The 57,671-nt window shown below is 42.3% G+C and carries 30 protein-coding genes and 2 pseudogenes (1 of these 32 running past the window's edge); 17 read left to right on the top strand and 15 right to left on the bottom strand.

Annotated features, from left to right (window positions below; all coding sequences use genetic code 11):
* The 4 genes in view from BSCG_RS19185 to BSCG_RS19200 are tightly spaced (at most 59 nt apart) and all read right to left on the bottom strand, a layout consistent with a single transcriptional unit that may run on beyond the window.
* Positions 1–1,710: the 5' portion of a RagB/SusD family nutrient uptake outer membrane protein gene (locus BSCG_RS19185; RefSeq protein WP_004301567.1), read on the bottom strand. The gene continues 303 nt to the left of window position 1, outside the view; the window shows 1,710 of its 2,013 coding nt (coding positions 1–1,710); the start codon lies at positions 1,708–1,710; the stop codon falls past the left edge of the window.
* 21 nt (positions 1,711–1,731) lie between these two features.
* Positions 1,732–4,911 (bottom strand): SusC/RagA family TonB-linked outer membrane protein, encoded by a 3,180-nt coding sequence (locus tag BSCG_RS19190; RefSeq protein WP_004301566.1) that lies wholly within the window; start codon positions 4,909–4,911, stop codon positions 1,732–1,734.
* Between the two features lie 59 nt (positions 4,912–4,970).
* A complete protein-coding gene (locus BSCG_RS19195; RefSeq protein ID WP_004301565.1) occupies positions 4,971–6,596 on the bottom strand; it encodes a fimbrillin family protein in 1,626 nt (541 codons plus the stop codon).
* A gap of 45 nt (positions 6,597–6,641) precedes the next feature.
* Positions 6,642–7,655, bottom strand: coding sequence for a fimbrillin family protein (locus BSCG_RS19200; RefSeq protein WP_157452186.1), 1,014 nt, complete (start codon positions 7,653–7,655; stop codon positions 6,642–6,644).
* Between the two features lie 399 nt (positions 7,656–8,054).
* Between BSCG_RS19200 and BSCG_RS19205 the strand changes: the two genes are divergently transcribed.
* The 3 genes from BSCG_RS19205 to BSCG_RS19215 all read left to right on the top strand — a co-directional run bounded on the left by BSCG_RS19205 (position 8,055) and on the right by BSCG_RS19215 (position 14,977).
* Positions 8,055–9,233 (top strand): tyrosine-type recombinase/integrase, encoded by a 1,179-nt coding sequence (locus BSCG_RS19205; RefSeq protein WP_004323749.1) that lies wholly within the window; start codon positions 8,055–8,057, stop codon positions 9,231–9,233.
* A gap of 506 nt (positions 9,234–9,739) precedes the next feature.
* Positions 9,740–12,871, top strand: coding sequence for a SusC/RagA family TonB-linked outer membrane protein (locus BSCG_RS19210; protein ID WP_008775419.1), 3,132 nt, complete (start codon positions 9,740–9,742; stop codon positions 12,869–12,871).
* Positions 12,872–12,895: 24 nt separating this feature from the next.
* Positions 12,896–14,977, top strand: a complete 2,082-nt coding sequence (locus BSCG_RS19215; protein WP_004301560.1) for a RagB/SusD family nutrient uptake outer membrane protein — start codon at positions 12,896–12,898, stop codon at positions 14,975–14,977.
* A 101-nt stretch (positions 14,978–15,078) separates the two neighbouring features.
* On the opposite strand, the gene BSCG_RS19220 is transcribed toward BSCG_RS19215, so the two are convergent.
* The 5 genes and pseudogenes from BSCG_RS19220 to BSCG_RS19240 form a co-directional block, all read right to left on the bottom strand.
* Complete coding sequence (locus tag BSCG_RS19220) at positions 15,079–15,765, bottom strand: SGNH/GDSL hydrolase family protein (RefSeq protein ID WP_008650749.1); 687 nt, start codon at positions 15,763–15,765, stop codon at positions 15,079–15,081.
* Between the two features lie 88 nt (positions 15,766–15,853).
* On the bottom strand, positions 15,854–17,239 hold the full coding sequence (locus BSCG_RS19225; protein ID WP_004301558.1) for a glycoside hydrolase family 28 protein: 1,386 nt from the start codon (positions 17,237–17,239) through the stop codon (positions 15,854–15,856).
* Between the two features lie 44 nt (positions 17,240–17,283).
* Complete coding sequence (locus BSCG_RS19230) at positions 17,284–17,649, bottom strand: hypothetical protein (protein ID WP_004301557.1); 366 nt, start codon at positions 17,647–17,649, stop codon at positions 17,284–17,286.
* Positions 17,650–17,687: 38 nt separating this feature from the next.
* Positions 17,688–19,838 (bottom strand): beta-galactosidase, encoded by a 2,151-nt coding sequence (locus BSCG_RS19235; protein ID WP_008775418.1) that lies wholly within the window; start codon positions 19,836–19,838, stop codon positions 17,688–17,690.
* A gap of 31 nt (positions 19,839–19,869) precedes the next feature.
* Positions 19,870–22,227 (bottom strand): annotated as a pseudogene (locus BSCG_RS19240) (family 43 glycosylhydrolase).
* Between the two features lie 242 nt (positions 22,228–22,469).
* On the opposite strand from BSCG_RS19240, the gene BSCG_RS19245 reads away from it, so the two are divergent.
* From BSCG_RS19245 to BSCG_RS19270, 6 genes are all read left to right on the top strand, one after another.
* Positions 22,470–25,346, top strand: coding sequence for a sugar-binding domain-containing protein (locus BSCG_RS19245; protein ID WP_008775416.1), 2,877 nt, complete (start codon positions 22,470–22,472; stop codon positions 25,344–25,346).
* A gap of 129 nt (positions 25,347–25,475) precedes the next feature.
* Positions 25,476–26,714, top strand: a complete 1,239-nt coding sequence (locus tag BSCG_RS19250; RefSeq protein ID WP_004305254.1) for a rhamnogalacturonan acetylesterase — start codon at positions 25,476–25,478, stop codon at positions 26,712–26,714.
* 48 nt (positions 26,715–26,762) lie between these two features.
* Positions 26,763–28,298 (top strand): glycoside hydrolase family 28 protein, encoded by a 1,536-nt coding sequence (locus tag BSCG_RS19255; RefSeq protein WP_004309134.1) that lies wholly within the window; start codon positions 26,763–26,765, stop codon positions 28,296–28,298.
* Positions 28,249–28,851: a DUF4450 domain-containing protein gene (locus BSCG_RS19260; protein ID WP_004309133.1), complete on the top strand. Its 603-nt coding sequence runs from the start codon at positions 28,249–28,251 to the stop codon at positions 28,849–28,851. The genes BSCG_RS19255 and BSCG_RS19260 overlap by 50 nt, the downstream gene beginning before the upstream one ends.
* Complete coding sequence (locus tag BSCG_RS19265) at positions 28,848–30,251, top strand: glycoside hydrolase family 28 protein (protein ID WP_008775414.1); 1,404 nt, start codon at positions 28,848–28,850, stop codon at positions 30,249–30,251. The genes BSCG_RS19260 and BSCG_RS19265 overlap by 4 nt, the downstream gene beginning before the upstream one ends.
* Positions 30,248–33,013 (top strand): glycosyl hydrolase, encoded by a 2,766-nt coding sequence (locus BSCG_RS19270; RefSeq protein WP_008775413.1) that lies wholly within the window; start codon positions 30,248–30,250, stop codon positions 33,011–33,013. Before BSCG_RS19265 ends, BSCG_RS19270 begins: the two co-directional genes overlap by 4 nt.
* Before the next feature lie 346 nt (positions 33,014–33,359).
* Here the strand turns inward: BSCG_RS19270 and BSCG_RS19275 are convergent, their stop codons facing one another.
* Together BSCG_RS19275 and BSCG_RS0127395 are read right to left on the bottom strand one after the other, a co-directional pair.
* Positions 33,360–34,532: a MalY/PatB family protein gene (locus BSCG_RS19275; protein WP_004309438.1), complete on the bottom strand. Its 1,173-nt coding sequence runs from the start codon at positions 34,530–34,532 to the stop codon at positions 33,360–33,362.
* Positions 34,533–34,717: 185 nt separating this feature from the next.
* Positions 34,718–35,989, bottom strand: a complete 1,272-nt coding sequence (locus BSCG_RS0127395; RefSeq protein ID WP_004309437.1) for a hypothetical protein — start codon at positions 35,987–35,989, stop codon at positions 34,718–34,720.
* Between the two features lie 332 nt (positions 35,990–36,321).
* Between BSCG_RS0127395 and BSCG_RS29910 the strand changes: the two genes are divergently transcribed.
* The 6 genes and pseudogenes from BSCG_RS29910 to BSCG_RS19300 all read left to right on the top strand — a co-directional run bounded on the left by BSCG_RS29910 (position 36,322) and on the right by BSCG_RS19300 (position 45,254).
* Positions 36,322–36,468 (top strand): hypothetical protein, encoded by a 147-nt coding sequence (locus BSCG_RS29910; protein WP_004301546.1) that lies wholly within the window; start codon positions 36,322–36,324, stop codon positions 36,466–36,468.
* A gap of 200 nt (positions 36,469–36,668) precedes the next feature.
* Complete coding sequence (locus tag BSCG_RS19280) at positions 36,669–37,454, top strand: Cof-type HAD-IIB family hydrolase (RefSeq protein WP_004301545.1); 786 nt, start codon at positions 36,669–36,671, stop codon at positions 37,452–37,454.
* A 2-nt stretch (positions 37,455–37,456) separates the two neighbouring features.
* The gene (locus tag BSCG_RS19285) at positions 37,457–39,451 is read left to right on the top strand and encodes a tetratricopeptide repeat protein (protein ID WP_004309435.1); all 1,995 of its coding nucleotides are present in this window, start codon (positions 37,457–37,459) and stop codon (positions 39,449–39,451) included.
* 365 nt (positions 39,452–39,816) lie between these two features.
* The gene (locus BSCG_RS19290) at positions 39,817–42,345 is read left to right on the top strand and encodes an AsmA-like C-terminal region-containing protein (protein ID WP_032849415.1); all 2,529 of its coding nucleotides are present in this window, start codon (positions 39,817–39,819) and stop codon (positions 42,343–42,345) included.
* A 19-nt stretch (positions 42,346–42,364) separates the two neighbouring features.
* Positions 42,365–42,979 (top strand): L-threonylcarbamoyladenylate synthase, encoded by a 615-nt coding sequence (locus tag BSCG_RS19295; protein WP_004301542.1) that lies wholly within the window; start codon positions 42,365–42,367, stop codon positions 42,977–42,979.
* Between the two features lie 147 nt (positions 42,980–43,126).
* A pseudogene (locus BSCG_RS19300) lies at positions 43,127–45,254 on the top strand (GDSL-type esterase/lipase family protein).
* Positions 45,255–45,356: 102 nt separating this feature from the next.
* On the opposite strand, the gene nagB reads toward BSCG_RS19300, so the two are convergent.
* Genes nagB through BSCG_RS19315 form a run of 3 tightly spaced genes read right to left on the bottom strand, consistent with a single transcriptional unit; the run spans position 45,357 to position 48,450 of the window.
* Entirely contained in the window at positions 45,357–46,169 is an 813-nt protein-coding gene (nagB, locus tag BSCG_RS19305) for a glucosamine-6-phosphate deaminase (RefSeq protein WP_004301540.1), read from the bottom strand.
* A gap of 48 nt (positions 46,170–46,217) precedes the next feature.
* Positions 46,218–47,414, bottom strand: a complete 1,197-nt coding sequence (locus BSCG_RS19310) for an FprA family A-type flavoprotein (RefSeq protein ID WP_004309431.1) — start codon at positions 47,412–47,414, stop codon at positions 46,218–46,220.
* A gap of 58 nt (positions 47,415–47,472) precedes the next feature.
* Positions 47,473–48,450, bottom strand: coding sequence for a TIGR01212 family radical SAM protein (locus tag BSCG_RS19315; RefSeq protein WP_004305273.1), 978 nt, complete (start codon positions 48,448–48,450; stop codon positions 47,473–47,475).
* A gap of 476 nt (positions 48,451–48,926) precedes the next feature.
* Between BSCG_RS19315 and BSCG_RS19320 the strand changes: the two genes are divergently transcribed.
* Positions 48,927–53,267: a hybrid sensor histidine kinase/response regulator transcription factor gene (locus tag BSCG_RS19320; RefSeq protein WP_008775409.1), complete on the top strand. Its 4,341-nt coding sequence runs from the start codon at positions 48,927–48,929 to the stop codon at positions 53,265–53,267.
* A gap of 133 nt (positions 53,268–53,400) precedes the next feature.
* Here BSCG_RS19320 and BSCG_RS19325 read toward each other — a convergent pair whose 3' ends face one another.
* The gene (locus BSCG_RS19325) at positions 53,401–54,168 is read right to left on the bottom strand and encodes a class I SAM-dependent methyltransferase (protein ID WP_008775408.1); all 768 of its coding nucleotides are present in this window, start codon (positions 54,166–54,168) and stop codon (positions 53,401–53,403) included.
* A 410-nt stretch (positions 54,169–54,578) separates the two neighbouring features.
* On the opposite strand from BSCG_RS19325, the gene xyl3A reads away from it, so the two are divergent.
* Positions 54,579–57,170 carry a xylan 1,4-beta-xylosidase gene (gene xyl3A / locus BSCG_RS19330; RefSeq protein ID WP_008775407.1) on the top strand — a complete coding sequence of 864 codons (2,592 nt, stop codon included), beginning with the start codon at positions 54,579–54,581 and terminating at the stop codon, positions 57,168–57,170.
* The last annotated feature ends 501 nt before the right edge of the window (positions 57,171–57,671 follow it).

Genomic DNA, 57,671 nt, shown 5'->3' with positions numbered 1-57,671 from the left:
ATCTTCAAGCCCCAATTCCCGAACACGCTCGCACAGCAATTCTTCCAATAAGGCTGCTTTGTCAGAAAGTAAATTCTTATCTGTAACACACTCCGCCAAATCTTTCTTCAATCCTACGCGGGCACGTACTATATTCATTTGGTCAATAGCACCCCGGTGATCATTCTTGGCTTGAAGCAAGGCCTCTGCATAAGTTAAATAAATGTCAGATAAACGAAGATATACCCAATGCGTATACTGACGTTGGTACTCTGTTCCCAAATAATATTTCATATTTTTATAACCAGTCGCATAGTTACCTGATTCAAGTGCAGCATTTTGTCCTTCATCGTATCCTCCGACCCACAATTCATAAGGTAAACCGGACATTGTTCCTGCACTCCAGTCTAACATCTTCGGCAATCCGTTTACCATGCAATGCTCATACAGACGAGGATCACGGGTTAATACGATTTCCGACAATAGTTGTTCTCCATTTTTGAATGTTCCGGTCAGGAACATTGCATCCAACTTACCTTCTGTTTCCGTCTTTTTCCAGTCAAACGGAGTACCGTCGGCCCATGGGAACATCTCCACATATTCCTGTGTAGGCGGATATTCGGTACGACAAAGTGACGGAACAGCCCAGGAATGCCACATATAAGAACTTGAGTTGAAAGCGTCCGACATATTCGTGCGGACAGAATGCAAGACCTCCTTGCTGTTCTGACGAATATATCCCATACGATATGCCTGCCGATACTGTTCCGGTGTTTCTTCCGAAGCCTTATTCAGGCTATATCCGCCTTGACTCTCCAGCTCTTTAAAGAATGCTTCACAAGCCTTCAAACAGTTATCCCAAAGTTCCGCATGGTAGCCGCCGTACCATACCAGATGCTGCTGTTCAGCCTCTGAGTTTCCTCCTGCATATCCGTTGACATCGTTAAACAACGGAGAAGCGGCAAATTGCCAGATTTTGCATTTCAATGCCATCGCACCGGCCTTTGTCCAGTGTCCGGCCTTGCTGGCAAGATCGGCATCAGCATAAGCCCACACCAATCCACCGGAATTGATAGCATCATCCAACATCTTTATCATGTAGTTAACAGTCTCCTCTACCGTAGCACGGGGGATTTCATAACCTGACTCCGTACCGGTGAATGAAGCATATAACAATGGAAGACCTCCATAATGACGGAACATATCAAAATAGCGTGCCGCAATCAGGCATTTAGCTTCTGCCACCAACTGAGTTTTTTCAGTGCTATCCATGCCCGGCACTCTATCTATATTTTCCATTAACAACCAGCACCAGCGCACTACTTCCCATACCATTTCCCGTGTATATGGGAAAATATTACCACGCGTGCCATAGTTGGCATTGAGAGAACCCAAATAATACTGCTGATATACAGTTGCGTCACTAAAATAAAGTGACCAGCAGTCTGTTAGCGCATCCTTCTTTCCTAAATAAGGACTGGAAGAATCAGGAATATTACCGTTACTGTCCGTATTATAAGGTAATCCGTAATACTGTCTACTGTAACAGGTATTCAAAAATTGGCGCGTATATTCCGCACTATTGAACACTGTGTCAATAGTAGCATTTCCGCCCGGTGCCTTATCCAAAAAAGAGTTTCCGAATTTAATTTCGTCCACACATGAAGTGGAAACCAAACAAACCGCCGCTCCCAACATCGCACCGATGAACCATTTATTTTGTAATTTCATTGTATCTTTCCTTTATCTATTTTAGAATCCTAATTTCAAGCTCAACGTATAAGTCTTGGACAATGGATAAGAAGGTGCATTAGTAGCTCTTGCCTCCGGATCACCCCACAAATAAGGTGTAATCGTCCACAAATTATATCCTGCAAAAGCCAACTGACATGTATTCAGTCCAAGTTTCTTCATTAATGGGAAGTGAAAATTGTATGCCACCTGAAGAGTTTTCAAACGCAAGTATTTGGCATCTTTCTCATATAAAGTGGAAGTAGCATAATTATTCTTTGCATTATCAATGGTAGCTCTCGGATACTCCGAAGATTGTGACGGATTTTCCGGTGTCCATGTATGATCCAGATGGTATGCCAACAATCCTCCCTGCTCGCTATTGGAAGATGAATAAAACGGTTGACGAAATACATCCGAAATCATACGACTTACATTCCAGGCCCCTGTCCATTGAGTACTTATTTCCAGATTCTTCCAACTGAATCCTAAATTAATACCTAGCATATATTCAGGATCGTCTGTAAAGCCATAGTCATAACTTGCATCATTTGCATCAATCTTACGGTCACCATTCAAGTCAACATATACTGCATCTCCATTTTGAAGAATACTCTCGTGAGTGGGGAACGGACGATTAAATGTCTGCTCATATAGCGCAGGTGTATCCTCATCATAGAAGCGCCAGAAAACATATTGACTACGCGAACCGATACGGTGTCCCTTCTGATATTGATATAAATTATTCTGCGGTGCTTCCTTCTTTTCAAGAATCTCATTCTGATTATAAGAAAGGTTAATACCCGCCCAATAACGGAAATTATCGCCAATCTTATCGTTCCATTTTAAAGAAAGTTCCCAGCCCCAACTGTCTACACTTCCTAAATTTGAATAGGGAGTAATGAACCCTAACATTCCCGGAGCTGTACCGTCACGCAAAAGGATGTCATTACGACGTTCTTTATAATATTCAAAGGTTGTTTTCAGACGGTCATCAAGGAAGTTAATATCAACACCATAGTTCCGTTTCAGAGCTTTTTCCCATGTCACAGCAGGGTTATTCTTAGCTACCTCACGCGCACCCAGACTAACAGTACCATTATCTGTTCCGAATCCATATCCCCAGGCGTTAGTTGCTCCTCCACTTGCCGTTACACGATTTGCCAAGTCACCTAAACCGACATTATATGGATCAGCCATATACATAAACCGCGATCCTCCAATATTATCGTTACCTACCAAACCGACACTGGCACGTAATTTCAAGAAGCTAACCACCGACTTCAAAGGACGGAAAAACTTCTCTTCACTCATCACCCAACCTATAGAACCAGCCGGGAAATAAGAAAAGCGCAAATCGGACGCAAAGTTTTCCGAACCGTTATAACCCACATTAAACTCTGCCATATAGCGGCTCTTCCAATCATAAGTGACACGTCCGACTAATCCGACATATCCATGAGGAATGTCCGAATATAATTTCGGATAATACTCTTTCTGTTGATTATACAAAACTAAGGCTGTCACCGTATGATCACCAAAAGTACGATTATAATTAAAGCTGGCTTCCATATACCAATTACGTGCTTTGCCTGTAGTATACGAATACTTCACATCTGTATTCTCTCCAAACTTACGATAAGCAATACTACCGTCATCCATCAATACAGGAGTGTATGTAGCAATAGACCCACCAGAACCGACTTTATTAACTGTAAACGAGCTGTTATAAGATCCCTTCACTTTAAAAGAAAGTCCTTTAGTCAAGAAGTCCATTTTTTGATCCAGAATCACATCCACATTCAGCGAATTGTTGCTGGTTTGGCTGAATCCATTTCCATAATATCCCATACCTGTACCTCCAGTAAATGGTAATTTCAGTCCGTCTGAATAAGTCTCATCGCTCGAATTTACTAATTTTCCGTCTATGATTCCCGGACTGGAGAAAGGAGTAGCATAATACATATTTTTAATCAATCCGGAAGATCCCTGACTCGTACGCGGTTGATCTGAATTATTCACATTACCACTAATATTGAATGACAAAGTAGTCGTTTTAGTGACATCCATATCCAAGTTTGTACGATAGTTAAACCGACGGTACTGATAGCTTAAATTATAAGGAAGATCAAACTCACTAAAAAGTCCTCCTTGCGTATAAGCACCTGCAGAGATGAAATAACGTACTTTATCTGTTCCTCCCGAGATGTTCAGATTATGCTGGCTCTGAAGCGTAGAGCTTTTCATAATATAGTCAGCCCATTGTATATTTGGGAAACGAATAGGATCGGAACCATCTGCAAATTTTTGAATCACGCCATCACTAAATAAGGCAGATTTGCCATCACCGGACATCATTTGATTATGAAAACGGGCATAGTCATAGGAACTTGCCTGTTCTACCATTTTTGTAGGCATCAATACAGAAGCAGAAGTAGTAAACGAAATTTTCGCCTTTCCTTCCTTTCCTCGTTTAGTTGTAATCAAAATGACCCCATTTGCTCCACGAATACCAAATACGGCTGTTGCCGAAGCATCTTTCAAGATAGAAATGGATTCAATTTCATTCGGGTCGATATCACTCATACTTTCACGATCCACACCGTCTACCTGAATTAACGGTGAAGAATTTTCCCAAGTAGCTTTACCACGAATAAAAATTTCAGCGGCATCCGCTCCCGGCTCACCGGAATATTGTACGGTAGTCAAACCTGTCATCTGCCCTCCTAATACATTGGAAACCGAACCTACAGATACACGGGTCAATTCTTCTCCCTTCACACTAGCGATAGCTCCTGTCATGGTCACTTTCTTCTGCGTACCATAAGCTACGATTTCCACCTCTTCAAGTGCTGTCACATCCTCTACCAGAATGACTTTCATGTCATTTTTCGCTACTACTTTTTTATCGGTATAACCTATAAAAGATACTTTCAATTTCGCACCGGGACGTACATTTATTCTAAATACACCGTCAATATCGGTAATTGTACCATTAGATGTTCCTTCCGCAAGTACACTTGCTCCAATTATCGGTTCGCCTTGGCTATCTACTACTGTTCCTTTTATAGTACTTTGCTGCTGTACAACTTCGATGGCTGCCGAAGCTGTTTGCAATCCCCATGCAGGTGCAAAAGTTGCTATAGTGAAAAACAGAGCGACAGGTAAGGTTGTCCCCTTTATAAAGTTTTTCTTATTCATATATGTATATGTTCATGATATAAGTATAATTTTAACGGACTTTATATACCGTCATTATTTTAGAATGCAAGCATCATACGGAAATAACCGGCACGCGAATCACGTTCACAAATTATATGATATCTTCCACCAGCCATACCGTGTGTCCATTGGTTGGCTGGAGAACGCTGTGTGCTACTCCAATAGTGTCCACTGTTAGTTCCTGACTCGACAGAGGTCATCTCATCACCATTTACATTCTTGAGACAACGGTTAATAACACTCAAATTCTTAGCGACTGTATCCCAACACATTATAGAGGGCAAATACCAAGGAGTCACATTTGCCGGAATAGCTTCCGCTTCACGATAAGCCTTGATATACGCATAAGCATGGTCGCAAGTAGAAGGACTACCCATACCTTCGTAACACATAGTAAGTAACTGTGTATTATTGTATCCCATTAGTGCTGGGAAAACCAATGAAGCATCATTCTTGTTAACATCCTTCTCTGTGTTACAACCTACAAACTTGTTTGCCCAATTCTCATCTGAAGTAAACCAGTCTGAATAATAACCGGACTTACTTGAATGGAACATTTTCAAAGCAACATCATTTTGTTCACTATCTTTTACCACAGAATTCTTAATAGATAGCACTATACCGTGCGTACATGCAGGGAAATCGCGACGCAAAGCATCAACTTCTGCTGAATAGAGTTCAGTATGTGTTACACTGGGTTGTGAATTTCCTACATAACATACAATACCAATCACATTCTCCGGCACCGTTTCCGCATCTACTGAAACTATTTTTCCATCTGCACAAAAATAGTCTCCTACCTGCAAAGTATGGTTGATTTTACTTTTATCTTCGATGGTATACATTTTCGCCGTTCCTCCTTCCAGCGTACCTTTAGCTTCATATTCCATCTCACTTACTCCAGAATAAGTACCCTTAATTGAGAATTCCTTCTTCGGATTAACCAAGAAACGGTATGTATCCGTACTTTCCTGATAATAAGGAGTTGCTTGAGTATTGTTCACTGTAAACGAACCGGCTGTTAATGGTAACAAATAATCATCTATACCGCCATTTGTAAAGCTATAGGTCAAATTAGGCATCTTCACTACCGCAAGAGCCATCCGATGTTGCATAGTAAAAGCGATCTGTCCTTTCAAACGATCCCCCTGAACACTACCCGTACTCGTCATCAAATCATATTGTGTATAATTTCCTTCATTTTGTTCACTGCCTATTTTCCAATTGTTGACGTATGTTTCAAAAGGATCCACCTTCGTCGGATCAAAAGTCACATTCGCATTATACGGATAGTATGCATAAAAAGTCATCCGCTGAAATTGTGAACCTTTGTATTCAATAGGATCCCCTCCATCAGTCAATTCCCAATAGCCATCTGTCAGTGTGAATTTCCGATTCTTGATATCCTCTACCACCGTTTCTCCTCTTACCGCAAATATACCGATAGCATCTCCGTTAGAAAATCGGGTAGTATATCCATTCTCTGTAGCACGTGTCTTACCACTTTCGTCCATAAATCCTTCATCAGACACACTAATCTGAAATCCCTGCAAAGAATCCGGTGTTTCTCCGGTGAGTTCTTCATTTTGCGAGCAAGACGCAACTATGGCTGCGCCAGCCAGAAAAAGCATTGATATATAATTATATATTTTCATAAATCTCATGTTTATATTTTTAGCATTTTTATCTATATTAGATTGGTAAACAGATCACTTCACAACAGGCTGTGGAGTTACGGTTTCTTCTGTAATATTCCAACTAGGATTAGTTATCTCTGTTCCAGTTTCAGCTATACTCGGGTCGGATGTTATAGGATCGTGGTTTTCATCCTCCCATCCTATTATTTGCGTTTGTTCTGTAATTGTCAACACATAATTATTGTCCTCGTATTTATTTGTCTTGATGATGTAATTATAAGAAAATCCTGATTTCAATTCTGTCAAGTTAGCAAACTCGGCTTCATAAAGATAACCGTTCATTCTAGCTTGGATAGTTACTTTGCCTTGCACCTTCTGTGGCAGTAAAATAGCTTGTACTGTATAATTATCCTGCTCTCCTATTTTATCCCAATAAATATCATCTTTATCCGTAACAGGGTCTTCACTGACTGTTGTCTCCCCTGTTTTAGGATTAAATGTACCATTATTCTTAAGCCCAATAAGATAACAAGTTATATCTGCCAAGTCCACACCTTCGCCAGCTTGAAACTCCAATCTAATACGACTCATCACATGATTGAATGCTAATGTCACGTTCGGGGTTTGTGATGTAGCCTTCCCTTTGGCAAAAAGAAAATCTATCTTCGCACGTTCTTCTGCTGTAGCTTGATTTTCACTAGCTGTAGTCACTTCTAATGCAGGTTGTTCTTCACCTGATGTACCAGAAAATGGAGCGTATGCCACTACATCATACTCTCCGGAACCTAATACCCAAATTTCTTCTGCATTTCCTCCTTTTGCTGCAAAAAGACCATTGCCCTTGTATTTGTAATGAATATTCACTTGTTCCGTACCACAAGTGATTCCTACCGAGTCTTCTGCCTCCCAGTTTGTTTCCGTAGCTCTTGTAACAAGATTGCTAGCCTCATGATTGTTTATTACTGCACTAAAAGAAACTTTCGCTCCCGTATCACCGGTAAACTGAATATCAGTTTCTTTAATATCGTTGCTACATCCTGCTAAAAGTAGTAAGGCAACAGCAGTTGTGACATAGTTTTTTTTCATACCATGTTTTTTAAAGTTAAACATATTTTTGTTGATTAGTAAAATCGTCGTAAAGTAAAAAAGACAATGGCTGCATTCTTTTCCAACCAGCAATTGAAATAAATGAAGCCTTTTTTTTGTTGTTTTCCATATTCATTAGTTATATCTGTTAAGTTAAACAAAAGTTAGATTCTCTTTTTAAACATAACTTTTCACACTCTACCTGTGAAAAAGTGTTGCAAACATAACGACTTAATCAAGATATAGCAATGCAGAATCGTACAAATGCATGGAAAATACCGTCTTTTGCACGATATTCCATGCTGTGGGAGCGATTTTCGATTAGTCCCTAATGACTATGAACCTTTTTGTTTCTATTTTATTGTATGGAAAATAGTAATTTATAAACCTAAAAATGATATGGCGAATTTTTCAATTGTAGTTGTTCCAACTAAAAAATTATCAAATGGCAGACATCGAATAAGGATAGCCGTAGCACATCATTCTCAAACCAGATATATATCTACCCAATTTACTTTGGATTCTGCCAGTCAACTAAAAAATGGTCGAGTAGTAAGGCATGAGAATGCAGCGAATATGAATGCTTGTCTTCGGAAACTAATCAATGAGTATGAAGAAATTATTACATCGATCAGCTATTTACCAGCAATTTCATGTACCGAGCTTATACGTATAATTACTTATGAACAAAAGAAAAAAGGTATAACCTTTCAAGCTGTTGCAAAAGAATACATGAATTTCATGAAAGGAGAAGAGCGGGAGAAATCTTATAAACTTTATAAGATAGCTTCCGAAAGATTAGTCAAATATATGAAAGGGGATTTTCCTTTAATTCAATTGACACCTATACATATCCAAGAATTTGCCAAAGTTCTTCACGAGGAGAATCTGGCAGATACAACTATCAGAATATATCTGACTTTGATAAAGGTGATATTAAATTATGCCGGTAAGATGAATTATGTATCTTACTCCATTCATCCTTTTGTCCTCTTTAAGATGCCGGCAAGTAATGTGCGGGAACTTGATTTGTCAATAGATGAACTGAAGAGAATACGTGATGTCCGGCTTTTAAAGCCTTCTTTATCCATGGTGAGAGATATTTTTATGCTTACCTATTATTTAGGCGGTATCAACCTGAGAGATTTATTAGTATATGATTTTAAAAATAAGAACGATATGCGTTATGTGCGTCACAAAACACGTAATAGCAAGAAGGGAGAAAATGAAATTGTATTTACTTTGCAGCCTGAAGCAAAAGTGCTCATAGATAAATATATGTCGAGAAATGGGCATTTGCAGTTTGGTAAATATTCATCTTATAAACAAATATATAGTTTAGTCTTCCGACATATAAATAAGGTAACAGAACTTTCGGGGGTAAAGAAAAAGGTTACTTACTATTCCGCCCGAAAGACATTTGCACAACACGGATATGATTTAGGCATTCAAATTGAAAAAATAGAATACTGTATCGGACACAGTATGAAAAATAACCGTCCTATCTTTAATTATATTAAGATTATGCAAGAACATGCCGATAAGGTGTTCCGTGCCGTACTTGACCAATTGCTATAGTAGTATAGATAGTTTTTCACTGCTATTTTTAGTTCCTTCTTTTGCTAATCGATTTCATTCCGATCGCTATCCTTTTTTCGTTCCACTATAGTTATCCGCAAAGTACACTATAGTTACCCTTGCGGATAACTATAGTCAAACGCAAAGATAACTATAGTGGAACGAAGAAAGATTCGCATACCGGATAACTCATAATAGGTAAAAAAGATATTAATGGTACTAATTGTTCAAATCTTATCCTCAATTGATTGCTAGCTGTATGTAGTCGTTTGATGCGCAGGTAGTTATGTTTAAAAAGAGAATCTAACTTTTGTTTAACTCTATAATAAATACGCTATGTAAATATATTAATATCATACAATATATTATACTACTAAACCTCTATAAAGTACTACGTTACAGGAATATCCATATAAAAAGAAACAAAGAGTCTTCATTAGAGGATAAAAAGATAAATCAACAATAAAGGATCTATAAACCAATATTTATAACTTAATAATTAAAGTATGAAAAGCAACCAAAAAGGTAATCACCTGTATGCCTATAAGGATACTATCCGACGGCTATTTCTTCTCACTTTGTTCTCCTTTTTAATAGTAGAATCTTATGCCCAGAATAAGACAATTTCGGGCACAGTTACAGATTTTACCGGAGAACCGGTTATTGGTGCCAGTGTGTTGGTTAATGGTACTACTAATGGTACAATTACTGATTTAAATGGCAAGTTTTCTCTTTCCAATGTACCAACCAAAGGTACAATCACTATCACTTATATAGGATATAAAAAACAAGAAGTATCCGTAGCAGGAAATACCAACTTTAAAATTACTCTTCAAGAAGATACCGAGACCTTAGACGAAGTAGTAGTTGTAGGCTATGGAGTACAGAAAAAAAGTGACGTAACCGGTGCTATGGCTCGCGTAGGTGAAAAAGAACTGAAAGCAATGCCTGTAAGAAATGCACTAGAAGGGATGCAAGGTAAAACAGCCGGTGTAGATATTACATCCAGTCAGCGTCCCGGAGAGGTGGGCAACATTAATATTCGTGGACAACGCTCTATTAATGCGGAACAGGGTCCACTGTATGTGGTAGACGGTATGGTAATTCAAAATGGAGGCATTGAAAATATCAATCCTTCCGACATTGAAGCTATTGACATTTTAAAAGATGCTTCAGCCACAGCTATTTATGGTTCACGTGGTGCCAACGGTGTGATTCTTGTAACTACCAAAAAAGGAAAAGAAGGTAAAGTGACCCTAAACTATTCCGGTACTGTCACTTTTGAAACGCTACACGATGTTACAGAAATGATGTCTGCCGCCGAATGGTTGGATTATGCCCGCTTAGCCAAATACAATGCAGGTTCTTATGCTTCTGCCACTCCAACTTATGAAGCCGATAAAGCTGCATTTGGTAGCGTAACTGCTTCATGGAAAAACATCGAAAAAGCATGGGTAAATGGAGTCTACGATCCATCTTTAGTAGGATCATATGACTGGGCTTCGCACGGTAAACAGACGGGGATCACTCACGAACATACCTTAAGTGCATCCGGAGGGTCTGACAAATTCCAAGGCTATGCCTCATTCGGTTATTTGGATCAGAAAGGTACACAACCAGGGCAAGCATATGAACGTTATACGTTAAAAACCTCATTTGATGTGACTCCTGCCAATTGGTTCAAAATGGGATCTTCAATTAATGCATCTTATTCCACTCAAGACTATGGATATAGTTTCTCCAAGTCTGTAACCGGTTCGGGTGATTTCTATAGCGCATTAAGAAGTATGATTCCGTGGACAGTACCTTATGACGAAAACGGTGAATATGTCCGTTATCCGAGTGGGGATGTAAATATCATCAACCCTATTCGTGAATTAGACTACAACACCAACCAACGCCGCACTTTCCGTGCTTCTGCCAGTTTGTATTCGCAAATTGATTTCGGTAAAATCTGGAAACCACTGGAAGGCTTATCTTATCGTCTTCAGTTTGGTCCTGAATTCCAATTCTACACTTTAGGAGTCGCTAATGCAGCAGATGGTATTAATGGAGATGGTAACAATGGCGCACAATACAAGAACGAACAAAAACGTGCATGGACATTGGATAATCTGATCTATTATAACAAAGCCCTGGGTCAACATAATTTAGGCATGACATTGATGCAATCCGCTTCTGCCTACCATTACGAGATGGGAGATATGAGAGCTACTAATGTAGCCTCATCAGATGAGCTCTGGTATAATATAGGATCTGCCGGTACACTAAACTCTTTTGGCACAGGTCTGACCGAGACTCAAATGGCATCTTATATGATTCGTCTAAACTATGGTTATAAAGATAAGTACTTATTGACAGCATCTATGCGTTGGGACGGCGCCTCTCAATTAGCCGAAGGGCACAAATGGGCAAGTTTCCCTTCTGCTGCTATCGCATGGAGAATGGATCAGGAAGGTTTCCTGAAAGACATCAGTTGGCTGAATCAGTTGAAACTTCGTATAGGTATGGGTGTTACAGGTAATGCGGCAATCAAAGCATATGCAACTAAAGGCGCTATCACAGGCTTATACTATAACTGGGGACAGAATGAGTCATCTTTGGGCTATGTACCTTCAGATCCTTCACAGAAGGAACCCGCCAAAATGGCTAATCCAACTCTAGGCTGGGAAAGAACTACACAATACAATGTCGGTGTTGACTACGGTTTCTTTAATAACCGACTTACTGGTAGTATCGATGCATACAAAACGAAAACTGATGATTTGTTACTGGAAATGTCAATTCCTTCACTAACGGGCTATGTTTCTACTTATGCCAATGTAGGTAAAACATCCGGATATGGCATTGACCTACAAGTAAATGCAATACCTATACAAACAAAAGATTTTTCGTGGAGCACTACTTTAACATGGTCAATGGATAGAAACAGAATCGACGAATTGTCTAATGGTAGAACAGAAGATGTGAACAATAAATGGTTTGTCGGTGAGGAAATCGGTGTTTATTACGACTGGGTATATGATGGCATCTGGAAAACAGAAGAAGCCGAAGAAGCTGCCAAATACGGACGTAAACCGGGACAAATCAAAGTGAAAGATTTAAATAATGATGATACAATAGATGCCAATGACGATAAAAAAATTGTAGGTCACACACGTCCACGCTGGACAGGTGGATGGAGTAACACTTTCAGCTATAAGAATTTTGAGCTATCCTTCTTTATTTTATCACGTTGGGGATTTACTGTTCCACAGGGAGCTGTTACTCTTGACGGTCGCTATATGCAGCGTAAAATAGACTATTGGGTAGCCGGTACAAATGAGAATGCAAAATACTATTCACCCGGTTCCAACGGTGAAGGAGCCGATGCCTTTAACAGCGCAATGAACTATCAGGATGGCTCATACATCAAAGTTCGTAATATCTCATTGGGTTATAACTTTACCCCACAACAATTAAAGAACTTGGGTATCAATAATTTGAAGCTATATGTTCAAGCCATGAACCCATTCAATATCTATAAAGCATGTGACTTTTTGGATACAGACTTGGTAAATTATGACAATAATACCAAAACATTTGGTTCACCTACCACTTTGAAGAGTTTTGTAATAGGTGTCAACATCGGATTCTAATAAACAAATTAAAGTAAAGACATTATGAAATTAAATAGAATATTATTTGCTGCTTTAATAGCCAGCATAACAGGAAGCTCGATCACTTCGTGCAGTGAATCTTTCCTTGATGAGAATTTAACAACTCAATATAGTACCGACCGCTTTAAGACACAAGAAGGTCTTGATGAATTAGTGACTGGAGCCTATCAGAAACTGAAATTCAAATTCAACTATATATGGGGGATTCAGTGCTACAACATGGGAGTAGATGAATTTACTGATGCTAATAATGTTATTCCAGCATGGAATCACTATAGTCAAGATTTAAATTCATCTGAAAATGCCGCTAACCAACCTATCTGGGACAATTACTACGGACTGGTTGAACCCGCAAACATATTGATCCAAAACATACCTCAATATTATAACCAAAGTTCACCCACATATAACACACGCTTGGGAGAAGCACACTTTCTAAGAGCCTATGCTTATTTCGAATTAGTGAAGCAATTTGGTGGTGTGCCGTTGAAATTAGTTCCGTCTACAAGCGCGGAAACATATTTTACACGGAATTCTGCTGAAGAAATATACACACAGGTTATATCTGATTTTGGAGAAGCCTACAGACTACTTCCGGATAAAGGTGAATCAATCGGACGAATTAACAAATATGCTGCTGCCCATTTCCTTGCAAAAGCACATTTATTCCGTGCCTCCGAATTGTACAGCGATTGGAATAGTAATTATATAGCATCCGACCTCGATGCTGTTATTCAATATGGTTCGGAAGTTGTAGACGCACATCCGTTGTGTAATGATTATGTAGAACTTTGGGACTATGAACAGCCGAACGGAGCCAATGAAAAAGTAAGTGAAGTGATTCTGGCAGCTCAATTCTCTAATGATGAATCAACATGGGGACGTTATGGAAACCAGATGCATCTTTATTATCCGGCCGTATACCAAGGTAATGATATAGGTGGATGTAAACGTGACATCTCCGGAGGACGTGAATTCTCATACGTAAGTGCTACAGAGTATACCATGCAGGTATTTGACCGTGTCAATGACTCTCGTTTCTGGAAATCATTCATCACCTGTTATGGAGCCAACGAAACCAAAAGTGCTCCCACCTGGACAGCAGAAGATATGCCATACGCTCCGGCAGGTGTAAAAGAAGGTGACAAACGTTTCAGTGGAGGTGAACTCGGTATGAAATACATCGTGAATGACCCGGGAGACAATCGCTATGAGAAATATCCCAACGCTCCGGCATATACTGTTTTGAAAGATGGAAAAATGTGTAACACGTATACATATGTACGCTATTTCAAAGGACAGGAACACAGCTGGAATATAAATGAGAAAACAGGTAATTATTACGATATCATACCTCACAAGCGTTCAGTAGCTTTATCTAAATTCCGTGATGGTTATCGTGTTTCCATCGCATCTCAATTCGGTACTCGCGATGCTATCATCGCCCGTTCGGCAGATGATGTACTAATGGTTGCCGAAGCATATATTCGTAAAGGTGAAGCCAATTATGACAAAGCTGTCGAATGGATGAACAAACTACGTGAACGTGCCGGTTATAAAACTGGTGAAGACCGTAGTAAGAACGTAGATGGTGGACAAGCTTATAAGAATAATCCTTATTGTTCCGGGAAAGGAGGCGGTCACTCCTCCGAAGGTGCTATTTACTGGGAAGAAAACACCTATTATGAGTCAAACAATATCGAACAGGAGACTACTGCTTCTACCAAAACTACGATGAAATTAAATAGTGTGGCAGACGTTTATAACTCTACAGTCGACACTCCTATCTACAACGAACTGGGATGTACATCCAATGCTGACAAAATGATGTGCTTCCTATTAAATGAACGTACCCGTGAGCTTTGTGGCGAATTGCAACGCTGGGAAGATCTGGCACGTACCAAGACGTTAGACGCCCGCTGGCATAAATTCAACGACGGTGCCAGCAGAGGTCTTGGCGAATTCAAATCGGAGAAACATTACTATCGTCCGATCCCCCAAGCCTTCTTGGACGGTATCACCAATTCAAATGGTTCTGCACTAAGCAATGAAGAAAAGAAAGCAATGCAGAATCCGGGATATTAAGATAAACAACTAAACTTATTGCCACTTGGCACTCTTTGAAATAGTATTCCTAATCAAAGAGTAGCAAGTGGCAATATTATTTCTTATATTTCCGTTGTTTTTCACTTCGTCTTCCTCATAAACATCTTAATCTGTTCACTAATCTGCTCCATCCCCTTTATCGAAGGATGACCGCTCTTTTTGTCAATATCATGCAGTTCAATACAATCAATGTTATAGTGATTGCAGATAGCTCTGACTGATTCATTAAACTCTTCCTTTAAACCAGAGTTCAGCAGAAAGTAGATTTCAACATTAGGATAACGATCAATCATGTGGTCAAGCAGATATGCCATAGCCGGACGGAATGTATATAAATCTTCCTTGGTCCACCCTTCATACTTGTAATCCCCAAGCGGTGAGCCGGCCCAACAATCATTCGTTGCACCGAAAATAAAGATGATATCTGGACATCCCAGCTTATCCATACGGGTAATAAAAGAACGATCCGAATAATCAGCCTGATTATAACCGGTATTACAAATCGTTGCACCGGAAAAGGAGTTGTTGACACAAAGGCGGCAGTTATTCTCTTTGATGAATTTATGCCACCAGGTCTGCTTTACGGAAGTTACATCCGTTTGCTGTCGCGGAGAAACATAATACCAAATGCTATTGGTATCGGGTTGCAGGTATCCTTCAAATGTTGAATACGAATCGCCTAAAATAGATATAGATTTCAGGCTTTGAGCAAAGCTGATACTGCTATATAGAGTGATTAGCAGTAATAAATAAAAGGATTTCTTCATCTTAGCATAAAATTTTCAATTTTGCTGCTAAGATACTACATTATACTAAAATTATAGCATGAAACTTTCTACTACTTTCAGGAAAGGGTCATTTCCCTTTCCTATCATAAGTCACATTCTTTTCCACTACATTCTCTACATTATTCACTTTCTTCACGAACTCCTTTACCTCTCCTACTTTTACATCCCTAATCATTACATTCTTAGCCGGAAGTTTGGAGTTACCTTTCAGTTCGTAAATAGCATCTGCCGATTCACAAGTCACCTTATCCATATAAATACCATCAATACGAGTAATTCGTTCTTCATAAGTAGGTACCAGATCTTTCCATTGGTATAACACTTCGGTATCTATTTCGAGTACACGTTGAGCCGTTCCTGCCTTTACATTCTTCATATAAACATTCTCTATAAATCCACCTCTGCGATGATTGGTTTTCACAAAGAAAAGGCGCATCACAGAATTCGGAGCAGTACAGTCATGCATATAAATATTCCGTATTCCTCCCGATATTTCGCTTCCGATACCAAGTAAAGTATGTCCTTTTAGAATCTGACAATTACGGATAACGATGTTTTCACAAGGAGTATTCAACCGCCAAGCATCCTGATTACGTCCGGCTTTAATCACTACTGCATCATCCCCCTGATCGAAAGAGCAATCTTCCACTAAAAAGTTACGGCTCATTTCAAAATCAATACCGTCATTATTATGTCCGTGTGCTTTTACATCGAGATTACGCACTAATCCCCCGTCACACATATAGAGATGAATGGTCCAAAACGGACTTTCACGAATCTTAAACCCATCCAATAAAACATTCTTGCAACGATTGAAATGAATCAAATGCGGACGAAGATGGTTCTCCCCTATTGCCATCTGACGTTCGATCACAGGGATATTAGTCGAAGCTTTTGTATACAACTCCTTCAATGCTTCCAAATGAGGCTGAGGACGTTTGAACCATACTTTCCAGGTATCCATCTTCGGCTGAAGAGTCCCTTTACCTGTAATCGCCACGTTCTCACATTCAAAAGCATAGAGTAATGGCGAATAATTATAACATTCCAAGCCTTCCCATGAAGTCATCACTGCCGGAAGATAATCAGAAGGATTATCCGTAAAATTCAAAACAGCATTCTCCTCCAAATAAAGATTCACATTACTTTTAAAATGAATGGGACCGGTCAGCCATGTACCTGCCGGAACAACAACACGTCCGCCACCGGATTGATTACACGCTTCAATAGCACTAGTAATTGCTTTTGTATTATCTACTCTTCCTCCATTGACGGCACCGAAGTCTGTAATTATAAAGTCCTTATCAGGATAGATAAACACTTTAATAGGTTGCATCGGAAAAGGAGCGGTTACTTTAAGCACTTCATAGTTGCCATTTTTCGAAGTAAAAGAAGCGGCTAACAAATAAAAACAAGTACAAGTTATTAAACTTAGAAAATATCTTTTAATCATATCATTACTCTATTATCCAACATACCAAGATAAAACATTCTTAGCTATTTCACACTCTGAAAATCGGGAATTCGTTTCACATTAGCGCCTTTCATTACTCCCTTCTTTATTGCTTCATTTGTGGCAGTAATTTCTTGTTTTACTTTCTTATAATAATCTTTTGTTAACCCATTGGCTATGGCATCTGACTCTGTTGCCGCCCAGAAATATTGATAATCTGTCAATATCAGATCCGGTGCCACTTTTGCAAAAAAGACAGAATCTCCTTCAAATTTTTCACGTAAATCTCCTAAATAAATAGTATCCGCCGGATTTATTTTCTTATCATTTTGAGATTTATTACTCGAATTACCAACACAAGAAGCAATTAATATTCCTCCAATCAAAAAACAATAGTTCAACAGTCTCATAATAAATAATTTAATTGTAACATAATTCTTTTCAACACTTATTTCACTGAAAACACAAATACACCCGCTGTAGGAATCTCTGTAGTCCCGATCAATGCTTTGGCTCCCTTCGATAAGTTGAAGGTATAAGGCTGATCTGAATAGTTTAATACAATTCCCAACCCATTCCGGTATTCCATTGTCACGCCATAAGGCAAATCCATTACCGGGATATTCAGCTGTACATATAGCTTTTTCAATATATCTTTTTCCAATGCTCCATTGTGGCTGTCCACTCCTACATAGGTAATCGTACCTTTCCCCAGTTTGCGGAAAGTCACAGCCGGACTTCCTTCATAGAATTCGTTTTTATAAGTAGCCCATACTTGAGCATCTGCCGGAGGATTCAGAATCTCTCCCCATGTATTCCAAATATACTCTTTTCCGTCCATAACAACAGTACCGGGATTTTCGGGAAGCAGCAAATCATAAAAGTTCATTTCATTTCCGGTCAGCGGAGTAATCATAGAACCAAAGGGAGCTTCCGGAAGACGACCATAACGGTCTTTCTGTGCCGTACGACAAGTCAGAATGAGGTTTCCGCCGTTCTTTACATAAGTGATCCATTTGTCTACCAGTTCTTTATCAGCTAATTGATAAGTCGGTGCAATAACGACCGGATAATCGGACAAGTTCTTTGCTTCGGAAATAAAATCGACAGGAGCTCCGAATGATTTTAGGGTACGATAGTACTTTTCGATGTGTGCAAAAGTATCCCATGTCCGGTTCTGTTTCTGTCGCTCAATGCTCCAGGAGTTTTCATGGTTAAAAAGAATAGCTGTACGACGGGCAAGGTAATCGGCAGGTTTGGTTTCACGGGAAGAGCTATGTTTACGAAGTTCACGAATCTCCTTTATAAATGTCTCATATTCTCTTCCACCGGGAGTTATAGTCACTCCGTCCGTGCCGACAATTCCGTAATGATATTGTTCCGTGCCGTAAAGAGGCTGGCGATAACGATAGGTGCAGATAAAATCACTTCCACCGGCAAACACACTCCACATCCACAGACGAACTGCGCCCGGAAGAGGTTGGGGATTGATACTGCCCCAGTTCACCTGTCCCGGCTGTAATTCCATCACACCATAAGTTCCCTGTATCGGACGGAAAAAGTCATTTGCCCAAGCTATCCGCAACGGATTACCTACCCGGTAGCCTCGACGACCAATCCCCTCATTATCACCATATACCATATAACGGGTATAACTTTGAAAATCAAGCGAGGGGCTACCACCGATGTGACCTTCATCATAATTCGGTATATAATTCGTAGTCACCCATTGGTTCTTTGCATATTTCTTTATCAACAGACATTGTTCGTTCAGGAAATCATTGGTTTGTGATGCAGCAAAACGGCGGTAATCCAAAATTTGATGATGATTCATAAACATCTGTACGCGCTTGGGAAGCGTTATTTCATCAAAGGACGAATAAGCCTCACTCCAGAAAGCAGTGCCCCATGCATTATTTAAAAGTTGAATGTCATTATTGTATTTGGCACGGAGAAAATCACGGAAAGCAAGCTCCGCTTTCAGATTATAATCAAACTGTACAGCAGGTTCGTTGTCGAGTTGCCATCCGATAATATGGGAGTCATTGCCATAATGTTGCGCCAGTTTTTCAATCATCTTGTATGATAATTCCCTGTAAAGAGGCGAAGCAAATGAAGCATGCTGGCGAGCACCGTGGTCAAGTATCGTTCCATCCTCATTCTTCAATAGAATTTCTGGATATTTCCGGCTCATCCATACAGGAGGAGTGGCAGTAGAAGTACACATGATAACTTTCAAATCATACTTGGCTGCCAAAGCTACAGCCCTGTCCAGCCATGCAAAATCATAGCGTCCCTCTTCCGGTTCCAGTTGCGCCCAGGCAAACTCGGCAAAATGGGTAAATTCAAATCCCAATTCATGCATTTTCTTGAAGTCACGTTCCCACTGGCTCTCATCCCAGTGTTCGGGATAATAATAGACACCCGTCAAAGTCAGGTCTTTATCATCAAACCAGGGAGAAGTTTCAATTACAGTCTTTTGAGCTTGCTTCTGTTGAGTTCCGGTTGCCAGTCTCTCTGCTGCCTGTATTCCGGTAGAAACGGTTAATAGACCGGCACAGAAAATAGCCAGAATTTTACTTTTTACCATATACTTCATAAATTCGATTGATTATTAGCGTTATAAAACGTTATTCATATATTTTCCATTCCCACAAACCGGCATCTCCCCTACGAATATGAAGACGGAGATAACGTGTCTCTCCTATCTCCTTAGCAATATGTGGAGAGCATACTTGTACTTTCCCTTGTTCGGCACACATCTGCCAATGTTTTCCGTCGATAGACTTCTCCAGTCGCCAGGTATGTCCTTCAGTAGGACGGGTAAAATAGAGCTGGCACTCCCCGACCTTACGGATTTCCTTTAAATCGACTGTAATAAACGGACTGCTATCCGTATCAGCCGCCATCCAACGGGTTCCATTCGATTCGTCAGCTACATGGGTAGCCTGATAAGTATGCGTGCGGGTATAGCTCTTCACCGAACCTTTTTCCGGCAACGGTTGATTGGGTTGCGTTTCGATATTGACCACGGAAGTACGGGGAGATTTCTCACTGGAAGCATAAAAATGCGACTGTAATGCCAGATTCGGCCGGGTCTCTTAGGAAGCAGCCAGATAACCTACACCACGCATATCGGGGATTAATGTCTTTATCGTTCCATCGTCATTAAATTCCATCCGGTTAGCATACACTTGACGGGTAGTTCCGCCATCTCCGTATTCCAGATAGAGAAAAATATATTCATCCGTTCCCTCGTCATAAAACACGTTGCCATGTCCCGGTCCCCACACTTGATTTTCAGGAGAAGAGAATAAAAAAATGTCGTTCCCCTCCGGCTTTACAAAACCCGTCAAAGGAGACTCGCGGCTCATCATATAAGCATTGACATAATTCTGATGACCACTCAAAGTATAAATATAGTAATAGATACCTTTACGCTTAAACATCACCGGACCTTCGGAATATCCCTGGCGGGCTGTTGCCAGAGTTACCGGCTCACCATCCAGATGAAGCCTGTCCGCAGAAAGCCGTCCCGCATTCCGACGACGCCAGAAGATATATCCTGAACCGTCGTCATCAATAAAAGGTTCTCCGTCAATATCATCAACGACAGCCGGGCTATCTGTTCCTTCTTCTCCGGGAGGCAAAAGCCCCTGTCCCGCAGTAAAATGGAAAGGACCATCCGGGCGATCAGCTACAAGTACATAAGTTCCCATCTTGTCATCCGGTTTCACAAACGTAACGTATAAATAAAACTTGCCGTCCTGCTCAATCACTTTTCCAGGCGCCCAATACCGGAAATAACCCTTCTTCTTTTCACCTTTATCATTCGTGTAGTCATATCCTTTCGACCAGTCGAACCCGCTGATATGGGAACCTTCGAAACTCCAGTTCACAAAATCTTTCGATTTCCATACGACAGGAGTTCCGGCACGTCCAAGTCCGTAATCCAGATCGGTAGTGCCATAAAGATAATAGGTATCACCAAATTTGGAGACAGACGGATCCGCCAGATTATCGGGAATAAGTGGATTATAGTTCCGGTCGGCAATCAGTGACTCCACAATGGAGGCATCCACTGCAAACGCCGTTCCATGACGAATCCCCCTCGGAAAAAAGACCTGATCGGACACATCTTCCCATGTTTCACCATAGTCCAAAGAACGAACAGCTCCATAACGATGGTCACGGTATTTATCAAAATAGACATAAAGCGTATCACCTACAAAAAGAGGAGCCGGACCTTCCGCCCAATATTTTCCTGTAATAGGTGCCGATACTTTGGTCGGGAATCCTTTTTCTATCTTCTTTGTACGCGTCACACGCAAATTCTTTTCCGGCGGATTGGAATTTTCATTCTTGACTACCATTATCAGGTCTTCCCGCTTCGGGTCTTTCACAATAGCGGCATCAATCACACTGAAATCTGGATTGAAGAACATCTTCGTCTTCGAGAAAGTACGAAAGTCCTTCGTTGTTACATAATAAATACGATGATTCAGTCCCTTCTCACTTTCACTGGTAGCCACTTCTTTGTGACGGCCGGGAATCGTAGTTGCCCAAAAGATATAATAGGTTTGTGAAGGTTCATCATAAAACAGTTCGGGAGCCCAACAGTTATGTGCATCCGGCTCGTGCATCATCACAGGGATTGCTTGTTGCTCACTCCAATGAACCAAATCGCGTGAAGAGGCATATCCGATAATCCGGTCCGTCCAACTGGAAGTCCAGACCATGTGAAAAGTGCCGTCCGGCGACTGGCAAATGCTGGGGTCACGCATTAATTCATCTTTACCAACCGCAGGGGTAAGATAAGAACGTCCGCCATGTAAAGGCAGCCAGTTCAATCCATCATAACTATATGCTAAATGCAGTCCGTCTTTACTGTCATTGATAAAATAAGAAAAGAGGTAAGCTGTCTCACCGGCAAAGACTGTCATCACCGACCAAAGACTTAGAGCTATCCAGATTACTACTTTTTTCATGGTTCCTTATTAAGATTAAAAAGTTTACCTTGCAAAGATAAGGCATCTCCGCCCCTCCTCAAAGATAAAGAGCATGGACAATATTTCAAATCCATGTAGTTTTGTACACGAACGCTTTTAGATGTCCATTTTGATACAATATTCTATGTATCTGTACATCTTTCTATTTACTAAACCCTTAAAAAGCTCTACTTTAGCGGCAGATTTTAAAAAGAATGAAAAACATATCAACTCTATATATCATGAAACGACTTTTAGTAAGTATTGCTATCGTATTTATCTCCATACTGACCGTAGCGGGACAAAATCACTCTTTCAGTTTATCCGGCAAATGGAATTTCCAGATAGACCGGGAAGATACCGGCGTCAAGGAACAATGGTTCAAAAAATCCCTCGACGATTCTATCAACCTACCCGGCTCCATGCCCGAAAAATTGAAAGGAGATGAAGTGACCGTCCGTACCCAATGGACCGGAAGCCTCTACGACAGTTCTTACTACTTCAACCCATATATGGAAAAATACAAGATAGAGGGACAAGTAAAGCTACCCTTCTTTCTGACTCCCGACAAACATTATGTAGGTGTGGCCTGGTATCAAAAGAAAGTGACAATCCCGGCTGACTGGAAAGGAGAAAGAATCACTCTTTTTCTGGAACGTCCGCACATCGAAACTACTGTATGGGTAAATCAGCAGGAGCTTGGTATGCAAAACAGTCTTTGTGTTCCCCATGTCTATGACCTGACTGCTGCAACCACCCCCGGAAAAACGTACCTGATTACCATCCGTATCGATAATAGAATCAAAGAAATCAACGTAGGTCCAGATTCTCACAGCATCACCGACCAGACACAAGGTAACTGGAACGGTATCGTCGGACGAATCGAATTACAAGCTACTCCTAAAGTCCATTTAGAAGATATTCAGGTATATCCCGATTTGAGCAATCAGAAAGCGCTGGTTCGCATGAATATACGGTCTGCTTCTTCCACCAAGGGAGAGATCACCCTTTCCGCTGCGAGCTTTAACACGGACATTCAGCACAAAGTGGCTCCCGTACATCAAAGTTTCAACATCCGTCCGGGAGATAATCCGGTGGAAATGGAACTTCCGATGGGAAAAGAGTTTCTGACGTGGGATGAATTCAGTCCGGCACTTTATAAACTGACGGCAAAATTAACCAACGGCAAGCAAACTGACACACAACAAGTACAGTTCGGTATGCGTGATTTCAAGATAGAAGGGAAATGGTTCTATGTAAATGGTCGCAAAACGATGCTTCGCGGTACGGTGGAAAACTGTGACTTCCCATTGACAGGCTATGCGCCGATGGATGTAGCTTCTTGGGAACGGGTGTTCCGCATTTGTCGTAACTATGGCCTGAATCACATGCGCTTCCACTCTTTCTGTCCGCCGGAAGCAGCTTTCATCGCTGCCGATCTGGTCGGTTTCTATCTGCAACCGGAAGGACCGAGCTGGCCGAACCACGGTCCGAGACTGGGTAACGGACAACCGATTGACAAATACCTGATGGACGAAACCATTGCACTGACCAAGGAATATGGGAATTACGCTTCTTACTGCATGCTGGCTTGCGGCAATGAACCTTCCGGTCGTTGGGTGGCATGGGTCAGCAAGTTCGTGGATTATTGGAAAGCAACCGATCCGCGTCGTGTATACACAGGAGCCTCCGTTGGAAACAGCTGGCAATGGCAACCTCACAATGAGTATCATGTGAAAGCCGGCGCACGCGGACTTAGTTGGGCAGGTGCGCAACCGGAAAGTGAATCGGATTATCGTGCAAGAATCGACACGGTGAAACAACCGTATGTATCACACGAAACAGGTCAATGGTGCGTATTCCCGAATTTCAATGAGATCCGTAAATATACCGGAGTCAACAAAGCGAAGAACTTTGAAATCTTCCGGGATATTCTGAACGATAACCACATGGGAAGCCAGAGTCACGACTTTATGATGGCTTCGGGCAAATTGCAGGCACTCTGCTACAAACATGAGATTGAAAAGACCTTGCGTACTCCGGACTATGCGGGATTCCAGTTGCTGGCTCTCAATGATTATTCCGGCCAGGGAACTGCATTAGTCGGTGTACTGGACGTGTTCTTTGAAGAAAAAGGATATATCAACGCAGAACAGTTCAGACGCTTTTGCAGTCCGACCGTACTTTTGGCACGTATTCCTAAATTTGTATATGCCAACAATGAAACATTCCATGCCGACATTGAAGTATCTCATTTCGGAGCTGCTCCCTTAGAAAGTGCAAAAACAGTATATACCATTAAGGATAAATTCGGAAAAGTATATGCTCATGGAACTGTCGGCACCCATCACATTCCCATCGGAAATCTTTATTCTCTGGGTAGTGTAGATATGACTCTGGAAGGAATCGATACACCGCAGAAACTAAATCTGGAAGTACGTATCGAAGGCTGTGATGCCGTAAACGACTGGGATTTCTGGGTATATCCGGCACAAGTGGAACTGGTACAAGGAACAGTATATACCACCGACACCTTGGACGCCAAGGCATTGGCTGTGTTACAAGACGGAGGAAATGTGCTGATTACGGCTGCCGGAAAGATACAATACGGCAAAGAAGTCAAACAATACTTCACTCCCGTATTCTGGAATACTTCCTGGTTCAAGATGCGTCCGCCGCACACAACCGGTATTTTCCTGAATGAATATCACCCTCTTTTCCGCGAATTCCCTACCGAATATCATAGTAACCTTCAATGGTGGGAACTGCTGAACAAAGCGCAGGTGATGCAATTCACCGACTTCCCGGCAACATTCCAACCAACGGTTCAAAGTATTGATACTTGGTTTATCAGCCGGAAAATCGGCATGTTGTTCGAAGCAAAGGTCTTGAACGGTAAATTGATGATGACCAGTATGGACATTACTTCCCAACCGGAAAAACGAATCGTTGCCCGCCAGATGCACAAAGCAATCCTGAATTATATGAATTCGGATGCTTTCCGTCCGGCAGACAAGATAGCTCCGGAGCTAATACAAGCATTATTCACCAAAGTGGCGGGAGATGTGAAATCTTATACCAAAGATTCTCCTGACGAGCTCAAACCGAAAATTAACTAAATGGGAATTATCAGGCACGAATTACACGGATTACGCTGTTGCTTTATAAAAGCGTAATTCTAAAAACCGTGAAATCCGTGTAATCCGTGCCTAAATTCCATAAACAATATACATTAAATATCATTTTACATGAAAACTACGATCATAGGCTTGCTACTCTTAGCTACGGCAAGTGTCAATGCACAGGAGAAAGCCCAAACATACCAGTTGGCAGATGCTCCCCGCTACAGTGAGGAGACGGGATATGGATATGATCTCGTCGCTACTCCCGAAAAAGGCAGCAAGGCACCCTTCTTCTTTTCTGTCCGCGTGCCGGACGGTAACTATCAAGTAACCGTTCGCCTGGGAAGCAAGAAACAGGCAGGGGTGACAACAGTAAGAGGCGAATCACGCCGACTGTTCATTGATAACCTCGCTACTAAAAAGGGACAATTCGTAGATGAAACATTTATCATCAACAAACGCAACCCCCGCATTTCCGAAAAAGAATCCGTACGTATCAAACCCCGCGAAAAAGCCAAACTGAACTGGGACGATAAACTGACGCTGGAATTTAACGGCGATGCACCCGTATGCCAGAGTATCAGCATCGAGCCTGCCGATCCGTCGGTGATTACCGTTTTTCTATGCGGTAACAGTACCGTAGTCGACCAGGACAACGAGCCATGGGCAAGCTGGGGACAAATGATACCTCATTTTTTCGGTACGGACGTTTGTATCGCCAATTATGCGGAATCGGGCGAATCAGCCAATACGTTTATTGCCGCAGGACGTTTGAAAAAAGCATTGAGCCAGATAAAGAAAGGAGATTATCTTTTCATGGAATTCGGGCATAACGACCAAAAGCAAAAAGGACCGGGCAAAGGAGCTTATTACTCTTTTATGACCAGCCTGAAAACATTTATTGATGAAGCTCGTGCACGGGGAGCATACCCCGTACTGGTCACTCCCACCCAACGCCGGAGTTTCGACGCAACCGGACATATCCGTGACACACACGAAGATTATCCGGAAGCCATGCGCTGGCTGGCAGCTAAAGAAAATGTTCCGTTGATCGACCTCAACGAGATGACCCGTACGCTTTATGAAGCTTTGGGAACAGAAACGTCGAAACGTGCTTTCGTACACTATCCGGCAGGCACTTATCCGGGACAGACCAAAGCTTTTGAGGATAACACCCACTTCAATCCATACGGAGCCTATCAAATAGCCCAATGTGTGATTGAAGGAATGAAGAAAGCCGTACCGGAACTGGCTAAACACCTGAAAATAGACCCGTCCTATAATCCGGCACAGCCGGACGATGTAAATGGTTTCCACTGGAACGAATCACCATTCACGGAAATTGAAAAACCGGACGGAAATTAAGAGATAAGTAGTAGGTATTAAGTATTAAGAATCAGGCATTAGATAAATATGAAAACCAAAAGCATCTTTCCCCTGTTCCTATTGGCAGGCACACTTTTGACAGCAGCTTGCGCCACCCCAACGGCTAAACAGGCAGGAAACAACAGCTTCGAATGGGGGCAAGTACCGCAACAACCGGATTTGTCATGGGCCGATAGTGTAGGCAGCCGGCAAATGCCCGGAAACCATGTAATTTTATCCGCTAATTCTTTTGGCGCAGTAGCAGACAGCACGGTGCTTAGCACGGAAGCTATCCAGAAAGCAATTGACAGTTGTGCCGTCATCGGTGGAGGAACGGTAGTTTTTCAGCCGGGATATTATCAGACTGGCGCACTGTTCATAAAAAGCGGTGTCAACCTGCAACTGGACAAAGGGGTGACTTTACTGGCCAGCCCTTACATTCATCATTATCCCGAATTCCGCTCACGGATTGCAGGAATCGAGATGACATGGCCCGCGGCAGTTATCAACATTGTCAATGAAAAGAACGCTTCCGTCAGCGGAGAAGGAACGCTGGACTGCCGGGGAAAAGTATTTTGGGATAAATATTGGGAAATGCGGAAAGAATACGAAGCAAAAGGATTGCGCTGGATTGTGGATTATGACTGCAAACGGGTACGGGGCATCCTCATAGAACGTAGCTCGGACATTACATTGAAAGGATTTACCCTGATGCGTACCGGTTTTTGGGGATGTCAGATTCTTTACTCCGATTATTGCACGATAGACGGATTGACCATCAACAACAATATAGGTGGACACGGTCCGAGCACGGACGGTATCGACATTGATTCTTCCTGCAATATCTTGGTCGAAAACTGCGATGTAGACTGTAACGATGATAATATCTGTATCAAATCGGGACGGGATGCAGACGGACTGCGGGTGAACCTTCCTACGGAAAATGTGGTCATACGCAATTGCATCGCCCGCAAAGGTGCCGGACTTATCACCTGCGGAAGCGAAACTTCCGGTAGCATACGGAATGTATTGGGATATAATCTGGAAGCAATCGGCACCTCCGCCGTGCTGCGGTTGAAAAGCGCCATGAACCGTGGAGGGACAATCGAAAACATTTATATGACCGAAGTAAAAGCGGAAAACGTCCGTCACGTGCTGGCGGCAGACTTGAACTGGAACCCCAGTTACAGTTACAGCACTTTACCCAAAGAGTATGAAGGGAAAGAAATCCCGGAACACTGGAGAATCATGCTGACTCCGGTAACGCCTCCCGAAAAAGGTTATCCGCGTTTCCGCAATGTCTACGTATCAAAGGTAAAAGCGGAAAATGTGGACGAATTTATCTCCGCTTCGGGATGGAATGACTCGTTACGTCTGGAAAATTTCTATCTTTATGCCATCGAAGCGCAGACCGACAAACCGGGCAAAATCTGCTATACGAAGAATTTCAACTTGTCTGAAATTACATTAAAGACAGAAGAAAAGAATGTCATTGAACTAAAAGAGAACGAACAAAGTAATATCAACTTCAACTATGTTAAGACATCTCCTGACCATCGTACTGCTGGGAATCTTGCTCATTGATGCGCAAGCACAAGCACTGACGCCACCTGCCGGCACTTTCCGGTTGGGCATATCAAAAGGAAATGAAAGCCACTGGCTAAAACCTAAAGAAAAGATACAGGGAGTATCCTTCCAATGGAAAGCACTGCCCGATAGTCGTGGATTTATTCTGGAAGTAGAAGTCGCCTCTGCTCCGGAAGCCGATGCCCTATTTTGGAGTTTCGGCGATTGCCAACCGGATTCGGACATCAATGTATTCAGCGTGGAGGGACAAGCCTTCACTTGCTACTACGGAGAAAGTATGCAATTACGGACGCTGCAGGCTGTCACTCCTACCGATGATATTCGCTTGAGTGACGGACATAAGGATGCAACTCCCCTGATGCTTTACGAATCAGGCAAACGAACCGACCGCCCTGTACTGGCCGGACGTTGCAGTCTCTCCCCGGCTTCTTCGCGAAACGAAGGAAGCAAGCCTTTCCGGCTTTACTTCTGTTTCTACGAACAGAATGAAAAAGCGGATTACAACTACTATATGTTACCGGATATTTTTGCCAAAATCGACAAAAAATGAAAAGGATCTATTTATTATTCAGTCTGTTAATAGGTTGCATCTATCTACATGCAGCCATTTATAATGTAATGGACTTCGGAGCCAAAGCGGATGGGAAAACGATTGATTCGCCTGCCATCAATCGTGCGATTGAAGCGGCCGCACAGGCCGGAGGAGGCACAGTATATCTACCTGCGGGAGAATATGCGTGTTATTCCATCCGGTTAAAAAGTAACATTCATATCTATCTGGAACAGGGCACCCGTATCATTGCCGCCTTTCCCGGAAAAGAGGAAGGATATGATACCGCCGAACCGAATGAACATAATAAGTATCAGGATTTCGGTCACAGCCATTGGAAAAACTCTTTAATTTGGGGAATCGGGCTGGAGAATATTACGATCAGTGGTCCCGGCTTAATCTACGGCAAAGGCTTGACCCGTGAAGAGAGCCGCCTGCCGGGTGTAGGCAATAAGGCGATCAGCCTGAAAGATTGCAGAAATGTGACCCTGAAAGATTTATCCATGCTGCATTGCGGGCATTTCGCCCTGTTGGCTACCGGAGTGGATCATCTGACGATTCTGAATCTGAAAGTAGACACCAACCGGGATGGCTTCGATATTGATTGCTGCCGGAACGTACGTATCAGCCAATGCACGGTGAACTCCCCTTGGGATGATGCCATTGTATTGAAAGCCTCTTATGGATTAGGACGCTTCCAAGATACGGAAAATGTGACGATCAGTGATTGTTATGTCAGCGGCTTTGACAAAGGCAGTGTAATGGACGGCACTTGGCAGCTGGACGAACCGCAGGCTCCCGATCATGGTTTCCGTACGGGACGCATCAAACTTGGCACAGAAAGTAGTGGAGGTTTCCGCAATATTGCGATTACGAACTGTATCTTTGAACATTGCCGTGGACTGGCATTGGAAACGGTAGACGGAGGACATCTGGAAGATATTGTAATCAGTAATATTACAATGAGAAATATAGTCAATGCGCCTATTTTCCTCCGGTTGGGCGCACGTATGCGCAGTCCTGAAGGCACTCCTGTGGGCACCATGAAACGTATTCTTATCAGCGATATCAATGTATGGAATGCCGACAGCCGATATGCTTCTATCATCAGCGGAGTGCCGGGTGCATGTATTGAGGACGTAACTTTTCGGAATATTCACCTCTATTATAAAGGAGGATATAGCGAAGAGGATGGCAAACGTATTCCGCCCGAACAGGAGAAAGTATACCCCGAACCCTGGATGTTCGGCACTATTCCCGCCAAAGGGTTTTATATCCGCCACGCACGGAACATTACCTTCGACGGCATCCGCTTCCACTTTGAACAGCCGGACGGACGACCGCTTTTTGTAACTGATGACGCAGAAAATATAGAATACTATAACACACCGAAAGAATGATGAATAAAAGAGAATTGATAGTTCTTTGCCTGCTCGCCGCAGGTGGAGTAATGCAAGCACAACAATGGCCGGACACTCCGGTGGAAGCACGTCCCGGCGCCAGATGGTGGTGGCTGGGAAGTGCCGTAGACGAAAAAAATCTGACGTATAATCTGGAAGAATACGCACGTACCGGAATGGGAGCAGTAGAAATTACTCCTATCTATGGGGTGCAAGGCAATGACGCGAATGAAATTCAGTTCCTTTCTCCCCGCTGGATGGAAATGCTTAAGCATACACAAGCGGAAGGAAAACGTACGGGTATTGAGATTGATATGAATACCGGAACCGGATGGCCTTTTGGCGGACCTGAAGTTAGTATAGAAGATGCGGCTACCAAGGCTATCTTCCAGACATACGAAATAGAGGGCGGCAAAGAGATTGAACAGGATATTAATGTGACCGATCCCAAGCAACAACCATTTTCTGTACTAAGCCGGGTGATGGCATATGATGAGAAAGGCAAATGTATCAACCTGACTGCTCACGTCAAAAAAGACAAACTGCAATGGAAAGCGCCTGCCGGCAAATGGAAAGTGATCGCTCTTTACATCGGAAAAACAAGGCAGAAAGTGAAACGGGCAGCTCCGGGAGGAGAAGGCTATGTGATGAATCATCTCTCAAAAAAGGCGGTAAAAAATTATCTTTCCCGCTTTGACCGTGCTTTCAAAAGTAGCAAGACAAGTTATCCACATACTTTCTTCAACGATTCATACGAAGTTTATCAAGCTGACTGGACGGATGATTTCCTGGAACAGTTCGCTCGTAGACGGGGGTATAAACTGGAAGAACATTTCCCCGAATTCCTGGATAAAAACCGTCCGGAAGTTAGCAGACGTATCGTGTCGGATTACCGGGAAACCATTTCCGACCTCTTATTGGAGAACTTCAGTCATCAATGGACAGACTGGGCACACAAAAACGGTAGTATCACCCGTAATCAGGCACATGGTTCGCCCGGTAATCTGATTGATATCTATGCTTCCGTGGATATTCCGGAATGTGAAGGTTTCGGACTGTCGCAGTTCCACATCGAAGGATTGCGTCAGGACTCATTGACCAAAAAGAATGATTCGGACCTGTCTATGCTGAAATATGCCTCCTCGGCAGCTCATATTGCAGGAAAAACGTATACTTCTTCCGAGACATTTACATGGCTGACGGAGCATTTCCGTACTTCCCTGTCGCAATGTAAACCGGATATGGATTTGATGTTTGTTTCCGGAGTCAATCACATGTTTTTCCACGGCACTCCGTATTCTCCGAAAGAAGCCGAATGGCCCGGATGGTTGTTCTACGCTTCTATCAATATGAGTCCGACAAACAGTATTTGGCGTGATGCTCCTTCGTTCTTTAACTATATCACCCATTGCCAGAGCTTTCTGCAAATGGGACGGCCGGATAATGATTTCCTGATTTATCTTCCGGTATATGATATGTGGAATGAGCAACCGGGACGATTGTTATTATTCACGATACACCACATGGATAAACTGGCTCCTAAGTTTATCGACGCTATCCATCGCATCAACAACAGCGGGTATGACGGGGATTATATTTCCGATAACTTTATTCGCAGTACACGTTTCAAAGACGGACAGTTGGTTACTTCGGGCGGAACAGGCTACAAAGCATTGGTAGTGCCTGCTGCACACCTAATGCCGAGTGATGTATTGGCACATCTTTATGAACTTGCCAAACAGGGAGCTACTATCGTATTCCTCGAAAATTATCCGACAGATGTACCGGGATACGGTCAGTTGGAACAAAAACGCCAAAGTTACCAGCGTACGCTCCGGCAACTTCCGGCTGTTTCTTTCTCGGAAACAACCGTTACTTCAATCGGAAAGGGGAAGATTATCACAGGAACGGATTATGCACGTACATTGGCCAGCTGCAATATCTCTCCCGAAGAAATGAAAACCAAATTCGGACTACAAGCGATCCGAAGAGTGAATGATACGGGACACCACTATTTCATCTCTTCCTTGCAAAATAAAGGAGTGGACGGTTGGATCACATTGGGAACGAATGCAGCCGCAGCCGCTCTCTTCAATCCCATGACCGGAGAATGTGGTGAAGCTAAGGTAAGACAGGCAAACGGAAAAACACAAGTCTATCTGCAATTAAAATCCGGTGAATCGTTCATTCTGCAAACATATCAACAACCTTTGCAGGCATCCAAACCGTGGAAGTATGTCAAAGAGCAACCTTTCAGTCTTCGTCTGGATCATGGTTGGAAGTTACACTTCGCCGAAAGCAAACCGGAAATTCAAGGAACATTTGATATAGATCGCCCCTGTTCATGGACCCATATCGATCATCCGGCAGCCCAAACGAACATGGGAACCGGTGTTTATTCCTTAGACATCGAATTGCCGACTTTGCAGGCCGACGACTGGATTCTTGATTTGGGAGATGTACGCGAAAGTGCCCGTGTCCGCATCAACGGACAGGAAGCGGGATGCGCATGGGCAGTGCCTTATCAACTAAAGGTGGGCCAGTTCTTAAAACCCGGAAAAAACCACATCGAGATAGAAGTCACGAATCTCCCTGCGAATCGAATTGCAGAATTAGACAGGCAGGGAGTGCAGTGGCGCAAATTCAAAGAAATCAATATTGTTGATTTGAACTATCGTCCGGCCAATTATGGACATTGGAGTCCATTACCCTCCGGCTTGAATAGTGAGGTACGGCTGATTCCGGTAAATGTGATGCCATAGTTGAGGCATTGTCATATCATCATACTGCAACAAACTAGTTTTTCAATCTTGTACTTAAGACTTTTCAGTGCAAAGATTAAGGGTTTTCAGTGCAGAGATTAGTTTTTTTATGCAGCCGGTAAGTCGTCCCGTTACAATGGGACAATAGGCACATTGCAAAGTGACCAATATCACCTTATAAGATGATTATTGGTCAACTTTGTAATATGATTACCTGTCTTTGGGAAGATGAGAAGCACTAAAGATACAAAATTAAATAGTAAAAAGCAAGAGTGAGACAGGAAATATAGCTTCATCCCCTGAACGGATTGATTTTATTTCCGAACCGGGTAATGGACTTAAAAGACTATTTTAAATCCATTACAGCCTGCTCCAACTGTTTCAATGCTTTTTCCAGCGTAGCACGTGGACAAGCAACGTTCAACCGCATAAATCCCTCGCCTTCCTTACCGAATGTTGTTCCATCATTCAGCGCCAGATGAGCATCTTCTACAAAAAGACGGTTCAGTTCTTCCTGATTGAGTCCCAATGCGCGGCAATCCAGAAAGATCAAGTAAGAGGCTTGCGGACGGATCATCTTGATAGCAGGAATATGTTCTTTCAAATACGTTTCAGTGAAATCCACATTTCCTTTAATATATGCTACCACTTGGTCCAGCCATTCTGTACCATGACTGTAAGCAGCTGCTACACTTAAATAAGCAAAGAGATGTCCTTCGCTAAACTCGCTTGCTTCCATATATGTCTGGAAACGGTGACGAAGTTCGTCATTCTCAATAATTGCATAAGAACTAGCCAATCCCGGCATGTTGAATGCCTTGCTGGGAGACATAAAGACAAGAGAGTTCATCCGTGCCTTCTCTGAAATCAAAGCAAAGGTAGGATGTTTGTATGGAGGCAGGGTTAAGTCAGCATGAATCTCGTCAGAGATAACCAATGTGCCGCTTTCATAGCAGATGTCGGCTATCTGAGACAGTTCCTCTTTGGTCCATACACGTCCACCCGGGTTATGAGGGTTGCTTAGAATAAGCAATTTGCATCCTTGAATATCTTGACGGAAGCGGTTGAAATCAATATAATATTGTTCATCTTTCAGGACTAACGGGCTGAATACCACTTCACGTTCATTCTTTTGAGTGACTAAAAAGAAAGGATGATAAACAGGGGGCATTACCATTATCTTATCTCCTTTTTGCGTAAAGCAGTGGATCACAAAAGCCAAGCCGCGAACAATACCGGGAGTGAAAGTCAACATCTCTTCACGAATCACCCAACCATGGCGCTCCTTCACCCAGTTAATAATAGACTCCGACCATTCTTTGCAAGCAAATGTATATCCGAGTACTTCATGCTCCAGGCGTTTTTTCAAAGCCTCTATGACAAAAGGAGCTGTGCGGAAATCCATATCAGCTACCCACATTGGAATCAGGTCATTGCGTCCCCAACGATTCTCTACTGCATCCCATTTTACGGAATCTGTACCATGACGGTTTATTATTTCATCAAAATTATAGTTCATACTGCATAATATTGTTAGGTTATGTGTATAATAAACAGTTAGCAAAGATAGTTGTTTTCGTGGTATTACCGAAAGGCAGCCTCTAATTTTGTATGCTCTATCAAAACATAGAGGGCCGGAGCAATACAGCATCCGACCCTCATATTCATACCCTGAAAAAAAAACTAAGAACCTATTTGTCTTTATTATTCATTCCAACGATGCACTATAAATCCACGCTTACCATCTTCTGTTTTTAAAGAGATGAAATAGATATGCGGATGGCTCGTCGGACCTGTACCGATACGTTTTTCCAAAATAAACTCGGTCAGTTTAACGGCAGAGGCTGCTTTGTCTGTATACGAAGTCTTAGTGTCATTGATAGTCGTTTCAAACTTCGGATTACGGTTGGCAGCATTCACACTATTTAAATTGTTTGCCCAACCACCGTTAAAGTAGACATAATATGTATCTTTCACTTCACCGTTTTGTTGATACCAGTACATATCTTTTGGCGTTGCATAAGATCCGGTACTGGAAACTCCGACCGTGTTAATATCGGCACGATAACCATCCCAATAAATACGTGGCGTCGGGTCGTCAAGATTGAGCGGTACCCATAAATCTATGGAACGGCTTTCCTTTTCCTGGTCGGTCACAGTAATAGTTGTACCACCGTCACCTACCACAGTAACAGTTACTGTAGTGCCGGAGATTGCCACAGTAGCTACCCCTTCATTCAGAGATTTAACGGTATAGCCGCCATTACCGGAAGTAATATTGAAAGAAATCTGTTGAGGCGTACCCTCGTACACATATTCTCCCTCAAGAGTCCCCTCTTTATCAAACAGAACAGGACGAATCGGATTCGTCACCCGCACTTTAAGAGTAGCTGACTTGTTTCGGGAATCTGTCACAGTAATCGTTGCCTGATCGACATTTGCTTTACCGCCAAGTATCAGTTTATATCCTCCTGTTACGTCGGGGTCTTCCACAATTTCAGCACTGATGGCTTCAGGAGCAGAATTGGTTACTGTATAACCGCCATTACCGGTCAGGATTTTCATTTCACGAAGAATAACGCCGTCATTATCCAGACGCAATACTTCCACTCCCTCCGGGAACGATTCGAGTGTCAGTTCCTGAAGTTTACGTACTTCAACCGTCATGAGAACACGATTGTAGCTATCATCCGAAAGGCGAACGATGGTGCTACCTATGTCACCGCCTGTCAACAGTATCTCGTTGCCGACCACCTCGGCAGTCACCACATCCTCATTATCACTCTCTACACGATAATTCACACCGTCCAAACCAATACCGATATGCAGGACTTCTCCCTCAACGAGCACCGGATTGTGCGTAGTAAGCGGAACATTGACATAAGGGTAATACACATCTTTGTCATTTTCACATCCCGTCATCAAGCAGAGAAGAGCTAGAAAAGGGATAAAGGATAAATATTTTATTTGTTTCATTGATTCAAGATTTTTAAAGCCCGATTAAATCTCCCCAAGGGAATATCCGGACAAACTGTTAGTTTTATCAAGTTCTGCAATATCCCGTCTTATTAAAACAGAAAGAAGCATAATTGCCATCCCATTAATAATTAGGATTCTGATTTATCGGCCTGCTGCAACGAGGCACCTTACTGCCTACTTTTGTAGATTACGAATGGTTTGGCAATATCAAAATTAACCATGACGAACTTTTCATCCGGATCATCGAGAAACTGCTTCCTATCGTAGAAGCGAATAATGAACCCAGAAAGGTTATCGTATTGTCCGACGTGCTTTTCTCGTTTGACGGAATGAGCGAAACGGCATTGACTTTCAAAATAAAAGCACTCAAGAAACTTGGACAAAAAGCGTATGCACAAAGTGTTTATGACCGTTTCCAAAAGGAGTACCAGCAACTCTATGGAGAGAAGTATAAGGAGAATTCGTTAGAAGAATAAAGACTTGATGCCATGCTTGGGAAACTTTTTTAGTCAAAAGAATAAAGGAACCTATTATAATTAATCATTTTATTAGGCACTTTTAAATAATTGTGTTCCTATCGATAAGAGTAGAGATTTAAAAAAAGCATAAGAGAAATCTCCTAATTGCTATTTACATAGAAAAATAGTACTTTTGTACTCCATTCAAAAAAGAATTTATGACGAAAGCATTATTTTTTGATATAGACGGAACATTGGTCAGTTTTGAAACTCACCGCATCCCGTCGTCTACCATTGAGGCACTGGAAGCCGCCCGTGCAAAAGGACTGAAGATATTTATCGCTACGGGACGTCCGAAAGCCATTATCAACAACCTCTCCGAATTGCAAGACCGGAATCTGATTGATGGATATATCACCATGAACGGGGCTTACTGCTTTGTCGGGGAACAGGTAATCTATAAAAGTGCCATCCCCCAGGACGAAGTAAAAGCGATGGGAGATTTCTGCGAGAAAAAAGGCGTTCCCTGTATCTTTGTAGAGGAACACAACATTTCCGTTTGCCAGCCCAATGACATGGTGAAAAAGATATTCTATGATTTCCTGCACGTGAATGTGATTCCGACTGTATCTTTCGAGGAGGCAACCAGTAAGGAAGTCATCCAAATGACACCCTTTATCACGGAAGAGGAAGAAAAAGAAATCCGTCCGTCTATTCCTACCTGCGAGATAGGCCGATGGTATCCTGCATTTGCCGATGTGACCGCCAAAGGAGACACCAAGCAAAAGGGCATTGATGAAATAATCCGCTATTTTGATATTAAACTCGAAGATACCATGGCTTTCGGAGACGGAGGAAATGACATCAGCATGCTCCGCCATGCAGCCATCGGAGTAGCCATGGGACAAGCCAAAGAGGATGTGAAAGCCGCTGCCGATTATGTGACAGCTCCCATCGACGAGGATGGCATCAGCAAGGCAATGAAGCATTTTGGTATTATCTGATTATGAGCGTAGACACCAATAACGCAGCGTTTCAGGACGCCCTGAACCTGATTCAATATACGCGTCAATCGGTTTTCCTGACCGGGAAAGCGGGTACAGGGAAATCTACATTCCTGCGTTACGTCTGCGAAAATACCAAAAAGAAACACGTTGTACTCGCCCCGACAGGCATCGCTGCTATCAATGCCGGAGGAAGTACGATGCATAGTTTCTTCAAACTCCCTTTCTATCCGCTGCTGCCGGATGACCCGAACTTGAGTCTCCAGCGTGGTCGTATCCATGAATTTTTCAAATACACCAAGCCTCACCGGAAGCTGTTGGAACAAATAGAACTGGTCATCATCGACGAGATTTCAATGGTAAGGGCGGATATCATTGATGCCATCGACCGAATCCTACGTGTATACTCTCACAATCTGCGTGAACCTTTCGGAGGAAAACAACTGTTATTGGTAGGCGACGTATTCCAACTGGAGCCCGTCGTAAAAAACGACGAACGGGAAATATTGAACCGCTTCTATCCTACACCCTATTTTTTCTCTGCCAGAGTATTCGGCCAGATAGACCTGGTATCCATCGAACTTCAAAAGGTATACCGCCAAACAGACCCCGTTTTTGTCGGCGTCCTCGACCATATCCGGAACAATACAGCCGGAGCGGCTGATCTGCAACTACTGAACACCCGTTATGGAAGCCAGATAGAAGAATCGGAAGCTGATATGTATATCACTCTGGCCACCCGTAGAGACACGGTAGACTCTATCAACGAAAAGAAACTGGCGGAACTTCCCGGAGACCCAATTACTTTTGAAGGAGTCATCGAAGGAGATTTCCCCGAAAGCAGTCTACCCACCTCACAAGAGCTCGTACTGAAACCCGGTGCACAAATCATCTTTATTAAAAATGATTTCGACCGCAGGTGGGTAAACGGTACCATTGGTGTCATTGCCGGAATTGATGAGGAAGAAGAAACCATCTACGTTATCACCGACAATGGAAAAGAATGTGACGTAAAGCGTGAATCATGGCGCAATATCCGTTATCGCTACAACGAAAAGACAAAAGAAATAGAAGAAGAAGTCTTAGGTAGCTTCACACAATATCCCATTCGGTTAGCTTGGGCCATCACTGTCCATAAGAGTCAGGGACTGACTTTCAGCCGTGTAGTCATCGACTTCACAGGTGGTGTATTTGCAGGTGGACAAGCATACGTGGCACTAAGCCGCTGTACCTCACTGGACGGTATTCAGCTCAAAAAGCCTATTAACCGTGCTGACGTCTTCGTCCGCCCCGAAATCGTAAACTTTGCCGGACGTTTCAACGACCGGCAGGCTATCGACAAAGCTCTGAAACAAGCGCAGGCCGACGTGCAATACGCTGCTGCTTCACGCGCTTTCGACAAAGGAGACATGGAGGAATGTCTGGAACAGTTTTTCCGCGCCATTCATTCCCGCTATGATATTGAGAAACCTGTTCCCCGCCGTTTTATCCGACGTAAACTCGGTGTCATAAACACCTTGAAAGAGCAGAATAAGAAACTCAAAGAGCAAATGCGCGAACAGCAGGAACGCCTCCGCCAATATGCTCACGAATATCTATTAATGGGTAACGAATGTATCACCCAGGCACACGACTCACGTGCCGCCCTCGCCAACTACGACAAGGCACTTAGTCTCGACCCTAATTATGTGGATGCCTGGATACGCAAAGGAATCACTCTCTTCAACAACAAAGAGTATTTCGATGCTGAAAACTGCTTCAACATTGCAGTCACCCTCTATCCGGCAAACTTTAAAGCTGTCTATAACCGCGGAAAGCTCCGGCTAAAAACAGAAAACACAGAAGGTGCCATTGCCGACCTGGACAAGGCCACCAGCCTGAAACCGGAACATGCCGGTGCACACGAACTCTTCGGAGACGCTCTGTTGAAAGTCGGGAAAGAAGGAGAAGCCGCCTTACAATGGAGAATTGCAGAAGAACTTAGAAAGAAAAAATAGCCTATTCTTCCCGACCTCCGCACCTATCCATCTTTGTCATCTACACACTTACATAAAAATCATCCTACACACAATATCTCCATCAAACAGTGCCCCCGCATGGCCTCCCGGCCTCGTTTTTCCGACGTCAAGCGCAGGTGGTTTCTCCGGCGTTAAAAAGGGCAAACTGTTTGAGCGTAGCGAGTTTCTGCCCTTTAGCCGGAGGAAACACCGGAGTAGTCGGAAAAACGTAGCCTTGATTCTTTCTTTTTGGTTCCTTTTCTTTCGTATCAAGACGAAAGAAAAGGAACTGATTCTCCCTCTATATCAAAAACTTTTATTAGTTTTGCTCTTTGTAATATCTCAAACTCTTAAAATAGAAGCAAATGAAAAAAGGTTTGAAAATCGCAGCTATCACAGTAGGAGTCATCATCATTCTGATGTTCCTTCTTCCTTTCGCCTTCCAGGGAAAGATAGCCGACATTGTAAAAACAGAAGGCAACAAGATGCTTAATGCACAATTTGACTTTAAGAACCTTAACATTAGCCTGTTCCGTAACTTTCCACAGGCTTCTGTCACTCTCGAGGATTTCTGGTTAAAAGGTACTGGTGAATTTGCCAACGACACCCTTGTACAGGCCGGAGAAGTTACTGCCGCAGTCAACTTATTCTCTCTTTTCGGAGATAGCGGTTACGATATTTCTAAAATATTCATTGAAGATACACGGTTACATGCCATTGTATTGCCGGACGGACGTGCCAACTGGGATATTATGAAACCGGATACAACAGCAACAGCCGAAGCTCCTGTTTCAGAAGAAGAAGCATCTTCTCCTTTCAAAGTGAAGCTACAACGCTTTGTTATCAAAAACATGAACCTGATTTATGACGATCAACAAGGAAAGATGTATGCTGATATCCGCGACTTTAACGCAGTCTGCGCCGGAGACTTAGGAAGTGACCGCACTACTCTGAAGTTGGAAGCGGAAACCAAATCACTTACTTACAAGATGAATGGAATCCCTTTCCTGGCCAATGCCAATATCTCCGCAACAATGGATGTGGATGCCGACCTTGCCAATAACAAATACACATTAAAAGACAACACCATCCGCCTCAACGCCATTCAGGCAGGTATCGACGGTTGGGTAGCCTTGAAAGATCCGGCTATCAACATAGACTTGAAACTTAACACGAACGATATCGGGTTTAAGGAAATCTTGTCACTGATTCCAGCCATTTATGCAACGGAATTCTCCAGTCTGAAAACAGACGGAACCGCTACGCTTACTGCAACGGCCAAAGGTATCTTGCAAGGCGACACCGTTCCTGCATTCAACATTGATATGCAAGTCAAGAATGCCATGTTCCGCTATCCGGCTTTACCGGCAGGAGTGGATCAAATCAATATCAGTGCCAACGTCCAGAACCCGGGAGGAAATATCGACCTGACGACGGTCAATATCAATCCTTTCAGTTTCCGTCTTGCCGGAAATCCGTTTAGCCTGACGGCTAATGTAAAAACACCGATCAGCGATCCGGACTTTAAAGCTGAAGCTAAAGGGATTCTCAATTTAGGTATGATAAAACAAGTCTATCCACTTGGAGATATGGAGTTGAACGGTACCATTGACGCCGATATGCAAATGTCAGGACGCCTTTCCTATATCGAAAAAGAGGAATACGAACGTATGCAAGCTTCAGGTACTATCGGACTGACGGGTATGAAACTCAAAATGAAAGATATGCCGGACGTAGAAATCAAGAAGTCTCTCTTCACTTTCACCCCGAAATACCTCCAGTTGAGCGAGACAACCGTCAACATCGGAAAGAATGATATCACAGCCGACAGTCGGTTTGAAAACTATATCGGTTACGCATTGAAAGGTACTACATTGAAAGGAAACCTGAATATTCGTTCCAACTATTTCAATCTGAACGACTTCATGGCTGCTTCTGCGGATGAAGCGACTGCATCAGAAACTGCGTCTACCGACTCCGTAGCTACAGCTGCCACGGGTATTATGGAAGTTCCCCGCAACATCGACTTCCAAATGGACGCTAACCTGAAACAGGTGTTATTCGATAAGATGTCTTTCAATAATATGAACGGCAAGCTTGTGGTAAAAGATGGCAAAGTGGATATGAAAAACCTCTCCATGAATACCATGGGTGGCAACGTGGTCATGAACGGCTACTACTCCACTGCCAACGTAAAGAAGCCGGAAATGAAAGCCGGATTCAAACTCTCCAATATCGGTTTCGCACAAGCTTACAAAGAATTGGACATGGTGCAGAAGATGGCTCCTATCTTCGAAAACCTGAAAGGTAATTTCTCCGGAAGTATTAATGTACTGACAGATTTGGATGCAACCATGAGCCCTGTACTGAATACAATGCAAGGTGATGGTAGCCTTTCCACCCGTGATCTTAGTTTAAGCGGAGTGAAAGCAATCGACGAAATAGCCGATGCCGTTAAACAGCCAAGTCTGAAAGACATGAAGGTGAAAGATATGACACTGGATTTCACCATCAAAGACGGACGCGTAGAAACCAAACCGTTCGATATCAAGATGGGAGACTACACATTGAATCTTTCCGGTAGCACAGGCCTCGATCAAACCATCGACTACTCCGGAAAAGTGAAGTTGCCGGCATCTGTAGGCAATATCTCTAAACTAATGACTCTTGACTTGAAGATCGGAGGTTCATTTACCTCTCCGAAAGTCAGCGTCGATACTAAAAGCATGGCCAATCAAGCTGTCGAGGCTGTAGCCGATGAAGCTATCAGCAAACTCGGACAGAAACTGGGACTGGACTCTGCCGCTACCGCCAATAAGGATTCAATCAAACAAAAGGTGACAGAGAAAGCAGCAGAAAAGGCACTGGATTTCTTAAAAAAGAAACTCAAATAAGAGAGAAGGAGAATGAATTATGCTTCTGAAGCTATATGACAAAAATAATAACCCGCAGGATTTACAACGAATCATCGACATCCTGAATGACGGCGGACTGATTATCTATCCCACTGATACGATGTACGCCATCGGCTGTCATGGTTTGAAGGAACGTGCTATAGAACGGATATGCCGGATCAAAGAGATAGACCCTAGAAAGAACAATCTGTCTATCATCTGTTATGACTTGAGTAGCATCAGCGAATATGCGAAAGTAGACAATAATATATTCAAGCTGATGAAGCATAATCTTCCGGGGCCATTCACCTTTATTTTGAACGGAACCAACCGGTTACCCAAAATCTTCCGCAACCGGAAAGAAGTGGGTATCCGTATGCCGGATAATAATATAATCCGCGAAATCGCACGCCTGCTGGATGCTCCCATTATGACGACCACTCTGCCTTACGAAGAGCATGAGGACTTGGAATATATGACAGATCCCGAACTGATAGATGAGAAGTTCGGTGACATTGTCGATCTGGTCATTGACGGAGGTATCGGAGGTATAGAACCTTCCACTGTAGTGAAATGTACCGACGACGAACTGGAAATCATCCGGCAAGGGAAAGGCTGGCTGGAAGAGGTATAAAAGCCGAAAAATGAATCGAACTGGTATGCTATATGATAGGAACGTGAATAAATAAGTTTTATTATTAGTAGCATGCCAGTTCGTTTATACACAGCAAAACAACGATTGGTTATCCCCCCCCAACAAACCAAAATCATCATATTCATCATGAAAAAATTAAATCACATCGGCATCTTTCTTGTATGTCTATTCATTACTATCCAATCATTTGCAAGTGAACCCATACGGGTAGCGTGCATAGGAAACAGTATTACTTATGGAGCATTCATCCCCAACCGGGAAATGAACTGCTATCCGGCACAACTTCAAGCTTATCTGGGAGATGGGTATGAGGTCAAAAACTTCGGAGCCTCTGGTCGAACTATATTGTCTAAAGGAGATTACCCATATTCCGAAACAGATACCTACAAAGCATCTCTGGAATATCAGCCCGATATTGTATTAATCAAATTAGGTACTAACGATACCAAACCGCAAAACTGGAAATACAAAAACGAATTCAAAGACAATTACCAGACATTAATTGACACATACCGGAATCTGAAATCACATCCACGTATTATTCTCCTGACTCCTATCCGTTGTTTCCTGCCGGAGGGTTCGGAAATCAATGCACAACTGATAGAAAACGAGGTACGCCCCACGGTGGAAGAATTGGCTTGGAAAAATCAACTGGAAATTATCAATCTGTTTAATCTCTTCGGCGACCAGTGGGATTCGGTTATGCTACCGGACAAACTACACCCCTCTTCTATCGGAGCAGGAGTCATGGCCCAAAAGATATATGAATATCTCGCTGTAAAAACAACAGCTTCTCCAACAAAGCTGCAGACATCACTGGGAATACAAGATGCCAAACGATTCAACTTCCATGGACACCAAGGGTATGAATTTGAGAATGAGGGAGTAAAATGCCTTGTAGTAGAGCCCGCAAAAGAAGCCATAGGAAAACCTTGGATGATTCGTGCACGCTTTTGGGGGCATGAGCCACAGACTGCCATAGCATTATTGGAACATGGCTTTCATATTGTTTACTGTGATGTAGCCGACTTATATGGCTCGGATAAAGCTGTTCAACGCTGGAATAGTTTTTACAAGCGAATGGTGAAAGCCGGATTCAACAAGAAAGTGGCACTTGAAGGGATGAGTCGTGGCGGGCTGATTGTCTATAACTGGGCGGCACAAAACCCGGAAAAAGTGGCATGTATTTATGCAGATGCCCCCGTAATGGACTTCAAAAGTTGGCCTATGGGACAAGGTAAATCTGCCGGTTCCGCCATGGATACGAAACAATTTCTCAATGCTTACGGTTTTAAAAACGAAGCTGAAGCGTTGAACTGGAAAAAGAATCCGATAGACTGTGCACCGACAATGGCAAAAGCCGGAATCCCCATCCTGCACGTGGTAGGTGATGCTGACCAAGTGGTGTCGGTTGCTGAAAACACAGCCATTTTCGAACAACGTATGGAGGAATTGCATGCACCAATTACTATTATTCATAAGCCTGGAGTGGATCATCACCCGCACTCCCTCAACAATCCCGAGCCTATTGTGCAGTTCATCCTCAAAGCTACGAACAGGGCGGAAAATATGTGTGTGCATCCTGTACCGGGAAATGAATTCCGTTCGGCAGCCGGATGGACCCAAAACTCGGACTGGAACAGCGTAGCAAAAGACATAACCGCCACTCTCAATGGGAAACATTTAAAACTGTTGTTATTGGGAAATTCCATCACACAAGGTTGGGGAGGTAACAGAAAAGAAGTGACTTACAAGCCCGGCAAAGAGGCTATGGACAATGCCATAGGAAAGGATAATTGGGAAAGTGCCGGGCATATCCGGCGACCGCACGCAAAACCTGCTTTGGCGTGTCCGTTATGATAACTACAATAGTTGCCACCCTGAAAACATAGTGATTGCCATTGGAATTAATAATCTGATAAGTGGAAAAGACAGTCCTGAAAACACGGCTGAAGGAATTATCGCAGTAGCCAATGAAGTACGGAAGCAATTCCCCGAATCACGTATCATTCTTTTAGGTCTGTTTCCATCCGGTAAGGAACAACAGAGTAAAGTGCGCACACAATGTGATAAGATTCATGACATATTACAACATCACCGATTCGAGAAAGTTGAATATATCAATCCCACCAAATGGTTCACCGAAGCGGACGGAACTATGAAAGACGGACTTTATGGAAATGATTACATTCATTTCACTGGTGAAGGATATAAAGTAGCAGCAACAGAAATAGCCAAAATACTTGCTCGTTAGACAATCATCCAAAATCTAATCTTCACATAATAGTATCAGAAATTAAAAGGGCTGCGTCACATTTTCAGTGCGCAGCCCTTATTTCTATTATTTCATCACAAATTACTTAATCAATGATTCTGGATCCAAATGAGCAGATTCGATATCTTTGAAGTAACGGTAAGTACCCACTTTCAATTCAGCTGTAGCAGCATCATCACAAACGATAATACCCTTTTCATGCATTTGCAATGCACTGATTGTCCACATCTGTGTGATAGCACCTTCTACCGCATGATACAAAGCACGAGCTTTGTTATGACCATTTACAATAATCATCACTTCTTTTGCAGAAAGCACAGTACCTACTCCCACTGTCAAAGAAGTCTTAGGAACTTTGTTGATGTCATTATCAAAGAAACGGGAGTTAGCAATGATGGTATCCATTGTTAACGTTTTCTGACGAGTGCGTGAAGTCAATGAAGATCCCGGTTCGTTGAATGCAATATGTCCGTCAGGACCAATACCACCCATGAACAGGTCGATGCCACCGTATGACTTGATCTTTTCTTCGTAACGTGCACATTCTGCATCCAGATCCGGAGCGTTACCATTCAGAATATTAGTATTCTCGGGTTTAATGTCGATATGACCGAAAAAGTTATTCCACATGAAAGAATAATAGCTTTCCGGATGTTCTTTCGGCAATCCTACATATTCGTCCATGTTGAATGTTACCACATTCTGGAAGGAAACGATTCCTTTCTTATTCAGGTCGATCAAAGCTTTATACATGCCCAGAGGAGATGATCCGGTGGGACAGCCCAATACAAATGGTTTCTCGGGGGTTGGATTGGCAGCTTTTATTTTAGCGGCAACGTAATGTGCAGCCCACAGAGATACGGACTGGTAGTCCGGCTGAATAATAAGTCTCATAAGTCGATTATTTTATAGGTTAGTTAATAAATTATCTCATTCACTGTTTTAACGATCTTTCTTCAAACGGTCCGCCATGGCACGTGCCAGATTTTCGCACTGGGTATAAGTCAGGTCTTTCATAGCCTGCTTCATCTCCACCGGATCACCGATCAATTCGAATTTACTCTTTTCAGCAAACTCCGCCAGACGTTTCACCGCAGCACCTGCCCATGCAAAAGAACCGAAGTAACCCAAATAGCGTCCCTTCACCTCACGCAGCAGAATCTTTGAAAGCAGCGCTTCCACCTCCGGAAATATCTGATTACTATACGTAGGAGAACCGATAATCAATCCCTTATAACGGAAAATATCCGCTATGATATAAGAAGGATGACTCTTTGTTACGTTATGCATAACGATATTCTTAACCCCCTGTGCAGAAAGCTCTTCAGCAATAGCTTCCGCCATCTGCTCTGTATTTCCATACATGCTTCCGTAGGCAATAACAACACCTTCATCCGCATCATAACGACTCAAACGATCATATATGCCGATCACCTTTGCAATATTCTCTGTCCATACAGGTCCGTGAGTAGAACAAATGGCAGAAATGGGAAGTCCACCTAATTTCTGCAAAGCCCTTTGCACGGGGCTTCCGTATTTACCAACGATATTAGAGTAGTAACGAACCATTTCTCCCCAGTACTTATCGACATTGATCCGGGTATCCAGGAATCCGCCATCTACAGTACCAAAACATCCGAATCCGTCACCGGAGAAAAGAACTCCATCCGTTTCATCAAAAGTCATCATCGTTTCCGGCCAATGCACCATTGGAGTCATATAAAAACGCAGTTTGTGACGTCCTAAAGCGAGGAAATCACCGTCCTTTACCAGATATTGTTCACCGGTTACCCCATAGAAACCTTCAATCATACCGAATGTTTGCTTATTACCCACGATAATAATTTCCGGATAATGTTGTTTAATCAATCGGATAGATCCCGAATGATCCGGTTCCATGTGATTTATAATCAAATAATTAATGGGACGTTCTCCAATCACTTGCTTGATTTTACGCAAGTAGACTTCAAAATAACAGATATCTACCGTATCTACCAATGCCACCATTTCATCATCAATCAGATAAGAGTTATATGAAACTCCATAGGGCAATGGCCACATCGCTTCAAATCTGTGCTTGTTACGGTCATTTACTCCCACATAGTGGACATTTCCTTTAATTCTTGTTTTACTTTCCATCTTTCAAATCCATTAAATATTTCTTCCACTATTCTATACTCCGCAAAACAGCTATTTATTAAGTGGTAAGTTTATCGTTTGCAAAAATAATCCTTTTTTCCGAATCCCTATACTTCTTACCTTGATAAGCACCTCTTTCTTTCATTCTTTTTTGTAAACGAGCTACAAATTCATAATTTTTCAATCCCCAGTCCGGAGCTATTAATAAATCTTTAGGAGATTGGGAAACAAAACGTTCCACAACCATATCGGGACGGAGATGTTCTACATAATCAATCACCAGATCAATATATTCCTCAACCTCGTTAAACAAATGAAAGCCAGCAGGAGTTACGTCATACTCATGCGCCATTCGCGTACCACGGATCAACTGTAACTGATGGATTTTAAGTGTAGCTAAAGGCAGATCGGAAAGAATTTCGGCATGTGCCACCATTGTATCATGTGTTTCTCCCGGAAGTCCGAGGATGATATGTCCACCTGTCAGGATACCACAGGCCGCTGTCTGACACACAGCTTCTACTGTATCTGCATAAGTATGCCCCCGATTGATGCGTTTTAAGGTTTCATCACAAGTGCTTTCGATCCCATATTCTACCATGAGAAACGTATGTTTGTTCAAATCTTCCAGATAACGCAACAAACTTTCCGGCATACAATCGGGACGCGTACCAATCACCAGCCCGACTACCCCATCCACCGCCAATGCTTCCTCATACTTACGCTTCAAGCCTTCCAACTCCGCATATGTATTGGTGTAGGCCTGAAAATAGGCCAAATATTTCATTTCCGGATATTTATGGGCAAAAAAGCATTTACCTTCTTCCAATTGAATTGCAATAGATTTCTCTGTCCGACAATAATCCGGATTAAAAGTCTGGTTATTGCAGTAAGTACATCCACCCCACCCTTTTGTACCATCACGATTGGGGCAAGTGAAACCTGCATTCAATGAAATCTTTTGTACTTTGTAAGGAAAATATTTCCGTAAAAAAGTAGGGAAATCATTATATAATAGCTGTGTAGACATATTCATTCACTTCATTCTTTATTTTACCTACAAACATAAGCAAAATCAACGAGTTACGGAAAGTTGGCACAAAATATCTTCAATATATTAAAAATTTCATAAATACCATAAGATAAATTAATAAATATTGCAATTCGAAAAACTATTTAATTAGCTTTGCTATGATTTTAGGCATTGGCAGGAGGATACTTGTGAAAGTCTTGTGCAATTTATTCCCCAATTATGATTTCATCTCACCATACCCCATGCAACTCTTGTCAATAAAATTATCCTCTTTATAATCTTATTCAGATTATAAAGAGGATTTTTTTAACTAATATTACTCTCTTATTTTTGTTCAAAACACAACATAGAGATCAATGCTGTATAGGATGAAGAGGAAAAAATAGGAAAAAACGAGTATTATTCGTTCAAACCGCTTATCGGACTTTCCATTCTGCATTGTTTTGTTTATTTTTGCTATAAACATTAAAGTAACTACTATGAAACGGCTCCATACTTTATTTCTTCTTCTAACAATAGCGATCGATATAGCTGCTCAACCTATCTGCCAAGTTAAACATTTCTCCGTGAGTGACGGTCTCGCTCAAGGTAATGTAATGAGCATTTTACAGGATCAGAAAGGGCTTGTTTGGTTTAGTACCTGGAACGGGCTTAACAAGTTTGACGGATACACTTTTAAGACATATAAAACTTCGCAAGAGAGTAAATATGCATTCGGCAGTAATCGCATGGGAACTATTTCAGAAAGCAAATACGGAGATATATGGTGCCCCACTTACGATGGACAAGCCTGTCTTTTTGATGTGGAAACCGAGAAGTTTATTGATGTTCTCCAACCTATTGAACTTTCCACGAAACAAACTAACAATGTTACACGCATTTATTCGCTGGAGAAAGGGATTGCCTGGATTCTCTGTGAAAGCGGATATGCATTCAGAGTGGACGAACAATTATGCAAAAAAGGAGAAGGTATCACACTTTATTCAGCTTCCAACCACAACCTGAAAGGATATCAAATATTTAACATTTATCAAGACTCTGAAGAAGATGAATGGATATTGACAGACAAAGGTGTTTCCATCATAGGAAAGAAAACACTGGATACTGACTTTCCTTTCCAGTTCATCACCCAAATAAAGGAAACGATCTATCTGATTGCAGAAAATGACAAGTTAGCCAGATATGACTTCCACACTAAAAAACTGAAATTCGTAGATATTCCTTATCCGCATCATAAAATAAACAATGTCACCACCATAGGAAAAGATATGCTGGCCTTGGGAACGGATAATGGAGTGATTTTGTATTCTATCCCGAAGAACAGTTTCCAGCAAATAGACATCCGTACAGCTACCCAAACTTCCAACGATGTAGAATCTGTCTATCAAGACCACTTGGGAGATATCTGGATTTTTTCAAAAGATCCGGGCATTGTCCATCTTAACCTCGTGACCAATGAAAAAGAGCATCTGTTCACCCCAAAAGATGAGATTATCAAGCATGGGCGTAAAAGTCGCAAACTTATTTTTGAAGATAATGCGAAAAACCTATGGTTACTCCCCACGGAAGGAAACTTTTGCTACTATGACCGGAAAGAAAGAACTCTCAAACCGCTTCTTACGGATATCAATAATCCTAAGTCTATTTTCAGTCCGTTAGTCAGGTCTTATACATTGGATAATCAGGGAAACTGTTGGTTTGCAACAGCACGTGGTGTAGAGAAACTATGCTTCTTTCCACAGAGCTATCAATTTAACCTGACTGATTACGAGGCAGAAACACGTGCATTCCTGCAAGACAGCAATAAACGTCTATGGACAGCATCGAAATCTAATTATATCCAAATATTCGCACCGGATGGTAACCTGGTGGGGTACTTATCCAAACAAGGAAATATCATTAAGGAAAAACAATCGTTCTATAATGGGGTATATTCAATTCTGGAAGACAAAGATGGAAATATATGGTTGGGGACTAAAGAAATCGGACTTTTCCAACTTAAAAAGACAGGAGCAAATCATTACTCTATTCACCATTTTGAACACCAGACAAATGATCCTTATAGTTTAAGCAGTAATAGCATTTATGCTATCTTTCAGGACAGTCGTAATAATATTTGGATAGGATGTTATGGGGGTGGATTAAATCTGCTGGCACAAGCTAAAGATGGAAAAGTTTCATTTATTCATAGTAATAATGAGTTAAGAAACTATCCCATAGCTTACGGTATGAAAGTACGCAATATTGCAGAAGCTCCGGGAGGAGTGATTTTAGTGGGAACGACTAACGGACTGCTGACATTCTCGAACAACTTCGAACGCCTGGAAGAGATTAAATTCTACCGGAATATCCGTAGACCGGGAGATAAAAACAGTCTTAGTGCCAACGATATCATGCATATCTATACAGACAAGAATAAAACCACTTATATCATCAGTTTCACCGGAGGCGTAAATAAAGTGATATCTCCCAATCTGCTGAACGAGAATATCCAATTCAGAAACTACGACAAGAACAACGGGCTGGCGTCCGATTTGGCACTATCAATGATTGAAGATACACAGAATCAGCTATGGGTTGTTTCGGAGATTGCGCTCTCCAAATTCGATCCAGCCAAAGAAACTTTTGAGAACTATGAATTAAGTTCCATCTATCAGGAATTCAATTTCTCCGAAGCTCTTCCTATTATCAATGCCCGCAACCAAATTATCTTAGGAACTGATAAAGGCTTTCTGGAAGTTTCTCCGGAGAAGATGCGGAAGAGTAGCTATGTCCCTCCTATTGTGTTTACGGGACTCAAGATTCAAGGACACCTTACCGATCACTCTATTGACAATCTGGAAGAATTGGAACTGGAGCCCTCTCAAAGGAATGTAACTTTCCAGTTTGCTGCACTTGATTATGTCAATCCAAAAGGGATTTTATATGCCTATCGCCTGCAAGGACTAGAAGAAGAATGGAATGAAGCAGATAATAACCGTTCCGCTAGCTACATCAACTTACCTGCAGGCAAATATCAGTTGCAGATAAAGTCAACAAACAGTGACGGGGTCTGGGTGGACAATGTACGGACTCTATCTATACATGTACTCCCCACCTTTTGGGAAACCTACTGGGCATGGCTGCTCTATTTCATTCTATTCATACTCTTTACGGCAAGCATCGTATATGTATTATTTTACATCTACCGGTTACGTCACAGAGTGGATATGGAACAACAATTAGCAAATATCAAACTGCGATTCTTTACTGACATATCTCATGAATTACGTACTCCGCTAACTTTAATCAGTAGCCCTGTGACAGAGGTATTAGAGAATGAGCCGCTTTCTCCTTCCGCCCGTGAGCATTTGACTTTGGTACATCAGAACACAGAGCGCATGCTCCGACTGATGAATCAGATTCTGGATTTCCGCAAGATTCAGAATCAGAAAATGAAACTACTGATTGAAGAGACCGATTTGATTCCACTTTTGCAAAAGGTGATGAGTAGCTTCAAACTGATAGCTGAAGAAAAGAACATAAACTATCAGCTGACTTCTACCATCCAGTCGGTATATAGCTGGGTGGATAGAGATAAGTTTGAAAAGATATTCTTCAATCTGCTTTCCAATGCATTCAAATATACACCTGCCGACAAGTCGATTACAGTCAATATCACAACGAAAGAGAAGACGGTAGAGATAGAGGTTGCAGACGAAGGAATCGGAATTGCAGTAGAAAAGCAACATTCCTTGTTCCAACGCTTCGAGTCATTGGTAAAACAGAATATTCTGCAACCATCTTCCGGCATCGGGCTGTCTCTCGTGAAAGAGATGGTGGAAATGCATCATGGCACTATTACAGTAAATAGTCAACCCGGAATAGGCAGCCGTTTTACAGTAAGCTTGCCTTTACAACGGGAAATTTTCGAAGAGGATGTACAAGTCGAATTTATCCTGAATGATAGTCAGAGTTCAGCACCTCATCCCGTCGATAGCATGAAAGCGCCAGAAGAGGTGGAAGAAAAAGAAGACCTTGAGACTAATTCGGATGGTTTCTCCATATTGGTGGTAGAAGATAATGAAGAGTTAAAGGCTTTTCTGAAAAGTATTTTGTCGGAGAATTATACGGTAATCACAGCTTCCAATGGTGAAGAGGGATTGCAACATGCTGTTGACGACCTGCCCGATCTTATTATCAGCGATGTTATGATGCCGGTGATGGACGGTTTAGAAATGATTAGGCAAATCAAAGAGAACAACAATATTTGCCATATCCCCATCATTGTATTATCAGCCAAAGCCTCTCTGGACGACCGTATCGCCGGATTGGAACAAGGCATTGACGATTATATCACCAAACCTTTCAGTGCTACTTATCTAAAGACCCGTGTAGCCTCCTTGTTACGACAACGCAAAGCATTGCAGGAGCTCTATATGAATAGGCTGATGGAAGGAAAGAATACCTCTTCTCCCGATCCTCTGACTCCTTCACAACCACAGATTACTCCATACGACGAGCAATTTATGAAAAAAGTAATGGCATACATGGAAGAACAGATGGACAATGCCGAACTAACGATTGACGAATTTGCAGAACAGTTGATGCTTAGCCGTACAATCTTCTACCGGAAATTAAAATCAATCGTCGGACTGACACCTGTTGACTTTATACGGGAAATACGTATCAAACGTGCCGTACAACTGATTGACAGCGACGAATATAACTTCTCCCAGGTAGCATATATGACGGGGTTCAACGATCCGAAATATTTCAGCAAGTGCTTCAAGAAAGTGATAGGAATTACCCCGTCAGAATACAAAGAGAGAAAAAAATAACTCTTTGATAAGCATATAAAAAGTCCCTTTATACCCGGTTGTCTCATTATTCGATCAATCAAAATTTGATAGAGTAAACTGATATAAAGGGACTTTTCATACAAGATAAAGAGATTTGCCTGTCAACAACACATCAATATCCAAACTTACATTGACAAACAAACACCTGTTTTTCCGAATCATCATTAAATACTTCTTCTTCAAATCCTCCATATTTATGAATAATACTAAAACCATTCCATTCCAAATATGAATCCAACTCTTGAGGGAAAAACATTCTCATATCCAGATTTTGAATAGAATTGAATTCACCATTGATAAAATAATGCCATTCGATCCGATTAATCTGGGTTTTATTTTCATATCGCATTGTCTGCTTTATCGAAACTTCTCTTCCATCATCAGTTGTATACGTGGCTATTTCCTGCTGCTCTTTCTCATCTTCAACTATATACCGAATATTCGGATTAAAACAATCCAACAGAAATAAGCCTCCGTCTTTGAGGTGATTTTTAACGACATGAAGTACCTTAAATAAATCTTCATTCTCATATAAATGATGGATCGAATTAAATGGAATAAAAATAAGGTCGTACTTCTCCTGTAAATCCAGAGTCCTGATATCCGCCTGAATGAAATTGATTCTTAGTCCAGCCTCGGCAGCTTTCATCTTAGCCTGATGGAGCATTGAAGCAGTGTAATCAACCCCACTTATATCATATCCATCCTTTGCAATAGGAAGAGTAAGTCTGCCAGTTCCACAGCAAAGCTCAAGTATTCGGGCATCCTTGTTTTTAGGTAACCACCGCTTATAAAATTGCAAATCATCCATGCTGGTATTCATTCCATCATAAATATTTGCATCATAAATTAAATCGCCAACTTTATAATCACTATTCATTTGCCTCCTCCAATATCCATTATTTACTATTATTTCTTATACAAACAAGAATATCCCCAACGTACAATGTACCAAAAGGATATTCTATAAATAACCAGAAGTATTACCGGTCGTTCGCAAATGTAGTAAATATCTATAAGCCAGCTATAATTATCTCTTAAATACTCAAATTTCAACAAGACATATCTCTGATATAAGTATCAAAACAACATTTCGGTATCATCTATTTACATTGCAAAGCTTATGCTATATTCAACAAAATGTTTTATCTTTGAACAGGTCTATGGATTTATCGGCTCCAAATAAGCCTTGCATAGGAAATCCTCCTTTTCTACCGGATATTCCCCACAAAAATAATGAAAAGCACGTACTATTGCAGTCTCAAATCTAAAAACCAAAAGAACTAGAAAATGAAAAAGCAATGGATCATTGCCTGTCTTATCGGAATTCAAGGGGTAAATGTACAGGCACAACAACCCAGCAAGTATCCCTATCAGGACACGAAATTAACTGCGGAACAACGGGCGGACGATTTACTTCAACGCCTCACATTAGAAGAAAAAGTGGCGTTGATGCAAAACAACTCACCGGCTATTCCCCGGCTTGGCATTAAGCCGTATGAATGGTGGAACGAAGCTCTTCATGGCGTTGCCCGCGCCGGACTGGCTACTGTCTTTCCACAAGCCATAGGTATGGCCGCTTCTTTCAACGACGAACTATTATACGAAGTCTTTGATGCCGTATCTGACGAAGCACGCGCCAAGAACCGCCAATTCAATGAAAAAGGACAATATAAACGTTATCAGGGACTGACCATGTGGACTCCCAACGTCAATATCTTCCGCGACCCCCGCTGGGGACGGGGACAGGAAACATACGGCGAAGACCCTTATTTAAGCGGACGTATGGGAATGGCGGCAGTCAGAGGTCTGCAAGGACCGGAAGATGCCGAATATGACAAACTTCATGCCTGCGCCAAACACTTTGCCGTACACTCGGGTCCCGAATGGAACCGTCACAGCTTCAACGCAGAAAACATTGCACCCAGAGACTTATGGGAAACCTACCTTCCTGCTTTCAAGGAACTGGTACAAAAAGCAGGAGTTAAAGAAGTGATGTGCGCTTACAACCGTTTCGAAGGCGATCCCTGCTGCGGCAGCAACCGTCTGTTAACCCAAATTCTCCGCAACGACTGGGGATTCAAAGGAATCGTAGTCACCGACTGCGGAGCAATCGGAGACTTTTTCCAACGCAAGAAACATGAAACGCATCCCGATGCCGCCCATGCCTCTGCCGACGCTGTTTTAAGCGGAACAGATCTCGAATGTGGCGGTAACTTCAAAAGCATCACCGATGCTGTGAAAAAAGGCCTGATTTCGGAAGAGAAAATCAATACATCAGTCAAAAGACTACTGAAAGCCCGCTTTGAACTGGGAGAAATGAATTCGACTCATCCCTGGAGTAACATTCCATTTTCTGTTATCGACTGTCCCAAACACAAAGAACTGGCACTGAAAATGGCACATGAAAGTCTGGTATTACTCCAAAACAATAACAACCTCCTTCCATTAAACCGTCAGATGAAAGTCGCAGTCATCGGCCCCAACGCCAACGACTCGGTAATGCAATGGGGGAACTACAACGGCTTCCCTTCACATACCGTTACTCTACTGGAAGGAATACGCGCCAAACTACCTGACGCACAAATCATCTACGAACCTGTATGCGGATATACAAACGACACCACCCTGCACAGCCTATTCAATCAGTGCAGCATCGACGGAGAAGCCGGATTCAACGCCACCTACTGGAATAACCGCGAATATAAAGGCAAAATTGCCGCAACCGACCGTCTGACCACTCCTTTCCATTTCAGTGCAGAAGGTTCTACCGTATTTGCTCCCGGTGTAGGATTGAAAAACTTCACCGCCATCTATCGTTCCACTTTCCGCCCAACAGATTCCGGTGCCGCCACTTTCCGCGTGATGACTAACGGAGGAGTTACTTTATTCCTCAACGGCAAGCAAATAGCAGAAGCCACCAACATCAAGAATCATACCAATCTGTATTCTTTCAACTACGAAGCAGGAAAGAGTTACGACATCGAGTTGCGTTTTATTCAGGTTAAAGATAACCCTGCACTGAACTTCGACTTGGCAAAACAAACTCCAATGGATGCCCGTGAAATCCTGAACAAGTTGCAAAGCGCAGATGTAGTTATTTTTGCCGGAGGTATCTCCCCCCTATTGGAAGGAGAATCCATGCGGGTATCCGACCCCGGATTCAAAGGCGGCGACCGTACAGAAATCGAATTGCCCGCCATCCAGCGCGAAGTTCTTGCTCTTCTAAAGAAGAATGGAAAGAAAACAGTGTTCGTCAACTTCTCCGGTTCGGCAATGGCCATCGTGCCTGAAACGCAGAATTGCGATGCTATCCTGCAAGCATGGTATCCCGGACAGGCAGGTGGAACAGCCGTTGCCGATGTTCTTTTCGGAGATTACAATCCTGCCGGACGTCTGCCTATCACTTTCTATAAAAGCATGCAACAATTACCGGATTATGAAGATTATTCGATGAAAGGACGTACCTACCGTTTCATGACGAAAACACCTCTTTATCCATTCGGCTACGGTTTAAGTTATACCCGTTTCTCTTATGGGAAAGCTACCCTGAACCAATCGAAGCTGACCAAAGGCGAAAAAGCAATCCTTACTATCCCGGTAAGTAACGTCGGGCAGAGAGACGGTGAAGAAGTGGTTCAAGTGTACATCTGCCGTCCTGACGACAAAGAAGGTCCGCAAAAAACTCTTCGTGGTTTCCAACGGGTTAGCATTGCTAAAGGTAAGACACAGAACGTCCAGATAGAGCTTCCGTACGATTCTTTCGAATGGTTTGATGCAGCGACCAATACCATACGTCCTTTAAACGGAACATATAAGATACTTTACGGAAACAGTTCAAATGAAAAAGACTTGCAAACGTGCAGTATTCAGATTCAATAGGCAATGCTATTACATACAATTTGAGGCCGGGTTAATGAACTTAGGCTACATTGAGAATTTATAAAAAAATGGTTTTTATTGTCAGGCCAAGAGTTATGGCTTCATAAAGTGATTGTTTTCAAGCTATTACCCACTGACAATAGAAGCTGACAATAGGCTGACAATAAAAGACGAAAATCTTTATTGTCAGCCTATTATTGTTTAAAACTGCACTATGCAGCTATTATCCCTTACTTACCAAGCCTGCATTATTCCGCAAAGACACCGTTATTGTTCAACTAAGGTGCCGTTATCGTTCTGCTAAAGTATCGATCTTGTTAGTTCTTCACGGCCGTGACGAGATCTTTCCACGGCTGTGGCAGTATCTCACCACGGCCGTGAGAAGAAGCTACCACAGCCGTGGGAAGGTAAAGATAGCGGCACCTTTGTAAGCATTCGGCCTCGCCCGTATTTCTCTCCAAGCTATAATAAAGTCAAAAGCCAGACGAAGCATGTCTGGCT

The organism is Bacteroides sp. 2_2_4, assembly GCF_000157055.1.
Taxonomy (GTDB): domain Bacteria; phylum Bacteroidota; class Bacteroidia; order Bacteroidales; family Bacteroidaceae; genus Bacteroides; species Bacteroides ovatus.
The sequence above is the reverse complement of the archived record's forward strand: the minus strand, read 5'-3'. Positions and strand labels throughout refer to the sequence as shown.

Bases quoted from the DNA above. Each gene is read 5' to 3' on its own strand.
- BSCG_RS19190 (WP_004301566.1), bottom strand. From the start codon at position 4,911: ATGAATAAGAAAAACTTTATAAAGGGGACAACCTTACCTGTCGCTCTG.
- BSCG_RS19195 (WP_004301565.1), bottom strand. From the start codon at position 6,596: ATGAGATTTATGAAAATATATAATTATATATCAATGCTTTTTCTGGCT.
- BSCG_RS19200 (WP_157452186.1), bottom strand. From the start codon at position 7,655: ATGAAAAAAAACTATGTCACAACTGCTGTTGCCTTACTACTTTTAGCA.
- BSCG_RS19205 (WP_004323749.1), top strand. From the start codon at position 8,055: ATGGCGAATTTTTCAATTGTAGTTGTTCCAACTAAAAAATTATCAAAT.
- BSCG_RS19210 (WP_008775419.1), top strand. From the start codon at position 9,740: ATGAAAAGCAACCAAAAAGGTAATCACCTGTATGCCTATAAGGATACT.
- BSCG_RS19215 (WP_004301560.1), top strand. From the start codon at position 12,896: ATGAAATTAAATAGAATATTATTTGCTGCTTTAATAGCCAGCATAACA.
- BSCG_RS19220 (WP_008650749.1), bottom strand. From the start codon at position 15,765: ATGAAGAAATCCTTTTATTTATTACTGCTAATCACTCTATATAGCAGT.
- BSCG_RS19225 (WP_004301558.1), bottom strand. From the start codon at position 17,239: ATGATTAAAAGATATTTTCTAAGTTTAATAACTTGTACTTGTTTTTAT.
- BSCG_RS19230 (WP_004301557.1), bottom strand. From the start codon at position 17,649: ATGAGACTGTTGAACTATTGTTTTTTGATTGGAGGAATATTAATTGCT.
- BSCG_RS19235 (WP_008775418.1), bottom strand. From the start codon at position 19,838: ATGAAGTATATGGTAAAAAGTAAAATTCTGGCTATTTTCTGTGCCGGT.
- BSCG_RS19245 (WP_008775416.1), top strand. From the start codon at position 22,470: ATGAAACGACTTTTAGTAAGTATTGCTATCGTATTTATCTCCATACTG.
- BSCG_RS19250 (WP_004305254.1), top strand. From the start codon at position 25,476: ATGAAAACTACGATCATAGGCTTGCTACTCTTAGCTACGGCAAGTGTC.
- BSCG_RS19255 (WP_004309134.1), top strand. From the start codon at position 26,763: ATGAAAACCAAAAGCATCTTTCCCCTGTTCCTATTGGCAGGCACACTT.
- BSCG_RS19260 (WP_004309133.1), top strand. From the start codon at position 28,249: ATGTTAAGACATCTCCTGACCATCGTACTGCTGGGAATCTTGCTCATT.
- BSCG_RS19265 (WP_008775414.1), top strand. From the start codon at position 28,848: ATGAAAAGGATCTATTTATTATTCAGTCTGTTAATAGGTTGCATCTAT.
- BSCG_RS19270 (WP_008775413.1), top strand. From the start codon at position 30,248: ATGATGAATAAAAGAGAATTGATAGTTCTTTGCCTGCTCGCCGCAGGT.
- BSCG_RS19275 (WP_004309438.1), bottom strand. From the start codon at position 34,532: ATGAACTATAATTTTGATGAAATAATAAACCGTCATGGTACAGATTCC.
- BSCG_RS0127395 (WP_004309437.1), bottom strand. From the start codon at position 35,989: ATGAAACAAATAAAATATTTATCCTTTATCCCTTTTCTAGCTCTTCTC.
- BSCG_RS29910 (WP_004301546.1), top strand. From the start codon at position 36,322: ATGAGCGAAACGGCATTGACTTTCAAAATAAAAGCACTCAAGAAACTT.
- BSCG_RS19280 (WP_004301545.1), top strand. From the start codon at position 36,669: ATGACGAAAGCATTATTTTTTGATATAGACGGAACATTGGTCAGTTTT.
- BSCG_RS19285 (WP_004309435.1), top strand. From the start codon at position 37,457: ATGAGCGTAGACACCAATAACGCAGCGTTTCAGGACGCCCTGAACCTG.
- BSCG_RS19290 (WP_032849415.1), top strand. From the start codon at position 39,817: ATGAAAAAAGGTTTGAAAATCGCAGCTATCACAGTAGGAGTCATCATC.
- BSCG_RS19295 (WP_004301542.1), top strand. From the start codon at position 42,365: ATGCTTCTGAAGCTATATGACAAAAATAATAACCCGCAGGATTTACAA.
- nagB (WP_004301540.1), bottom strand. From the start codon at position 46,169: ATGAGACTTATTATTCAGCCGGACTACCAGTCCGTATCTCTGTGGGCT.
- BSCG_RS19310 (WP_004309431.1), bottom strand. From the start codon at position 47,414: ATGGAAAGTAAAACAAGAATTAAAGGAAATGTCCACTATGTGGGAGTA.
- BSCG_RS19315 (WP_004305273.1), bottom strand. From the start codon at position 48,450: ATGAATATGTCTACACAGCTATTATATAATGATTTCCCTACTTTTTTA.
- BSCG_RS19320 (WP_008775409.1), top strand. From the start codon at position 48,927: ATGAAACGGCTCCATACTTTATTTCTTCTTCTAACAATAGCGATCGAT.
- BSCG_RS19325 (WP_008775408.1), bottom strand. From the start codon at position 54,168: ATGAATAGTGATTATAAAGTTGGCGATTTAATTTATGATGCAAATATT.
- xyl3A (WP_008775407.1), top strand. From the start codon at position 54,579: ATGAAAAAGCAATGGATCATTGCCTGTCTTATCGGAATTCAAGGGGTA.